Raw genomic sequence first — 56,902 nt, 5'->3', positions numbered from 1 at the left:
CGCGTGCGCACCAGATCCACGCCCGTGAAGTGGATGCGCAACACGCCTCGCATGCTGCCATAGCCCGCCACCGTTCGTAACCGACGGCAGCCGCCTGACCACACTCTTTAGCTGTCCCGCGAATCTCGGTTGCCCCAACGCCCCTGCTACGGCACAGTCACTTGGCTGGATCGGCGCGGGCAGCCGACGGTGGGCGGGGGGTCGTCGGCTGCCCCCGCACTGCTGCCGCACCGCCTCGCGCGCGTGATCCGGATCGCCGCTCTCCACCGCCTCCAGGATGTCCGCGTGGACGCGGTGGATCACCGCCGGGTCGCGGTGCGGGGCGGTCGGTGCCGCGCATCAGCCCGTACGGCTTCGCAGTCGTGGGTCCCATGTAGCATCCACCATCTGGATGACTTCATGACGACACGAGGGGTGAGGGCTCGATGGCGCGGTCGGGGTCCGCTGGGGCCGGGGGTACCGGCACCGGCACGCAGAGCGTCGAGCGGGCGCTCTCGTTGTTGTCGTATTTCAGTGATGAGCAGCCGGAGCGGCGGATCGCGGAGCTGGTCGAACTGACCGGGCTCGGGCAGTCGACCGTGTCGCGGCTGGTGGCGGCGCTGGAAACGCTGGGTTATCTGGTACGGGACGAGCGCAGTGGGCTGCACCGGATCGGGCCGAAGGTGGTGGAGCTGGCGGGGGTCGCGCTGAATCAGTCGCCGGTGCACCGGGCGGCGCGGCAAGTCGCGCAGAATCTGGCGCATGAGCTCGGGCTCGGGGCCAATGTGGCGGAGCGGCACGGGGATTCGATGTTTTACCTCTGCCACTTCGAAGGGCCGCAGGCACCGCGCGCCTTCACCCTCACCGGGCGGTCCGCGCCGCTGCACTCCACGGCGATGGGGAAGGCGCTGCTCTCCGGCCTCGGCGAGGAGCAGGTGCACGAGGTGATGGGCGCGGCGTATCCCGCCTACACCCCGCACACCGTCACCGACTTCGACGGGCTGCTCAAGGCCCTCGAGGAGGTACGCGCCCGCGGCTACGCGACCGAGGTCGAGGAGCTCGCCTTCGGCCGCGCGTGCCTGGCGGCGCCGGTACGGGACCGGTCGGGGGCGGTCGTCGCCGCGGTGTCCGTATCAGGGTCGCTGTCGGCCATGGATCTGCCGGGACGCCAGGACGAATTGGCGGCGAAGGTGATCGAGGCCGCCGACCTGATCTCCACCAGCCTCGGCTTCATGGCGCACGCGACGCCGCTCAGCTGACCGCGGGCTCGGGCTCCGGCTCGGGCTCGGGCGGCTTGTGGGCCGAGAAGGTCAGCCCGGTGGTCACGCCGAGCGTGATGTCGACATAGCCCAGCGTCTGCAGCCGGGTGAGGAAGGCGGCCGGCTCCACCGGGTTGTAGACATCCCCCTCGTGGAATTCGTGCAGCGGGCTGCTCGGAAGGCTGTCCGCGCCCACCAGCACGCCACCGGGCCGCAGCACCCGCAGGATCTCCGCCAGCAGCCGGTTCTGCAGCGCCACCGTCGGCACGTGGTGGAGCATCGTGAACGACGCCGCCGAGTCGAAGGAGTCGTCGGCGAACTCCAGGGCGCTGCCGCTGCCTTGGCGCACCTCCACGTTCGTACCGGCAAACCGCGCCGCCAGCCGCTCAGCCGCCGCGGCCTCGATCTCGACGGCCACCAGGCGGTCGACCCGGGTGCGCAGCCACTCCGTTGCCGCGCCCGGCCCCGGGCCGACTTCGAGCAACTCCTTCCCGAGATCGGCACGGTCGACGGCGAGCGGCAGGACATTCTCGTGCAGCAGGGCGGCCCACTCCGGGCTCGCGCACAGCTCGTCATGTTCTTTGTTCATGGCGGCCACGCTAGGGACGGCGCGGCAGCGTCCGTAAGGACGTAACCTTCCAGTCAATGTCGAGAAACGGACACGGCGTTGCCCTCGTGCTCATCGGCACCTTCCCGATGCCGGCCGGCACCCGGTTCAGCCGCCACACCCACCCCGTGCACCAGCTGGCCTGGGCGTCCAGCGGCACCCTCACCGTCGACGCGGAGGCGCGGCGGTGGGTGCTCCCGACCACCCGGGCGCTGTGGATCCCGGCCGGAATGCCGCACGAGGTGGTCGCGGCCGCGCACACCACGATGACGTCGCTCTACCTGCCCGCGGTGCCGCGCGAGGCGCCGGAAAAGTGGAGTGGCCTTCAAGCGGTCGAGGTCTCCCGCCTGCTGGCGGAGCTGATCATCCACCTCAACGACCCGGACCTCGGCGCCGGGCACCGGGCCCGCGGCGAGGCACTGCTCCTGGACCTGCTGCGCCCCGCGCCGGTCACCGCGCTCGACGCCCCGCTGCCGGCCGACCCGCGCGCCCGCGAGGTCGCGCAGGCGCTCCTCGACGAGCCCGCGAGCGGCCTGACGGTCGACGCCTGGGGGCGCCGGGTGGGCGCCTCCGGCCGCACGCTGGCCCGGCTGTTCCTGACCGGCACCGGGATGACGTTCGGCCGCTGGCGCACCCTCGTCCGCCTGCAGGCGGCGCTGCCCGCACTGGCCGCGGGCGAGCCGCTCGACCGGGTGGCGCGGGCGGTCGGTTACGAGACGACGAGCGCGTTCGTCGCGGCGTTCCGGCGCGAGACCGGCACCACGCCCGGCGCGTACTTCCGTCCGACCGCCCCCGGCGGCAACGGCCCAACTCCTTGATGAGCGTCACTCCTTGATGAGCGTCGTCACCTCGTCCCGTGCCCGCTTCATCGCGTCCCTCGCCGACGACTGGCCGACCAGGACCGCCTGGACCTGCTTGGCGACGGCCTCCTCGATCTGGGCGTTCTTCGCGTACGCCCAGAACGGGCCGGGCGTCGCCGTCTTGGTGATCTTCTTGGTCCAGTCCGAAGTGAAGGTGTCCGCGGCCACCTTGGGGTCGGCCAGGCCCTTCGCCGTCGTGGGCGGCATCGCCGTCTTGCCGAAGTAGCTGACCGCGGTCGGCACGTCCGAGGTGGCGTGCAGCGCGAAGTCCGCGGCCGAGTCGGAGCCTTCGCCCTTGACCACCGCGAGCACGCCGCCCCACAGCAGGGCCTGCGGGTCGTCGCCCTTCTTCAGTACGGGCCGGGGCACCGGCACCATCGCGTCCGCCAGGTTCTTGTCCTTGGCGGTGGCCAGGGTCGCGCCCTTGCCGATGACCGCGTCGTCGTAGAAGCCGACCGTGCCCTGGCCGAAGAGCGCGCGGGCGTCGAAGCGGTCGACGTCCTTGGCGATGAGCTTGGCGTCGTGCAGCTTCTTGTACCACTCGACGGCGTCGATGGAAGCGTCGTCGCCGATCGTCACCTTGTCGCCGTCGAGGATCGTGCAGCCGAAGGTCTGCATCCAGGGGAAGATGTCCTTGAGCTGCGCGACCTTGGTGGCGGCGGCGTACGGGGTGACGCCCTTGAGCTCCTTCAGGGCGCGCAGCGCGTCCTCGAACTCCGCGATCGTCACGGGGTGTTTCTTGATCCCCGCCTCGTCGAGCAGCTTCTGGTTGCCGATCACGCCGATGGAGCCGGTGGTCCACGGCAGCCCGTACTGCTTCTTCTCGTACTGGCCGCTCGTCAGCGCCACGTCCGTATAGCCGCCCTCGCCGGCCACGTCGCCCAGGTCGACGAGCTTGCCCATCTGCGCGATGGCGGCGAGCCAGGCGATGTCGAGGTGCACGGCGCCGCTGATCTCGCCGCCGTTGAGCTTGAGGGTGAGCTGCTGCAGATATTCGTTGTACGGGTACGCGGTGGTCTTGATCTTCGCCTTGTGGCCGGACTCCCAGCCCTTGACGATCTTGTTGACCTCGGCCTTGGTGGCCTCCTCGTTGAGCGACCAGGAGGTGAAGCCGAAGTTCTTGGCCTTGGCGTCGCCGCCGCTGTCGGTGCTGCCGCCGGAGGGGGCGCAGGCGCCGAGCGCGCCCGCGCCGGCTATGCCGGCCGTCGCGGCGCCGAAGAGTCTGAGGGTGGTGCGGCGGTCGATTCCGGATGTACGCATGCTGGTCTCCTTGAGGCGGTCAGCTCTTCACCGCACCGGCGGTGAGCCCGCCGACGAGGTAGCGCTGCAGGAACATGAAGGCGATGACGACGGGCAGCGAGACGACGAGGGAGGCCGCCATCAGCGCGGGCCAGGCCGTCTGGAACTCGCCGATATACGTGTTCACCAGCCCCGGCGGGAGCGTCATGGTGTCCTTGTCGGCGAGGGTGAGCGCGAAGATGAAGTCGTTCCAGCCGCGGACGAAGGCGAACAGACCGGCGGCGATCATGCCGGGCGCGGCCAGCGGCGCGACGATGGTGTGCAGGGTCCGCCAGCGCGAGGCGCCGTCGATGGCGGCGGCCTCCAGCAGCGCGTCGGGCACGGTGTCGAAGATCCCCTTCAGCATCCACACGCACAGCGGCATGGTGAAGGTCGCGAAGGACAGGATCAGCGCCGTATAGCTGCCCAGGAGTCCGAACTGCCGGAAGACCGCGTACAGCGTGATCAGCAGCAGCGCCTGCGGGAACATCTGCGAGGCGAGCACGAAGTTCATCAGCGACTTGCGGCCGCGGTAGCGGAACTTCGAGAACGAGTAGCCCATGTACGTCGCCACCACCACGCTCAGCAGCGAGGTGAGGACGGCGACGATGACGCTGTTGACCATGTAGTCGAAGAGCGCCTCGTTCTCGGCGAAGGCGCGGAAGTTCTCGAGGGTGAAGTCGGTCGGGATGAACTTCGGCGGGAACTGGAACGCCTGGTCCTTCGGGCTGACGGCGGTGACCAGCAGCCAGTACAGCGGCAGCAGCGCGAACAGTCCGATGACGGCGACGGCGATCCAGGCCGCGACCGACGAGCGGATCTGGTCGGGGCGGCGGCGCGGGCGGCGGGTGCCCGCCGGGTGAGCGCGCCGAGCGGCCGGCGCGGGGGCCTCTTGGGCCAGCAACGTAGTCATTTCGGCTCCCGCTCCGAGGTCTTCAGGTACACCCCGACGAGCACCAGGAGCAGCAGCATCCACAGCCCGCCGAGCGCGGTCGCGTGCCCGAGGTCGTAGCCCTTGAAGGCGTCCTGGTAGACGGCGACGGCGAAGGTCTCCGTGGCGCCGGCGGGGCCGCCGCCGGTGAGCACGTAGATGGTGTCGAAGTGCTGGAAGTTCCAGATGAACTCCAGCAGGATCGTGATCGCGGCGACGGCCCGTACGCCCGGCCAGGTGACGGCGAAGAAGCGGCGCACGGCGCCGGCGCCGTCGACGGCGGCGGCCTCGTGCAGCTCGCGCGGCACGGTCTGCAGGCCGGCCAGCAGCATCACCATCATCCAGGGGAAGCTGGCCCAGGTCTTGGTGATGATCACCGCGAGCATGGCGGTGGTCGGCTCCCCCAGCCAGCTGACGGACTCCTCGATGATCCCGATCTTCATCAAGGCCCCGTTGAGCACCCCGTAGTTGGCGTTGAAGATCCACATCCAGAGGAACGAGACCACGACGCCCGGGATCACCCAGGGGAAGAGGAAGAGCCCGCGCAGGAAGCCGCTGCCCTTCAGCCCGCTGTTCAGGGCCAGCGCGAGCGCGAAGCCGATCACGAACGGGATGGCGGTGGCGCCGACGGTGAAGACCAGGGTGTTCTGCAGCACCGGCCAGAAGTCCCGGTTCAGGACGTCCGCGTAGTTCTGCAGGCCCGCCCAGGTGCGGCCGGGGAAGCGCAGGTCCTGCTTGAAGAAGCCGGTGGTGATCGAGGCGATCAGCGGGTAGAGCACGATCGCCGCGAAGAGCGCCATGCCGGGCAGCGTCAGCAGCAGCGCGAAGGCGCCGTTGGAGAGCTTCTGCCCGTGGCGTTCGCGGGCCTTGGCGGGCGGCGCTATGCCGGTGGTGGTCACGCCCGGCTCCTCTCCGGTACGGCGGCGGCCGGTGCGCCGCGCGGTCCTACGTAGCCGAGGCCGACGCTGATCGAGTCGGCCGCCTCGATCGCCGCCCGGGCCAGCTCCGTCTCGCGCCGGTCGAGGGCGACGGTGGACAGCGGCCCGGAGATGGAGATCGCGGCGGTGATGGAGCCGGTGCGGTCGCGGATGGGGGCGGCGACGCAGCTGCGGCCGTGGGCGAGCTCCTCGACCTCGGTGGCGTAGCCGTGCCGGGCCGCCTTGTCGAGCTCCGCGTCGAGCGCCCGGTGGCTGGTGATGGTCGCGTGCGTGAAACCGTGCAGCTCTGCCTCCGGCAGCAGTTCGCGGCGCTGCTCGGGGGCGAGGCCGAGGAGCAGGCACTTGCCGAGGCCGGTGGCGTGCAGCGGCTTGCGCTGGCCGGTCAGGACGGTGGAGCGGGGGGCCTGCCGGCCCTCGAAGTTGAGCAGGTAGAACAGCGCGGCGCCGTGCCGGATCGCGACATTGGCGCCCAGCTCGAGGCGGGCGGCGAGCTCCTGGGCGAGCTGGCGGGCCTCGCGGTGTACGGGGTGGTTGTTCACGGCGACGCCGCCGAGGGTGATCGGCGCGGTGCCGAGGCGGTACAGGCCGCTGATGCCGTCGCGTTCGACGAAATCCAGCGACTCGAGGGTGGCGAGCAACCGCGAGGTGGTGGACGTGCCGAGCCCGGTGATCCGTACGACGTCGGAGACCCGGAGCTCGGGGTGCCCGTTGAGGAAGACGCCGAGGACGGCCATCGCCCGTTCCACACTCTGGTTGTTGCCCTGATCCGATGCCATCGACCAACTCCAGTGAATCCGACTTGCAACATGCGGGATCGTTGCCCACATATTGCGCGGCCGTCAACCCCTTGTGACTGGCGCAGTTCAGGAAGGTGCCGGATCGCAACCTTCCATGGCGCAGGGGTTTCTGGCGCACCAGGGGTTGACGCCTGTGCAGAGTGTGGACACGCTTCCTGCATTACGCATGGGAGTTGCAACCCGCAGAGGAGCATGTCGATGCCCACGCGCCGGACCTTCGTCAAGGCGTCAGCCGCCACCGCCCTCGCCGCATCCGCGGACCGGACCGGAACGGCACAGGCGGCGCCGGCCGGCCCCGTCCGGCTCGCGGGCGAGCGCGTCCGCATCGACTGGCGCCACACCCCGGACGGCTGGCAGGCGTCCCGGGCCGCCGCCCGCGACGGCCGCGACTGGCGCGAACTCCCGGGCCCGCGCGGCTCCTACGGCATCACCCACGCCCCCGACCCGGCCAAGCCCGACCCGAAGCAGGTCCAGGCCGACCAGGCCGGCACCCACTACGACTTCTGGCCAGAGGACGTCACATCCGACGGCGACGGCCTCACCTTCCGGCACACCCTCCCCTGCGGCAGCCTGTCCGCCCACTGGCGCCCCGACCCCGACCACCCCACCGACATCCGCGTCACCCTCACCTGGACCGCCGCCCAGGACGGCTGGGTGTCGCTGCGCACCCCGACGCTGTGCGCAATCCCCGAATCCCGGCTCGCCTGGGGCACGGTCCCCGGCCTCTGGTACGGGCACGAGTCCAACGCCGACCTGCGCATGGCCGCCGAATACGGCCACGGCCTCCCCGCCGTCCCGCAGCTCGGCTACGACCATCTGGCGACCACCCTCGCCCCGCTCATCAGCACCGACGACGGCCTCACCCTCGCCGCCATCGCCGAGCCGGGCATGGGCCGCGACCCGTACGCGAAGGACGCCATCACCCACCGCGAGAACCGCCTCGCCCTGTCCACCCGCGACCGCGCCGGACACCTGGCCCCGCACCTCGCCCGGCCGGTGCTCGGCGGCGCCGGGTCCTGGACGAAGGCCGGAGAGGAGCGGGTGCTGGATTTCCGCTTCTCGCTCGCCGCCGCCGACTGGTTCGACGTCTACCGGCACGCCATCGAGGACGTCTACGGCTTCTCCCGCTATCTGGACCTCGCCCGCAACGAGCACGCGCTGACCGACCGCCTGGCCCGCATCCAGGGCACCTACATCGCCGACCCGGCGCTCTCCCAGTGGCTCACCGACGACTACGAGGGCACCGAGATCGGCGCCCAGAAGTACAACGGCTTCGTCCAGGGCGCCGACAAGGACGCGATGAAGAACTCCGACATCGGAGCCATGTGGGGCCTGGCCGCCGCCACCGGCGACCCACTGCTGGAGCGCGACCGGCTGCCGTACGTCCGCGCCTTCAAGCTCGCCCAGCAGCAGACCGCCACCGGCCACTACCAGGGCGACCTCAAGGGCCAGTACTACCTCTACAAGAGCAACCGCTTCGTGGAGGAGGGCAATCCGGACGCGGACATCCCCGACTACGTCGAGCCCCTCGCCACCACGTACTACGTCATCACCGACCTCGCCCACATCCTGCTCTTCGAGCCCGGCGACGCCGAGATCGAGGGCCGCATCCGGCTCGCCGCCGACAAGCTGGCCAGCGTCCAGAAGCGCGACGGCTCGTGGGAGGTGGCGACCAACAAGGAGCCGCCGTACGCGGTCACGTACCCGCATCTGACCGAGGATCTGCGGCCCACCTGGTACGGCCTCTTCGTCGCCCACCGGGTCCTCGGCGACGAGCGCTACCTCACGGCCGCGCGGCGCGGCGCCGACTGGTACGTGAAGCACGCCGTCCAGCGCGCCCGCTACCTCGGCTCGACCGGTGACTCCGGCTTCCGCATGGACCTCTCCCTCTCGCAGGGCATCCAGGGCCTGCTCGACCTGGCCGAGGCGACCGGCGAGCGCCGCTACCGCAAGGCGGCCCTGGAGGTCGCCCGCATCCACACCACCTGGGTCTACACCCACCCCCGGCCGTCGGCGGAGCCGCGCACCCGGGACGGCGAGACGTACCAGGCCTGGCAGCTGACCCAACTCGGCCTGCAGAAGGAGCAGAACGACAGCGCCCCGGCCAACGGCCCCATCCTGCTGTCCAGCTTCGCCGGCACCTACCTGCGCGTCTTCCGCCTCACCGGCGAGCCGCTCTACCGGGACATGGCCCGGGCGGCGGCGCTCGGCCGGGACGCGTTCACGGCCGAGGCGCCGGGCGTGCACTCCTACTACTGGCAGACCTTCGACAAGGGCATCGGCGCCTTCCCGCACCACTCCTGGTGGCAGATCGGCTGGATCCTCGACTACCTCCTGGAGGAGGCGCGCACCCGCAGCGGCGGCCGGGTCACCTTCCCCCGCGGCTACTTCACGCCCAAGGTCGGCGGCCAGCAGACCTACGGCTTCGCGCCCGGCACCGTCCACGGCACGAAGGCGACGCTGCGCATCCCGCCGCGGATGCTGACGGCCGACACCCCGCAGGCCGAAGTGCTGGGCGCGCTCGCCGTGGACGGGGAGCGGCTGTTCGCGCTCGTCCTCAACAGCGCGGGCGAGCCGCTGACCGCGACCGTCACCGCGGATCCGGCGAAGCTGCACCCGGAAGGCCCGCGGCAGATCACCGGCATCCACGCGGTCTCCGGCCGCCTCACCGGCGCCGACGCGCCGCGCTTCACCGTCGCACTGCCGCCGTACGGCATGGCGGTCGTCCGGCTGGACCTGCAGAGCTGACCCGCGCACCCGACCAGGAGGACCTCCTATGCCCCGAGCCACCCGCCTGACCCTCGCCGCCGCGGCCGCGGCCGGCCTGCTCGCCCTCGCCCCGGCCACCACCGCCGGCGCGGCGGCTACCGCCCCGCCCGGCACCGGCTGGACGCTCGCGTTCAACGACGAGTTCAACGACACGACGGTCGACACCGCGAAGTGGAACTTCCGCACCGACGTGAAGGCCTACAGCGCCCAGCGCGCCCAGAACGTCACCGAATCCGGCGGCGCGCTCAGCCTCAATCTGAAGAAGGAGGCCTACGGGGGCAAGGACTTCACGGGCGGCGGCGTCATCTCCAAGAAGAAGCTCCGGTACGGCTATTACGAGACCCGCGCCAAGATCAACGACGGGGCGGGCTGGCACACCTCGTTCTGGCTGATGGCGGGCGACGGCAGCACCACCTACCCGGCGGACCGCCGCACCGAGGTGGACGGCTTCGAGACGGACTCCATCAACCCGACCAAGACTTCCCACAATGTGCATGGCTGGCGCGGCCCTACCACCGACGGCGCGGTGCACTACGGCTCCGGCCACTACGACACCGGCCTGGACCTGCGCGACTGGCACACGTACGGCTTCGACTGGTCCGAGACGAGCGTGAAGTTCTACATCGACGGCGCGCTGAAGTACACGGCCCCGTACACCCCGGACAAGGGCATGCACGACTTCACCAGCGTCTGGCTGACCAGCATCGCCTACGGCACCGTGCCCGACGCGAGCAAGCTCCCCTCGGCGGCGCAGTTCGACTACGTCCGCTACTGGCAGCGCGACTACTACGTCGACAACGACGGGCCCGGCGCCTACGGCTACGCCACCTCCGGTACGTGGCAGCGCAGTTCGCTGACCGGATGGACCAAGGACTCCCCGGTGGACTACGCCTGCGCGGCCGGCGCCAAGGCCACCTGGAAGCCGAACCTGCGCGCCGCGGGCAGCTACGAGGCGTACATCCGGAAGACCGCCTCATCGACCGGCGGCGACCCGGCCGCCAAGGTGACCCTCGACAACGGCGGCAGCGTCACCACCCGCACCCTCGACGAGCGCTCCGGCAGCAGCGGCTGGGTCTCCCTCGGCACCCAGACGTACGCGGCGGGCACCGGCTCCTCGGTGTCCCTGACCGCGTCCGGTACGGGCTGCGCGCACGCGGACGCGATCAAGTTCGTACGGCGCTGACCCGCTCCGCGGGGGCATGGCATACATTAGGCGAGCCTTACCTAACCTTTGCCAAGTGATGGGACTCCCATGCCCCCGCTCGCACCGGGCCTCTTCCAGTCCGCGTACTCGGCGCGGAACCACGCCCTGTGGGTCACCGCGTCCGCCGGCCGCCCCCCGGTCATCACCGACTCCCGGCTGCTGCGCGTCGACCCGAAGACGCTGCTGATCGAGGCGGCGTACCCGCTGCCGGTCACCGACACGGCCACCGGGGCGGTACGGGCCGTGTTCGGCGTCGCGGTGGACGACGAGCAGGACACGGTCTGGACCACGAACACCCTGGACGATTCGGTCTCCGTGTACCGCCAGCAGACGGGCGAGCACCTGGCCACGCTCCCGGGAGTGGAGCACTCCCGGGAGATCGTGGTCGACGCGGAGCGCGGCACGGCCTGGGCGAGCGCGTTCGGCAGCGGCACGCTGGTGGCCTTCGACGCCCGGACCTTCGAGGAGAAGCAGCGGGTCACGGTCGAGGGCGCGGGGCCCACGGGCCTGGATGTGAATGAGCGGACCGGCAAGCTCTACGCCGCCGACTTCAAGGGCAGCCGCATCATCGAGGTCACCCCGGGCTCAGCCACCGCCCGGTTGCTCCCCGCCGGCGACGGCCCGCTCTCCGTCGCCGTCTCCGCGGACGGCCACACCGCCTTCACCGCCGACCAGACCGGCGGCACCCTCACGGTCGTCGACCTGCGCACGGGCGAGATCACGAAGTCCGTACCCACCGGCGAGGGCGCCAAGTCCGCGGCCGTGGACCGGCGTACGGGCCAGGTCCTGGTCGTCAACCGGCTCGCGGGCACAGTGACCGCAGTGGACCCGCACGAGGGCACCGTCGTGCGGACGGTGCCCACCGGCGCACTCCCCAACCACGTCGAGATCGCCGACGGCACGGCCTACGTGGTCGACAAGTCCGGCGCGGGCCCGGCGGGCGAGGACCTGATCACCCTGATCGACCTGGACGACTGAACGCGCTACCCCAGAAACCGCTCCCGCAGATCCGGGCGCAGCCATGCGGCCGGTGAGGAGATGCTCAGGCCGCCGTCCACGGGGAGTACCGCGCCGGTGATGAAGGACGCCGCCGGTGAGGCGAGGAAGTGGACGGCGGCGGCTACCTCTTCGGGGGTGCCGGTGCGGCGCAGCGGGTAGCCCTCGGCGATGTTCTCCAGCGCCGGGGCCCCGATCATGCCGGGCGCCACGGCGTTGGCGCGGATGCCGCGCGGGCCGTAGTCGAGGGCGAGTTGGCGGATCAGGCCCTCGACGCCGGCCTTCGCGGCGGCGTAGCCGGGCAGGCCGGGGGCGGCGAGGAAGGCGTTGACCGAGGAGACGGCGACGATGGCGCTGCCCTCGCCGAGATGCGGGAGGGCAGCGCGGGTGACGTAAAAGGCCGTGTCGAGAGTGGCCGACTGCGCCAGCCGCCACTGCTCGTCCGTGGTCTCCTCAGCCCGTGCGACGGGCATCGCGGCGGCGGCCAGCACGAGCACGTCCAGCCGGCCGAGCGCGCCCACCGCGTCGTCGACGCACTGGCGGGCCGCTTCAGGGTCGCTCACGTCCGCCTTGAAGTACCCCGCATACGCCGAATGGTCGCTCCCCCCGAGCCCGCACCCGGCCACCCGCTCGCCGTCCCCGGCGAAGGCCGCGGCGATCGCCTCGCCGACAGCCGACTCACCGCCGACGACGAGGACCCCACGGGCCTGGGGACTCACTCCTCCGCCACCGACCGGCCCGCTCACCGCGGCTCCCCCTCCGCCCGTGCCGACGGCACGCTCAGGCCGGCCGCCGGCAGCGCCAACCGCTCCAGGACCCCGTCCAATTGCCCGCGCACCGCCTCCGGCAGCTCCCGCGCCGGCATCCGTACCGCCGCATCCTCGATGATGCCGCGCCGGACCAGCACCTCCTTGTGCACGGCCCACGCCAGCCCGGGCTGCATGCCGAAGCGGATCAGCGGCAGCAGCCGCTCGTACGTCGCGTGTGCCGCCGCCGTCCGGCCCGCCGTCCAGTCGTCGAGCACGCCCCGCAGGACGTCCGTGAACTCGCAGGCCGGCATCGTGCCCACCGCCCCCGCCGCCAGCTCCTCCAGCAGGAAGAAGGCGTTCTGGCCGCCCAGTACCTCGAAGCCCTCCGGCGCGGCGGCCACGACCGCGTCGATCTTCGGGGCGGTGGGAGCGGCCTCCACCTTCACCGAGTCCACCCCGGCCAGCTTCCCGAATTCGGTGATCAGCGATACGGGCATGGGCACGCCGGTGACGCCCGCGGCGTCCTGCACCATGACGTGGACACCCGCCCGCTCCCCGATCGCGCCGTAGAAGTCGACGAGCTGCTGGGCGTTCGGCTTGGCGAGATACGGGGGCAGCACCATGAGCGCGTCCGCGCCGCCCGCGACCGCCTGTTCGGTCTGCTCCAGCGCGGTGGCGAGGCTGGTCGGGCTCACCCCGGCGACGACCGGGACCGCACCGGCCGTCACGGCCGTGACGTCCGCGAGCACCGCCGCCCGGTCCGCCGCCGTCAGCGCGAACCCCTCACTCGCCATCCCGAACACCGCGACCCCGTCGGCCCCGGCGCCGAGCTGCCACTCGGTGAGCCGGCGCAGCGAGCCGCGGTCCAGACTTCCGTCCGCGGCGAAGGGGGTGGCTAGGACCGGGACGAGTCCGCGTACGGGCCGGCTCATGCGGCGATCTCCTCTGCGTGCTTGGCGATGAATTCGGTGTCGACGTCGATGCCGAGCCCCGGCCCCGCGGGCAGCGGGATGCCGTCCCCGGGGCCGCCCGCGAGCGGCGTGCGCAGGATGCGGCTCGCCACGTTCCAGGTGGTGGGCTGGTATTCGAAGTACGGCATGTCGGCCACCGCCGCCGCCAGATGCAGCCCGGCGGCGGTGACGATGCCGAGGCCGACGGAGTGGTGCGGGGCGACGGGCAGGTGGTGGACGGCGGCCAGTTCGGCGATGGCGAGGGCCTCGGTGATGCCCGTACGGCCGACGTCGGGCTGGGCGAGGGAGAGGGCGCGGCGGCCGATCCAGCCCGCGAACTCGTAGCGGTTGCGCAGCGCCTCGCCCACCGCGACCGGCAGGTCCAGGCGGCGCTGCAGCTCGCGGTGGCCCTCGATGTCCTCGGGGACGAGGGGCGCCTCCAGGAAGAGCACCCGCCCGCGCCGCTGCAGTTCGCGGCCGAGGCGGGCGGCGTCGGGCAGCCCGTACGCCCAGTGCGCGTCGACGGCGACGCGCAGCCGCGGGTCGGCGCCGAGCACGGCGTCGACGGTGGCCAGGTCGGCGTCGACGCCGCGGCCGAGGTGCAGCTTGATGCGGTACGCGCCCTGCTCCGCCCACCCGCGGGCGAGTTCGGCGCGTTCGGCGTCGGTGTCGCGGGGCAGCCCGGAGACGTATGCCGGGAGCGTGGTGCGGAAGGCGCCGCCGAGCAGCTCGGCGACCGGCAGCCCGGCCTGCCGTCCGGCGAGGTCCCACAGCGCGATGTCGACGGCGGCGAGGGCGTCCGCCTGGTGCCCGGTGAGGTGCCCGCGCTCGCGCATCAGGTCGCGGAGCCGGTGCCAGGCCGGGCGCACGGCGCCGGTCGGTATCCCGAGCAGTACGGGCTTCAGCAGCGCCGCGACGGCGTGCCCCGGCACCTCGGGGCCGACGGGTGCGAGCGCCTCGCCCCACCCCACGGTGCCGTCGTCGGCGGTCAGGCGGACCAGCAGCGTCTCGTAGCGGGCCGAGTACAGGCTGCGCCAGGGCTCGCGCACCACGTATCCGCGGTCGTCGGTGAGTTCGCTCCCGTCGTCGAGCCGCCCGAGGTAGGTCTCCTCGTGCGGCAACTTCAGGGCATAAACCCGGACATCAGTGATACGGGGCATCGCACCATCCTGGGATCAGCGATCAACTGTGCCTATCTGACGGCAGATTCCCACATGGTGCAAGTGTCATGCAAGAAGTGCATCCGACTTCACAGCTCGAGCGGACCCAGCTCCGATACGGTCCTGGCGAGGTCCCGGATGGGGTCGATCACGCCGTTCGTGCGCCACACCAGGGCCCAGCGGGCGGGCGGGGCGTCGTGGACGGGGAGGAAGACGACGTCGGGCCGGGCGTAATAGCGCACCCCGTGCGCATGGCCGGCGGACACGACTTCGCCGCTGTTCACGTAGGTGAGCAGCTCCGTGCTGTTGGTGACCTCGGGCCCCTTGGCGATGGGCCGGCCGCTGGGCGTATGGGTCGGGATGAGGGAGTGGCGCCAGTAGTCGGGCGTGACGCCGCTCAGGACGACCTCGTCGGCCCAGTCCTCGTAGGAGACGGATGCGCGGGCGGCCAGCCGGTGGCCGACGGAGACGATCAGCATGATCGGCTCCGTGTAGACGAGCGGGCCGACGGTGAGGTCGGGTTCCTGGACCGGGAGCCAGGCGAGCAGCACGTCGATGGTGCCGTCCCGCAGCTTGTCGAAGGGGTTGCCGTAGCCGACATTGCGGATCTGCAGCCGGCAGCCCGGCCGCCGCTCGGCGAAGGCGTCGCGGAAGGGGCGCAGGTCCTCGCCGTTGGTGGAGATCATCCCCAGCCGCAGCACCTCCGTTTCCTCGGCGGCCGACCGCCGCGCCCGCTCCAGGCCCTCGAGCAGGCCGCGGTGGACGGGGCGGAGGTCGTCGTAGAGCTGCTTGCCGATCGGGGTGAGGGCGACGTGGTGGCTGCTGCGGTCGAAGAGCGCGGCGCCGATGCGGCGCTCCTGCTTCTTGATCGCCTGGCTGACGCGGGCGGCGGTCACGTGGAGCCGCTGTGCGGTGCGGCCGAAGTGCAGCTCTTCGGCCAGGGTCAGGAAGATCTCCAGCTCACGTATTTCCACGGTTCCCCCGGTAGCGCGTTTACGCAGAGGTAAGGAACCTAACCGGCCTGACCGGAACTGAACACCCCGATCCCGTTCGGCACCGGCCGCTCGAAGGACCCCGGCGGCCGGTTCTTCACCGTGACCGACGCGGCGCCCGGGTCCCGTACCGCCAGGGTCGACGAACCGCCGCCGTCCAGATTCACCGCGTCGGTCGCGCCCAACTCGCCCATCAGGTCGGCCAGTTCGGCGATGGTCAGGCCGGCGCTGGTCTCCGCGTTGCCGTCCAGGGCGAGGAGATACAGCCGGTGGCCGGAGTCGCCGATGCCCGCCGAGGTGCGGGCGGCCGCGGCCACCGTGTCCAGCCCCGGTAGCGGCGCGCCGCCGCGGCGGATCGGATAGCCGCCGACGGCGAAGGCGTACGGGACCCGGCTGACCGCCTCCAGGTGGTGCGAGACGGCCACCGGCTCGCCGAGGCTCAGCTTGCGCAGCTGCTGCGCGCCCGCCTCGCGGCCGACCAGCACGGTGGTGTCCGCGGCTATGGGACCGCGACCGGGAGTGTCCGCCGTCGCCACCACCCGGCCGCGGCGGACCGTGACCTCGTGGGTGTCCGTGCTGCACGGGTCGCCGCGCCGGGCGTCGCTGCCGCAGGTGGCCCGTACCCGCGAGGTGCTTCCCCACTTCGCGGTGAAGGCGCCGATGCCGCCCTCGGCGAGGGCGTACTGGTTCAGCCCTGCCAGCGGCAGCGTGCCGTCGGGGGTGAGCGCGGCGCCGCGGAGCTTCAGCCGGTCGAGCCGGGCCGTGCGGTCCACGCCGACGCCGATCACGTCCTCGGTGGTGTCGCCGGGCGGCAGGGCGGGGCCGAAGCGCTGGGAGTTGGGGACGGCCGCCTTCAGGTGCCGGGCGGCCGCGATCGCCGGGCCCACCGGGGCGCCGGTGGCCTCGACGCCGGGGTGCTGGGACTCGTCGATGTTGAAGAAGTCGCCGTTGACCGCCGCCACCGCGCCGCGGGCGTTCGCCATGCCGGAGACCGGGGAGCGGGCGCCGACCGCGCCTGGGTAGAGGAGGTCCGTACGGACATGGGAATCGGCGAGGTCGACCGTGACCAGGTGGCCGGTGACGCTGCCGTGCGAGGCGGGGAAGGTGAAGGAGCGGTAGTCGACGCCGGGTGCGACCGGCGCTGCTGCCGACAGCCGTACGTCGCGGTCGGCGCCGTGCGCGGGCGCGGCGGTGCCGGCGAGCGCGAGTGCGGCGGCGAACGCCGCAACGGAGTTGAGCGCGGTGCGCTTTCTCAAGGTCCCCCCGGGAGTTGTTGAGCGGGCGCGGCCGGTGGGGTCCACCGGCCGCGCCCTGCGGCTCGATCAGCCGGCTTCCTGGACGTACTTCATGTATGTCCCCCAGTCCCAGTTGGGACCCGGGTCGGTGTGGTCGGAGCCGGGCACTTCCACATGCCCGATGATGTGGTCGCGGTCCCTCGGGATGCTGTACTTGGTGCAGATCGCGGCGGTGAGCAGGGCGGACTGCCGGTACATCACGTCCGTGAACCAGGCCGGGTCGTCGACCCAGCCCTCGTGCTCGATGCCGATGCTGGTGTTGTTGTAGTCCCGGTTGCCGGCGTGCCAGCCGACGTCCTTCTCCTCGAGCATCTTCGCGATGTAGCCGTCCGCCGAGGCGATCAGATAGTGGGTCGAGACCTGCCTGGCCGGGTCCTGGAAGATGTCGACGGCGTCCTGGAAGTACTCCTGGGTGACGTGGATGACGATCTTGTCGATCGGGTAGTCGTTGGGCCGGTCCGCGACCCGGAAGTTCTCGGGGGCGGCCGGTATCCAGTGCGTGGGGGGATACTCCGCGGCGTGTGCGCTCCGGGCGGTCAGCGGGCCGAGGGCGGCCGCGGCGGCCGTGACCGCGGCGCCCTGGAGCAGGCGGCGGCGGGTCGGTCTCGCGAGGTCCATGTGGGGGCTCCCGTTGCAGGCGGTGGGGCGCTTGCGCGTACATGACAGATCCGTGGTGCGAGTCCATGATGAGCGCCGGTGCAATCCCTGCCAAGAGGGATCGGAACATGCCAATGGGCGTACCAAAGACGGCAGTTGACTTGCCGCTGAACACCGCCGCCCGCAAGCTCATTGGTATGGACCTGGAGTTGCGGCATCTCAAGGCGATCCGGGCGATCCACGAGGCGGGCAGCCTCACCAAGGCGGCCACCGCGCTCGGCCTGGCCCAGCCCGCGCTCAGCGCCCAGCTCAAGCGCATCGAACGCACCCTGGGCGGACCGCTCTTCGAGCGCGGCCGGCAGGGCGTACGGGCCACCGCGCTCGGCGAGCTGGTGCTGCAGCGGGCCCGGGTCGTGCTGCCCGCGGTGCACGGACTGCAGCAGGAGGCCGCGCAGTTCGCCCGGTGCGCGGGCGACGGCTGGAGCGCACTGCGGATCGGCGGCGGCTACGGCGAGCCGCTCGGCGGCCTGGTCGACCGGCTCGCGGCGCTGCACCCCGGCGCCCGTATCAGCACGCACACCTCCTGGTCGGAGGAGGAGCTCGCCGCCTCGGTCGCCGAGGGCCGGCTGGACTTCGCGCTGATCGGCACCTGCGGCTCCGCGACGCCACCGGCCGCGGACCGGCTGAACTGGCAGCCGGTGGCGGCGGATCCGGTGCGGCTGCTGGTGGCGGCCGGCGGCCCGCTGGACCGGCCGGGACCGGTCGGCCTGGCGGAGCTGGACGGCTGGGCATGGACCGCGGTGCCCGGCGACGGCTGCCTGGCGGACTGCTTCGCCGCCGCCTGCGCCCGCGCCGGGTGCGTATCCGGGCCGCTTTACGAGACGGACGCCGCGTCGTGTGTGCACCTGGCCCGGGTGGGCCGGGCGGTGGCGCTGTGCCGGGCCACCTTCCCCGGCGCGGCGGGAGTCGCCGTACGGGACCTGGCCGGCACCCCGCTGACCTGGCGGCACCTGCTCGGCCACCGGCCGGCCGGCGCGACGGCGGGCATCGCGCCCGTAGTGCTGGAGCAGGCGCGGGCGGCGTACACGGAGGCGCTCGACGCGGTCCGTCCAGGGACGCCGGCGCTGTCATAACGCCGTGCAGAGGGAAAGCTGACATCTCCCTGCGGCCGAGGTTCGGAGCCTACGGTTCCGGTGCTCCACCCACCGGAACGAGACCCGGGAGACCCCCTGATGCTCCGACTCCTCCGACGCCGCAGAACGCTGACCGCCACCTTGGCAGCCGCGGCCGCTCTCACCCTGGCCGGACTGCCGCAATCGGCCTCCGCCGCCCCCGACACCGCCGCCGTGAGCACCACTTCACCCGAAGTCCTCCGCGCCATGCAGCGCGACCTGAACCTCAGCGCGGACCAGGCCGAGGACCGCCTGGCCAACGAGGCCCGCGCCGGCGCCACCGCCGGACGCCTCCAACTCGCCCTCGGCAAGGACTTCGCCGGCGCCTGGGTGAGCGGCACCGACGCCCGCCTCACCGTCGCCACCACCGACCGCGCAGACGTCGCGGCCATCGAGGCGCGCGGCGCCCACGCGCAGGTCGTGGACCACAGCCTGCGCGCCCTGGAGGCCACCCAGACGAAGCTGAACCGGGCCGCCGCCAGGGCCCGTACGGCCGACTCCCCCGTCTGGTACGTCGACACCCGCGCCAACGCCGTCACCGTGCGGGCCCTGCGCGCCTCCGCGGCACAGGAGTTCATACGGGCGGCGGGCGCCGACCCCGCCGCGATCCGCGTCGTCCGCACCGAGCAGCGTCCGCGCGCGCTGTACGACATCCGCGGCGGCGACGCGTACTACATGAACAACACCGGCCGCTGCTCGGTCGGCTTCGCGATCACCCGCGGCACCACCAACGGCTTCGCCACCGCCGGGCATTGCGGCCGGCCCGGCACCACGACCACCGGCTACAACCGGGTCGCCCAGGGCAGCTTCCAGGCCTCCGTCTTCCCCGGCCAGGACATGGCCTGGGTGGCCACCAACACCAACTGGCGCTCCACGCCGACGGTGAACGGCTCCGCCCAGCAGGTGGCCGGCTCCACCCAGGCGCCGGTCGGCTCCTCGGTCTGCCGTTCAGGATCGACCACCGGCTGGCACTGCGGCACCATCCAGCAGCACAACACGTCGGTGACCTACCCGGAGGGCACCATCAACGGCGTCACCCGGACCACCGTCTGCGCCGAGCCGGGCGACTCCGGCGGCTCGTACATCTCGGGCAGCCAGGCGCAGGGCGTCACGTCCGGCGGCTCCGGCAACTGCTCCTCCGGGGGCACCACCTTCTACCAGCCGATCAACCCGATCCTTTCCGCGTACGGGCTGACGCTGACCACCAGCGGCTCGGGCCCCGGCGACCCGGGTCCCGGCGAGCCCGGCACCTGGTCCGCGGGCACGGTCTACAAGGTCGGCGACACGGTTACCCACGGCGGCGCCTCGTACCGCTGCCTGCAGGGCCACCAGGCGCAGCCCGGCTGGGAGCCGCCGAACACCCCGGCACTCTGGCAGCGGGTCTGACCGCACACACCACCGCCCCGGCCGCGCTGCGGCCGGGGCGGTGACTTCTTACGTGCGGTCTCAGCCGAGCGTCGCCAGCGCGGCGTTCAGCGTCTTCGACGGACGCATGACCGCCGTCGCCTTGGCGTCGTCCGGCTGGTAGTAGCCGCCGATGTCGGCCGGCGAGCCCTGCACGCCGTTCAGCTCACCGACGATCGACGCCTCCTGGTCGGACAGCGTCTGCGCCAGCTCGGCGAACTCCCCGGCGAGCTGGGTGTCCTTCGTCTGCTTGGCCAGCTCCTGGGCCCAGTAGAGGGCCAGGTAGAAGTGGCTGCCGCGGTTGTCGATGCCGCCGACGCGGCGGGTCGGCGACTTGTTCTCGTTGAGGAAGGTCGCCGTGGCCGCGTCCAGGGTGTCCGCGAGGATCTGGGCGCGGGCGTTGTCGGTGGTCTGCGCGAGGTGCTCGAAGGAGACGGCCAGCGCGAGGAACTCGCCGAGCGAGTCCCAGCGCAGGTAGTTCTCCTTGACCAGCTGCTGCACGTGCTTCGGCGCGGAGCCGCCGGCGCCGGTCTCGAAGAGGCCGCCGCCGTTCATCAGCGGCACGACCGACAGCATCTTGGCGCTGGTGCCCAGCTCCAGGATCGGGAAGAGGTCGGTCAGGTAGTCGCGCAGCACGTTGCCGGTGACGGAGATGGTGTTCTCGCCGCGGCGGATGCGCTCGAGCGAGAAGCCGATGGCCTCGACCGGGTCCGCGACCTCGATCTGCAGGCCCTCGGTGTCGTGCTCGGCCAGGTAGGTCTCGACCTTCTTGATGAGCTGCGCGTCGTGGGCGCGGTTCTCGTCCAGCCAGAACACCGCCGGGTCGCCGGTGGCGCGGGCCCGGGTGACGGCCAGCTTGACCCAGTCGCGGATCGGGGCGTCCTTGGTCTGGCACATGCGGAAGATGTCGCCCTCGGCGACCTGCTGCTCCAGGACCACGGTGCCGGCGCCGTCGACGACCTTGATGGTGCCGGCGGCCGGCGCCTCGAAGGTCTTGTCGTGGCTGCCGTACTCCTCGGCCTTCTGCGCCATCAGGCCGACGTTCGGGACCGAGCCCATGGTGGCCGGGTCGTACGCGCCGTTGGCCCGGCAGTCGTCGATGACGACCTGGTAGATGCCGGCGTACGAGGAGTCGGGCAGCACGGCGAGGGTGTCGTGCTCGCCGCCGTCCGGGCCCCACATGTGGCCGGAGGTGCGGATCATCGCCGGCATGGAGGCGTCGACGATGACGTCGCTCGGGACGTGCAGGTTGGTGATGCCGCGGTCGGAGTCGACCATGGCCATCTCCGGGCCCTCGGCGATCTCGGCCTCGAAAGAGGCCTTGATGGCGGCGCCTTCGGGGAGGGACTCGATGCCCTTGAGGATGCTGCCGAGACCGTCGTTCGGGTTCAGGCCCGCGGCCTTCAGCGTCGCGCCGTACTCGGCGAAGGTCTTCGGGAAGAAGGCGCGGACGGCGTGGCCGAAGATGATCGGGTCGGAGACCTTCATCATGGTGGCCTTCAGGTGCAGCGAGAACAGCACGCCGTCCGCCTTGGCCTTCGCCACCTGCGCGGCGAGGAACTCGCGCAGCTGCGCGACCCGCATCACGGAGGCGTCGACGACCTCGCCGGCGAGGACCGGGACGGACTCGCGCAGCACGGTGGTGGAGCCGTCGTCGCCGACCAGCTCGATCTTCAGCGCGCCGTCGGCGTCGATCACGGCGGACTTCTCGGTGGAGCGGAAGTCGTTCTCGCCCATGGTGGCGACGTTGGTCTTCGACTCCGGGGTCCAGGCGCCCATGCGGTGCGGGTGGGCCTTGGCGTAGTTCTTCACGGAGGCGGGGGCGCGGCGGTCGGAGTTGCCCTCGCGCAGCACCGGGTTGACCGCGGAGCCCTTGACCTTGTCGTAGCGCTTGCCGATCTCGCGCTCCTCGTCGGTCTTCGGCTCGTCCGGGTAGTCCGGCAGCGCGTAACCGTGCTCGCGCAGCTCGGCGATCGCGGCCTTGAGCTGCGAGACCGAGGCCGAGATGTTCGGCAGCTTGATGATGTTCGCGCCCGGGGTCTTGGCCAGCTCGCCGAGCTCGGCGAGGGCGTCCGGGATGCGCTGGTCCTCCGAGAGGTACTCGGGGAACTGCGCGATGATCCGGCCCGCGAGGGAAATGTCGCGGGTCTCGACACCCACCCCGGCGGTCGAGGCGTATGCCTGGATGACCGGCAGGAACGACTTGGTCGCCAGCGCCGGCGCCTCGTCGGTGTGCGTGTAGATGATGGTCGAGTCTGTCACCGGGTGCTCCGCTCCGCGTCTGCCTTCTGCAACATTGCTCGACATCAAGATATCCCGACGGGGGTCGTTATCCGAAAGAGCCCCCGGGCTTATGGGCACTATGTCCCATCCGACCAGCGACAACGGGCTCACGCCCGTACGAATCCCGCCCAGCGGTAGCGCAGCTCCGGCCGGCCTACCTGGCCGTAGGTGGGCGTGCGGACGGCGCTGCCGGTGTCGGCCAGGTGCTCGAGGTAGCGGCGGGCGGTGATGCGGGAGGTGCCCGTCGCCTCGCCGGTGGCGGCCGCGGTGATGCCGTCGGTGCCGGCGGCGCGGAGGGCGTCGGTGACGGCCGCGAGGGTGGGTGCGGCGAGGCCCTTGGGGAGGGCGGCGGGCGCCGGTGCGCGGAGGGCCGCCATGGCGCGGTCGACCTCGTCCTGGCCGCCGGCCTCGCCGCCGGACGCGGCGGCGCGGAAGTCCGCGTAGCGGAGGAGACGGTCGCGGAGGGTGGGGAAGGCGAAGGGCTTGAGCACGTACTGGACGACGCCGAGGGAGACGCCTTCGCGGACGACCTGGAGGTCGCGGGCTGAGGTGACGGCGATGACGTCCGTGCGGTGGCCTGCGGCGCGCAGCTGGCGCAGCAGCGCCAGGCCGTGACCGTCGGGGAGGTAGAGGTCGAGCAGGATCAGGTCGACCGCCGTGTCGTCGAGGCGGCGCTTTGCTTCCGCGAGGGAGTGGGCGACGGCGGCCGCGGCGAAGCCGTCGACGCGGTCGACGTAGAGCTTGTGGGCGTCTGCGGCTACGGGGTCGTCTTCGACGACGAGGACGCGGATGGTCATCGCAGCGCACCTGCCTTGGCCGCCTGCAGCGGGAGCCGCACCGTGAACTCCGCGCCGCCCGCCTCCGCCCGGCCGATCCGTACCTCTCCCCCGTGCCTGCGCGCCACCTGGCGGACCAGGGCCAGGCCCAGGCCACGGCCGCCCTGGCCGGCCGGCTTGGTGGTCCAGCCGCGTTCGAAGATGTCGTCCGCGGCGGCGGCGTCGACGCCCGGGCCGTTGTCGGCGACGGCGACCGTCAGGACGCCGTCCGCCGCGCGCAGCGCCACCGTCACCCGGGGGACGCCGCCCGGGGGTGCCGACTCCGGGCGCGCCGCGTCCATCGCGTTGTCGATCAGGTTGCCCAGCACCGTCACCAGGTCACGCGCCGGCAGCGTGCGCGGCAGCACGTCGTCGTCGATGCGGCTGTCCGCGGTGAGGGACAGCTCCACGCCCTGCTCGTTCGCCTGGGCCGCCTTGCCCAGCAGCAGCGCCGCCAGCACCGGCTCCGCCACCGCCGCCGTGACCTGGTCGGTCAGGGCCTGAGCCAGTTCCAGCTCGGCGGTGGCGAATTCCACCGCCTCGTCCGCGCGGCCGAGCTCGATCAGCGACACCACCGTGTGCAGCCGGTTCGCCGACTCGTGCGCCTGCGCGCGCAGCGCGTCCGCGAAGCCGCGTACCGAATCCAGCTCGCCCGTGAGCGCCTGCAGCTCGGTGACGTCCCGCAGCGTGACCACCGTGCCGCGCCGCTCGCCGCCGTCGACAGGGGAGGTGTTGACGACGATCACCCGGTCCCGGGTGAGGTGCAGGTCGTCGGTGCGCGGGGCGTCGGAGGTCAGCGCCTCGGTGAGCGAGCCGGTCAGGCCGAGCCCTGCCACCGCCCGGCCGCGGGCCGGGCCGGAGACGCCCAGCAGCTCGTGCGCCGCGTCGTTCATCAGCACCACCCGGTGGTCGGCGTCGACCAGCAGCAGGCCCTCGCGCACCGCGTGCAGCGTGGCCTGGTGGTAGTCGTAGAGGCGGCTCAGCTCGCCGGCGTTCATGCCGTGGGTGTGCCGCCGCAGCCGGGCGTTGACCAGATACGTGCCGACGCCGCCCAGCGCCAGCGCGCCGAGCGCCACCCACAGCACCCGCAGCACGTTCGACCGCACCTCGGCGCTGATCTTGCTGACCGTGATCCCGGCGCTGACCAGCCCGACCAGCCGCCCGTCGGCGGCCCGTACCGGCGTCACGGCCCGGACCGAGGGGCCGAGGGTGCCCGTATACGTCTCGGAGAAGGTCTCGCCGCGCAGTGCCCGGGCCGTATGCCCGCGGAAGTCCTTGCCGATCATGTCGGGGTCGGGGTGGGTGAAGCGGGTGCCGTCCGGGGCCATGATCGTGACGAAGGTCACCCGGGTGCCCCGCATCGCGTCGTCCGCGTACGGCTGCAGTACCGCCGTCGGATCGTCGGCGTCCGTGATCGCCCGGGCGACGCCGGGGGCCGCGGCCACCGCGCGGGCGGTGTTCTCCGCCTGCCGGGCCGCGGCGCGCTCGGCGTCGCCGCTCGCCATGAAGTAGGTGAAAACGGCCGATCCCGCGACCACGAGCGCCACCAGCACGACCTGCATCGCGAAGAGCTGGCCGGCGAGGCTGCGGGGACGGGGGGCACGCATGCCCCCCGTTGTACCTCACACGGCGGTCAGGCCCTCCGCCGCGAACAGCGCCTTTGCCTCCGCGACCTGCTCCGGCGTCGGCGCCGGGGTGTCGTGCAGCGCGAAGGGCTTGCCCAACGCCTCCCACTTCGCCTCGCCGAGCTTGTGGAAGGGCAGCACGTCGACCCGCGAGACATTGCCGAGGGAGCCGGCGAAGGCGGCGACGCGCTCGATGTTCGCCGGGTCGTCGGTGAGGCCCGGCACGAGCACGAAGCGCACCCACACCTCCTTCTCCAATTCCGCCAGCCGGCGGGCGAAGTCGAGCGTCGGCTCCAGCTCCCGGCCGGTGACCTTCCGGTACGTCGCCCGGTCCCACGACTTGATGTCGAGCAGCACCAGGTCCACGTCCCGCAGCAGGGCGTCCGTGGCGCGGTCGCCGAGGTAGCCGGAGGTGTCCAGCGCCGTGTGATAGCCGAGCTCGTGCTTGAAGCGGTGGAACAGCTCCCCGGCGAAGACCGGCTGCAGCAGCGGCTCGCCGCCGCTGATGGTGGCGCCGCCGCCCGCGGCCTGGATGAACCGCCGGTACTTGGCGGCCTCGGCGACGACCTCGTCCACGGTGACCCGGCGGCCGTTGCGCATCCGCATCGTGTCCGGGTTCTGGCAGTACAGGCACTGCAGCGGGCAGCCGGACAGGAACGTCACGAACCGGCTGCCGGGCCCGTCCACGCCGGTGGACAGGTCCCAGGAGTGCACGGTCCCGGTGACCGGGCGGCTCTCCGGGTAGAGAGCCGCACCGGCCGGGGTGACGGCGCCGGCGGCGAAGGCCATCAGAGCGCCCCGTGGAACGTCCGGTTGATCACGTCCAGCTGCTGCTCGCGCGTCAGCCGGACGAAGTTCACCGCGTAGCCGGAGACCCGGATGGTGAGCTGCGGATAGTTCTCCGGGTGCTCCATGGCGTCCTCGAGGGTCGCCTTGTTGAGGACGTTGACGTTCATGTGGAAGCCGCCGCTGGCCATGTAGCCGTCCAGCACGCCGGAGAGGTTGCGGATCCGCTCGTCCTCCGTGCGGCCCAGCGCGTCGGGCGTCACCGTGTTCGTCAGCGAGATGCCGTCCTCGGCGTCGTCGTACGGCAGCTTGGCCACCGACAGGGCCGAGGCGATATAGCCGTGCTCGTCGCGGCCGTTCATCGGGTTGGCGCCGGGCGCGAACGGCTCGCCGGCGCGGCGGCCGTCCGGGGTGTTGCCGGTCTTCTTGCCGTAGACGACGTTCGAGGTGATGGTCAGGATCGACTGCGTGTGCACCGCGTCGCGGTACGTCGGGTACTTGCGCAGCTTCTCCATGAAGTCGTGCACGATCCGCACGGCCAGCTCGTCGGCGCGGTCGTCGTTGTTGCCGTACGCCGGGTAGTCGCCCTCGATCTCGAAGTCGACGGCGAGCCCGGACTCGTCGCGGACCGGCCGCACCTTGGCGTACTTGATCGCCGCGAGGGAGTCGGCGGCGACGGACAGGCCTGCCGCGCCGAAGGCCATGGTGCGCATGGGCGCGTAGTCGTGCAGCGCCATCTCGATGCGCTCGTAGGCGTACTTGTCGTGCATGTAGTGGATGACGTTCATCGAGTGCACGTACGTCTTGGCCAGCCAGTCCAGCAGCTGGTCGTAGCGCGCGGCCACGGTCTCGTAGTCGAGCACCTCGTCGGTGATCGGCTCGAAGCCCTCGGCGACGAGCTCGCCGGTCTTCTCGTCCCGGCCGCCGTTGATCGCGTACAGCAGCGCCTTGGCGACGTTGACGCGGGCGCCGAAGAACTGCATCTGCTTGCCGGTCGCCGACGGGGAGACGCAGCACGCGATGGCCGTGTCGTCGCCGTACTTGGGCCGCATCAGTTCGTCCGACTCGAACTGGATCGCCGAGGTGTCGATCGCGACCTTGGAGGCGAAGTCCTTGAAACCCTGCGGCAGTCGGTCGGACCAGAAGACCGTCAGGTTCGGCTCCGGCGCCGGGCCGAGGTTGTACAGGGTCTGCAGGAAGCGGAAGGACGAGCGGGTCACCAGCGGGCGGCCGTCCTCGCCGACGCCGCCGATGGACTCGGTCACCCAGGTCGGGTCGCCGGAGAAGCCCTGGTTGAAGTCGTGGGTGCGCAGGAAGCGGACGATGCGCAGCTTGATCACGAAGTCGTCGATCAGCTCCTGCGCCTGCTCCTCGGTGAGCACGCCGCGCTCGATGTCCCGCTGCAGGTAGATGTCGAGGAAGGTGGAGGTGCGGCCCAGCGACATCGCGGCGCCGTTCTGCTCCTTCACCGCAGCCAGGTAGGCGAAGTACGTCCACTGGATCGCCGCGTGGCCGGTGGTGGCGGGCCCGGAGATGTCGTAGCCGTACGAAGCCGCCATGGTCTTGAGCTCGCGGAGCGCCTTGACCTGCTCCGCCAGCTCCTCGCGGTCGCGGATGTTGGCGTCGCTGGGCCATTCCGCGCCGACGGCGGCCCGCTCGGCCTCCTTGGCCTCGATCAGCCGGTCCACGCCGTAGAGCGCGACGCGGCGGTAGTCGCCGATGATGCGGCCGCGGCCGTACGCGTCGGGCAGCCCGGTGATGACGCCGGAGCTGCGGCAGGCGCGGATCTCGGGGGTGTAGGCGTCGAAGGTGCCGTCGTTGTGGGTCTTGCGGAGCTTGGTGTAGATCTCCTTGACCTGCGGGTCCGGCTCGTAGCCGTAGTCGCGCAGCGAGGACTCCACCATCCGCCAGCCGCCGTTGGGCATGATGGCGCGCTTCAGCGGGGCGTCGGTCTGCAGGCCGACGATCAGGTCGAGATCCGGGTCGATGTAGCCGGGGCCGAAGGCGTCGATACGGGACGGGGTGTGCACGTCCACGTCGTGGATGCCGCGCTCGTTCTCCACCGGGAACATCGCCATCAGCCGCTGCCACACCGCCTGGGTGCGGATGGTCGGCCCGGCGAGGAAGGCGGCGTCGCCCTCGTACGGGGTGTAGTTCTGCTGGATGAAGTCGCGGACGTCCACGGCGTCGCGCCACAGGCCGCCCTTGAAGCCGTCCCAGGCATTCGGCGTCGCCGTCTTCTCTGCGGGGGTGGCGGTCATTTCTCGGTCACTCACCTTTCTCGGTGCCGTAGTAGGACTGCTTCATGAGGGCTTCGATGTCGCCGAGCATCGGCATCCGCGGGTTGGCGGGTGCGCACTGGTCGGCGTAGGCGTTACGGATCTGCTGCGGAAGGGCAGCGAGGAACTCCTGCTCGTCGACGCCGGCTTCGGCGAAGGAGGCCGGGATGCCGCACTTGGCGCGCAGCTCCTCGACGGCGCGGGCGTAGGACTCCACGCCCTCCTCGGGCGTCGCGGCGGGCAGGCCCAGCGCCTGGGCGATCTGCTGCAGCCGCTCGGCGGCCTGGTAGGTCTCGGCCTTCGGCCAGGGGGTGGCCTTGCCCGTGACGGTGCCGTTGTGGCGGATCACGTGCGGGAGGAGGAGGGCGTTCGTGCGGCCGTGGGCGACCTTGAAGGTGTTGCCGAGGGTGTGCGCCATGGCGTGGACGAGGCCGAGGAACGAGTTGGCGAAGGCCATGCCCGCGACGGTCGAGGCGTTGTGCATCTTCTCGCGCGCCTCGGGGTCGTTGGCCCCGTCGCGAACGCACCGCTCCAGATTCCCGAAGATCAGCTTGATGGCCTGCAGGCACAGCCCGTCGGTGTAGTCGCTGGCGTAGACCGAGAGATACGCCTCGGTGGCGTGGGTCAGCGCGTCGAAGCCGGAGTCGGCGGTGACGTGCGGCGGCAGCGTCTTGGTCAGCACCGGGTCGACGATCGCGACGTCCGGGGTGAGGGCGTAGTCGGCGAGCGGATACTTCTGGGCGGCTATCGGGTCGGAGATCACCGCGAACGGCGTGACTTCCGAGCCGGTCCCTGAAGTCGTCGGGATCGCGACCAGCTTCGCCTTTTCCCCCAGCTTCGGGAAGGTGTAGGTCCGCTTGCGGATGTCGAAGAACTTCTCCTTCGTGTCCGCGAACGCCACCTCCGGGTGCTCGTACAGCAGCCACATCACCTTCGCCGCGTCCAGCGGCGACCCGCCGCCGAGCGCGATGATCGTGTCCGGCCCGAAGTCCCGCATCCGGGCGGCGCCGGCCTCGACGGTGGCGAGCTCGGGGTTGGGCTCCACGTCGTCGATGATCTGGAGGCTGACGGCCTCGGCACGGCTGCCGAGGATGTCGGTGACCTTACGGAGCACGCCCAGCTCGCCCATCGTCCGGTCGGTGACGACAGTGACCTTGCGCAGGCCCTCCATCTCGCCGAGGTAGCGCAGCGAGCCCTGCTCGAAGTAGATCCGCGGCGGGACCTTGAACCACTGCATGTTGGTGTTCCGGCGACCGACCCGCTTGATGTTCAGCAGGTTCACCGCGGAGACGTTGTTGGAGACGGAGTTGCGCCCGTACGAGCCGCAGCCCAGCGTCAGCGACGGGAGGAAGGCGTTGTAGACATCGCCGATGCCGCCGAAGGTGCTCGGCGCGTTGACGATGACCCGGATCGCCTTGACCCGCTTGCCGAACTCCTCGGCCAGCTCCTCGTCCTCGGTGTGGATCGCGGCGGAGTGGCCGAGGCCGTCGAACTCCACCATCTGCTCGGCGAGCTTCATGCCGTGCTCGGTGTCGGAAGCCTCCAGCACGGCCAGCACTGGCGAGAGCTTCTCGCGGGTCAGCGGCTCCTGCGGCCCGACCGAGTCGACCTGGGCGGCGAGGACGAGGGTGTCGCCGGGGACGGTGAAGCCGGCCTGCTCGGCGATCCAGGGGGCGGGCTTGCCGACGACGGCGGCGTTGAGCTTGCCGCCGGGGAAGACGTACTCCTCCAGCAGCTGCTTCTCCTCCACCGTCACGAAGTACGTCTGCAGCCGGCCCATCTCGACGATGCCGCGGTCGTAGACCTCGGTGTCGAGGATGACCGCCTGCTCGGAGGCGCAGATCATGCCGTTGTCGAAGGCCTTGGAGAGCACGACGTCGTGGATGGCGCGGCCCAGCTTGGCGGTCTTGGTGATGTACGCGGGGACGTTGCCCGCGCCGACGCCCAGGGCGGGCTTGCCGCAGGAGTAGGCGGCCTTGACCATCGCGTTGCCGCCGGTGGCGAGGATGACGGCGACGCCGTCGTGGTTCATCAGCGCGCCGGTCGCCTCGACCGACGGGTGCTCGATCCACTGCACGCAGTGCGCGGGGGCGCCGGCCTCGATCGCGGCGTCGCGGACGATACGGGCGGCCTCGGCGCTGGCGCGCTGGGCGGAGGGGTGGAAGGCGAAGACGATGGGGTTGCGGGTCTTGAGGGCGATGAGCGCCTTGAAGACCGTCGTCGAGGTGGGGTTGGTGACCGGGGTGAGGGCGGCGACGACGCCGACCGGCTCGGCTATCTCCGTAATGCCGCTGAGCTCGTCGCGGGCGATGACGCCGACGGTCTTCAGGCCGCGGAGCGAGTTGGAGACGTGCTCGCAGGCGAAGAGGTTCTTGACGGCCTTGTCCTCGAAGAGGCCGCGGCCGGTCTCCTCGACGGCCAGCTCGGCGAGCTCGCCGTGCGCGCTGAGGGCGGCGAGCGAGGCCGCACCGACTATCCGGTCGACCTCGGCCTGGCCGAGCGCGTCGAAGTCCCGCAGGGCTTTGCCGGCGGCCTCGACGAGGGCGCCGACCTGGGTTTCCGCTTCCGTGACCACTGAGCCACCTCCACAGCTCGTGAAAACTTTCACAAGCACAGCGTATCACCAATTCGGACATATCCATGGCTTGGGGTGCATTCGACCTTGGATCGGGAGGTACGCGTACGTTCCCTACCCTATGAATACAGGCGGCCACGGAGCGGCAGCAGGGACCGACCGGCCCTCGAGGCGGTACGGACGGCCCTCACGCGGGCTGCGCGCCGCGCGGGCGCAGCCACTCCACGTACCCGAGCAGACCCCAGACCGCCGCCGCGACCAGCAGCCACGCCACCGCGACCACGGGCAGCGCGGCGCCGAAGAAGCCGATCGCGAGGGCCAGCGCCAGCGGCGGCAGCAGGTGGACGACGAGGCCGCCCCAGCGGACGGGCGCCGCCGCCAGGTGCCGCGATGCCATGGCCGCGACGGTGGCGATGACGACGTAGGTGGCGAAGCTCGCGGAGAGCACCCAGCGGATGTTGTCCGGCAGCTCGCCGTGCCGGTGCTCCATCGACGCGCCGAGGCCGGCGGCGAGGGCGGTCAGCGCGCCGTTGGTGACGCAGTGCAGGAGCAGCACCAGGCGCGGCTCGACCGCAGCCTCGCGCAGGTTCGGCACGCCGCCGTAGCCGTGCACGAGCGACAGCTGCCAGATGGATACGAGCAGCAGGAAGCCGGCGAGCGCCAGCGCTCGCAGCGTGTGGTCCCAGCCGGCGCCGGAGCCGACGGCGACGAGCTGGGCGACGCTCTCGCCGAGCACGATGATGGTGAACAGGCCGAGCCGCTCGCCCAGGTGGGCCGGGTCGAGATGGGTGACGTGGAAGTCGAATCGGCCGTCATCCCGGCGGGAGCGCCGCCCGGCTCGCTGCTTCGCCAAGTCGCGGCGGGCGTCAAGGTTCTCCTGGAATCTGCGGGCCGACATGCTGAGCGTGGCCCACAGGTCGATGGCCAGGCCCGCGGCCCAGAGCCAGTAGCGCGCCTGCCCGTCCACCCAGATCGAGACGATCCAGGGCGTCACGCCCGCGGTGAACTGCGCGACGGGCCAGTCCATGAGCACCTCGCGGCGGCCCCGCCAGGCCCGGTTCGCGACGGTGCGCAGCACCACGTAGGTGACAGCGAACACCTGCAGATGCTCACCCTCGTGCACCCCCGCCACGGACGCGGCCAGGACGGCCATGCCGAGCATGCCGATCAGCATGGTCCAGGTGCGCGCCCGGTCGCCGGCGACGTTGCCGTAGACCGTGAAGCACATCCAGATGGTCCAGAACGCGACGTACATGACGGTGAACAGCCCGAAGTCCGCCAGGGACGGCTCGCCGTGCAGTACGTGCGCCAGCTGCGCCGTACCCGCGACGACGATCAGGTCGAAGAAGAGTTCCAGCCACGAGGCGTGGCGCTCCTCGGTCAGGGTTGGCTGCGCCTGCTTCTCGTTCTGCACATCTGACACATAGTCACCATAAGGGACACTACCGCCGCAGGCCGCGCGCGAAGATCCGGGCGGGCTTTTTCGCCGGCGGAGTGCCGTCCACCCGGCGCAGGTTGCGGATCGCCGGTACGGACAGCAGCGCGATCGCCACACCCACCGACACCACCGCGTTGAACCCCAGCACGGCGCGCGCCCCGAAGAGCCCCGCCGCGGGACCGGCGAGGGCCTGGCCCACGGGTGCCATCGCCACCGATCCCGCCACGTCGTAGGCGTGCACCCGGCTGCGGACGTCGGCCGGCACCTGGGTCAGGATGCTGGTCGTCCACATCACGCCCCAGAAGGCGTTGGCCGCGCCGGTCAGCGCGAGCCCGGCGGCGATCGCCGGCACCGGCAGCCCGAGCGCCACCGACGCCGGCTGCAGCCAGTACAGCAACAGCGCGGCGCCCCCGGCCCGCAGCGGCCGCACCGGCCGCACCCGCATGGCTATGAGCGCACCGGCCGCCATGCCGGCGCCCATGGCCGAGTTGACGAGCCCGAGCGCGCCGGCGCCGTAATCGGAGACCATCTCGGTCGCGATCAGCGGCATCGTCGGCCCCCAGGACGCGACCATGAGGACCATCCAGATCACGATGACGCCCCACAGCCAGGTGCGGGACCTGAATTCCTGCCACCCCTGCACCAGATCGGACCGGAAGGAGCTCTCCTTCGCCGCCACGGCCTCGCCCGCGTCCGCCGCCGGCAGCCGCAGCAGCGCCAGGCAGACGGCGCTCGCCAGGTAGGTGGTGGCGTACGCGACGAAGACCCCGCCCGGCTCGGTGAGCCCCACCAGCGCACCGGCCACCGCGGGGCCCGCCATGGTCGTCAGGGACTCGATGGTGCGGATGGCCCCGTTCGCGCCGTGCACGTCCGCGGCGATCCGCGGGATGAGGGTGGGCAGGCCGGGCTGGAAGAGCGCGGCGCAGATGCCGTTGACGGCGGACAGCAGGCACAGCTGCCAGACCACGATGTGGTCCGTGTAGAAGAGCCCGGCCATGACGATCTGCACGACGACGCGGACGAGGTCCGCCCCGATCATCAGCACCCGGTTGTTCACCCGGTCCGCGATCACCCCGCCGAAGATCACGAACCCGGCGAAGCACGCCGTCATGCTGGCCAGTACGGCCCCCACCGCCCCGGCCCCGTACCCGCTCAGCACCAGCCCGGCGGCGAGCGCCACCGGCGCCATCATGTCGCCGAGCCGGGCGATGCCGCGGGCGGCGAAGAAGAGCGAGAAGTTCCGGGACCACAGGCCCGCTGGCGGTGTGACGGGTGAGTCCCCGGGGGCAGTTGTCATGATGAGCGCAGTGTCGCCGCGGCCCTTGGTCCGGGCAACCGAATAACGGGCGCCCGAAGACGTCCGATTACGGCCATTCCCGGACGACTCCGCCGGTTCTACGGTGCCCCCACAGGAGGGGGTGGCTGCGATGGCGCAGACCCATGAGTGGATGTTCTACGAGGTCATGTGGCGGACCTGGGCGGGGCGGCATCCGTATCCCGTGCCCTGGTGGCTGCAGCAGGCGTTCCGGCGGTGGAGCGACGACTTCGACGGCGGGCTCTTCGAGTCCAAGGAGGCGGCGCTCGCCTCCAACGCCCTGTACCGCTACTGGCACATGACCGGTGTCAAGGACCACCGCCAGGAGGTGCTCGTCGGCCAGGCGGGCGAGGTGGAGCCGGTCTACGACACGTACGCCCTGGTGCACTTCCTCTTCGAGCCGGGAGCCGGGCTGCTGCAGCTGCCGCAGCTGGGCGGCGAGGTGACGCAGGAGCTGGCGGACGGCGACCTGCCGGTGGTGGTGACCACGTATCGCTCGCCATCGGGTGTCGAGGTAGTACGGCGCACGCTCGGCACCACCGTCGGCGCACGGCAGCGGGCGCTGGTGCTCGACCGGCTCGCGGTCCGCTCGGCCGACGGCGGCGCGCACGAGGGGTGGCTGTGCACCGGGGTGGTGCCGGCGGGGCCGAGCGGCTTCCAGCGGCACGACCGGGCCGGGAACACGGTCGCCGACCGGCGGCTGATCTTCCTGCGCTGGCTGCCGGGGGAGCAGCGGGTGGAGGCGAATACGGGCATGGGCCCGTGCTTCGACACCGCGCCCGCCTACGCCGGGGTGTACGGGAATCCGGACGGCAGCATGGACCCGGAGACGTACCTGGTCCGCAATCCCTTCCACGACCTGGCCAACGGCGGCAAGCTCGGCGGCGCCGAGGAGGCGGTGGACCGGGTGGCCGGGCTGTGCACGGCCGTGTTCGCGTGGCCGTACAAGGTCGGCGGGCGGAGCCCGGAATTCACGCTGGACATGCGGCTGCCGGTGGACGACTTCCGCGGCGACCTGGCGGAGCTCCGCGGCACGCCCGCCGATGAGCTGGAGGCCGCCAACCGGGCCTTCTGGGAGGGCAAACTGCGCGGCGAGGGCACCCGCTTCACGCTGCCGCCGCCGGTGGCGCACCTGCCGGAGCTCTTCCGGACCAGCCGCGCCCAGCTGCTGATCCTCTCCGACCACGGGCAGATCCATCCGGGCCCGACGGTCTACGACTCCTTCTGGATCCGCGACTCCTCGGTGGAGGCCACCGCCTGCGCGCTGGCCGGCGACACGGGCCTGGCCGAGCGGCAGCTGGGCACGCACCACCCGGGCGCCTTCAACCTCGGGCGCGGGCGGATCGGCCCGTGCGCGGAGTACGGCTTCTACGGCGGCTCCCACGAGCGCAACGACCGCGAGTGGGACAGCAACGGCGAGGCGCTGTGGGCCATCGGCCGCTTCGACCGGGTGCGCGGTCCGGCCGCCGCCTTCGGCGCGCGGCTGTTCACCCCGTACGTCATCGACGGCGCCCGCTGGCTGCGCGACAACCGCGACGAGCTCGGCCTGCTGCACAGCGGCTGGAGCGCCGAGCACCTGGGCGAGGCCGACAAGCCGCACTACTGGGACGACCTGTGGGGGCTGGCCGGCCTGTACGAGTCGGCGCGGCTGGCGGAGCGGCTCGGGGAGAGTGGCGCCGCCGCGGAGCTGTGGGCGGCCTTCGACGACCTGAAGCGGGCGACGGCGGCGTCGATCCGGTGGGTGCTGGGCGAGCAGCGGCGGCGCGGCGAGTGGCAGACATACATCCCGACCGGGCCGGCGGACGTCGGCCGGCTGGACTCGACGATGATCGGCGCCCTCGCGTACTTCCACCCGACCCGCCTCTACATGGGCGCGAAGCTGGGCGACGACCTGGACGCGGCCTTCCGCCACACCCTCGACACCATCTGGGCCCGCTTCGTCACCGGCGGCTTCCGCCACAACGCCGCCTGGAACGCGTACGCGCCGTATCTCGGGCAGCAGTTGGCGCACGCGCTACTGCTGATCGGCGATACGGAACGGGCGGACCGGCTGCTGGCCTGGACCGTGGCCGAGGGCAGCGCGACGGTCAGCCGCGCCGACGGCGCGCCGGACCGCTGGCAGGCGACGCTCGGCGCCTGGAACGAGCAGCACGCCTACCCGATCGCCTCGGACTTCCGCGAAGTCCCGTCCCGCCCCTGGTACATGGGCGACATGCCGCACGGCTGGGCGGCGGCGGAGAACATCCTGCTGCTCCGCGACACCCTCTTCTTCGAAGCCGACGAGGACGCGGACCCGCACCTGTACGTGGCCCCGGGCGTGCGCCCGCACTGGGTGCCGCAGGGCGAGTCGGTGTCGGTCTCCCCCGCGCCGACCGTCTTCGGCACGCCCTTCGGCTACGAGCTGCGGCACGCCGCCGACGCCCGGAAGGTGACGATCGACGTCACGGCGGCGCCGCGGCACGTGCGGTACGTGTACCCGTGCCGCTTCGGCGAGGTGCGCGCGGCGCGGGCGGACGGACGGCCGCTGCCGGTGACGGGCAATGACGTGCAGGCTCCGGCGGGGACGCGGCGGCTGGAGGTCGAGTACGCGTAGCGGCCGGCTACGGGGTCAGAGCGGCGAGCCGGTGTTGTACGCGTCATTGAAGTGGTCGTAGAACGCGTCGTACATCGGCTGGCTGTCCTCGACCTTCACGAGAATCTCGTCGTTGTAATGCAACGCCGAATACGTGATGTTGTGGGAGCCGGTGAAGACCAGGGTCCGATTCGCCGCGGAGCCCGCGTATTTGGCGTACACGATGATGGTCTTGTCGTGGACCGGCGCCTTGCGGACGGGTATCCCGGCGTTCTTCAGCTTGGCCAGCGACGCGCTCTGGATGCTCCCGGTACCGACCCAGACCCGGCAGCCGCCCCGTTTCAAGGCCACGATCTTGTCGGTCACCGCGGGGCGGCTGTCCGCGATGGCCGCTTCCATCACGCGGATGCGGCACTCGTCGTCGGCGGTTATGTAGTTGAGCCGGTTGACCACGAGATCGGTGTTCTGCTCCGGCGAGGCGTATACCTGGGTGTGCGACGCGCTGGAGCCGAAGTAGCCGCGCGGGGTCGCGGCGTCGTAGAAGTCGTCGTTGCTGTACGACCTCTCGTTCCACATGGGAGTCCAGAGTTCGGTGGAGAAATTGGTGTACAGCGTCCGGTCGCCGTAGAAGGTGAAGCTGTCGTTGAACTCGTTCTTTCCGGTGGAGTTCGTCATGTTCGGGGTCCCGAACCAGACGACGTTGTCGCGCGGCGTTCCGCTGGAATCCTTGGTCCGCGAGAAGAGGATGTATTTCGCGTGCATGAGGCCGGTGTTGTTCCGCGAGAGGCAGCCCGCGCCGTAGGCGAGGGTGCTGCTCCCGTGGTCGCACCAGCGGTGGTTGGCGCCGAGCAGGGTGGCGAGGTCGGTCGGGGTGCTGTCCTCGTAGTCGCGGCCCAGGCCGTTCTGCACGACCTGGACCCGGACGCCGCGGCTCACCGCGGCCGCGATGGCGTTGTAGACCTCGTCCAGGGTGATGCTGGAGATCGCCATGTGGATGGTCGAGTCCGCGGGCGCTCCATTGATGAGTGCGACCAGATGGTCGATCTGTGCGGGGTCCGCGCCGCCGAGCGCGACGGGGTCGTTGAAGACGATGTCGGCCTGGGTGCTGCCGATGGTCATCGAGACCGCCCGCTGCCCGGCGTGCGCCGGCTGACCCCACAGCAGCAGTCCCCCGATGGCACCGAGCACCAGCACAGTGCGCACGAACCTACGCATGACACGCCTCCCGGGCAGTGACGCCTTGCGGACCTTGCGTGAGGGTTCGTTCGGCCACCTGTGTGGCTGGTGTTGTTACTGTCAACTCCCGAAGAAATTGTCAAGACTTGCGGTTCGAATGGAGCTCCCTGGACATGCAACACGGCCTCGTAGACCGGATCCTGCGCCTTGGCACCCTGCCCGCCGCCGCGGCCGCGCTCACCGGGGCGCTGGCGCTGTACATCACGCTGGTCGCGTTCGGGAACATCACGGATTTCGACTCCAACCAGCAGTTCGTGCAGCACGTGCTGGCGATGGATACGACGTTCAAGGACGACGACCTGATGTGGCGGGCGATCGGCTCCCGCACCGTGCGTAACGTCGCCTACATCGGCATCATCGTGTGGGAGGTGCTCACCGCGATCGTCCTCATCGCGGCGACCGGCTGGTGGATCGGCGCTCTGCGGCGCGGGGTGTACGAGCGGGCGCGGCGGGCCGCGACGCTGGGGCTGGTGATGCTCATGCTGCTGTTCGGGGTCGGCTTCATCGCGATCGGCGGCGAGTGGTTCGCGATGTGGCAGTCCGAGAAGTGGAACGGCCTGGAGGCCGCGAGCCGCAACTTCATGCTGGCCGGCGTCACCCTGCTGCTCATCCACCTGCCATCACGGCACTGGCGGTCGGCTACGCCTTGACGAGCACCGCCCGGGTGTAGAGGAAGGTGAAGCCGCTGCGCTCGGCGTTCTGCTGGGACTTGGACGCCGGCTGGGTGGTGACGACGCCGAGGTCGCAGCCCTCGGCGGCGGCGTCTGCCAGGCGGGCGGCGAGCAGCGCGCTCTGCACACCGCGGCGGCGGTACGCGGGGAGGGTGGCGGCGCCGGTGAGCTGGGCGATGCCGGCTCCGGTGCGCATGCTGGCGCCGCCGGCGATCTCACCGCCGGCGGTCGCTACGTACCGGCGCATCGCGGCGGCGGCGGTCATGTCCCGTACCGCCCGCTCCAGGACCTCGCGCGGGAACTCCTCGTGCGAGGCGACGCCTTGGGCGTCCGGCTGCGCGAAGCCGCCGACGACGGCGTCGAGCCAGGGCCGCAGCTCGTCGGGGGCACTGTGCCGGACGCCGATGCCGGCGGGGGCGGGCGGCCGGGTCGCGTCGTCGGGGTGCGGCGCCCGCCCCAGCACATTCTCGAACCCGACCAGGCGATAGCCACGGGCGGTGAGCCGCTCACCCACCCCGGGATCCGCCAGATGCGCCAGCTCCACCTGCACCGGCGCCCCCACGGCAGCATGCCGCCGCTCGACCTCATCGAGCTCGTCATCCTTCGGCACGCCCCCGAAGCCAAGCCCCGCGACCTTGTTGAGCGGCGAGTCCGCCTCGGAAAAACAGGCAACACCCCCGGCAACCGGCAGCACAAACCCGCCCCCGAGCCGCTCCACGGCCACCCGACTCCCCTCAGCATTAAGCTCCGCCGCAGCCCGCTCAATCCGCTCCCCGAGCTCCAGGCTGCAGAACAGCGGGGTCCGCTCCGTCGTCATATCGCGACCCTAACCGTCCGCGTTCTCCTCCAGCCGCCACGAGTAGACCCACTCGGGCCGGATCCGGATGACCTCCTCGCTGAAGTGCGGGCCCAGGGTGTGCGGTCCGGTGAGCAGCTCCGCCTCGCCGCGGATCTCGACGCCGCGGGGCTTCCATGGGCGGACGCTGGCCAGGTCGTCGACGACCAGCAGGTTCCGCCACTGCGTGGACTTGCCCATGGCGAAGCCGTCGATGAGGGACTCGCCGGTGGGCATGCGGCCGGGGTGCTGGGTGCAGAGGCAGGTCGCTCGATATCGCTGCATGTGGTCATGGGCCAGGTGGCCGAGTCGGTGCGAATGTCGGTGGGGTCCGCGAGGATGGGTCGCATGTTGCTCGATGACGTGGCCAGGACCTCGCGGGACGTCGCGGCGACCTCGTCGCGTACGGAGAAGACCGCGCTGCTCGCGGAGCTGTTCCGGAAGACCGAGCCGGGGACGGCTCCGCTGGTTGTCATGTATCTCGCGGGGCGGTTGCCGCAGCGGAAGATCGGGGTGGGGTGGGCCGCGCTGCGGGAGCCGGTGCCGCCGGCTGCCGCGCCCACGCTGACCGTCACCGGGCTGCACGAGGCCTTCGATCGCATTGCCGCCGTCGCCGGGAAGGGCGCGCAGGGCGAGCGGAAGCGGCTCGTACAGGACCTGATGGGAGCGGCCACCGCCGAGGAGCAGGAGTTCTTGCTGCGGCTGCTCGGCGGGGAGCTGCGGCAGGGGGCGCTGGACGCGTTCGCCGTCGAGGGGCTGGCCGCCGCGACCGGGGCCGCGGCCGCCGACGTGCGGCGGGCCGTGATGCTCGCCGGGTCGCTCGGGACCGTCGCCCGGGAGGTGCTCGCGCGCGGGCCCGAGGCGCTGGCCGAGTTCCGGCTCGGCGTGGGCAAGCCGATCCTGCCCATGCTCGCCACGACCGCCAAGGACGTCGACGAGGCCGTCGACAAGCTCGGCCCGTGCGCCGTCGAGGAGAAGCTGGACGGCATCCGGGTGCAGGTGCACAAGGACGGCGACGACGTCGGCATTTACACCCGTACGCTCGACGAGATCACCGACCGGCTGCCCGAGGTAGTGGCCGCGGCGCGCGAGCTGACCGCCGGGCAGGCGGTGCTCGACGGCGAGGTGATCGCCTTCGGCGAGGACGGCACCCCCAGGCCCTTCCAGGAGGTCGCCAGTCGCGTCGGCTCGCGGGTGGACGTGGCCGCCGCGCAGGCCACCCTCGCCGTGGCGCCGGTCTTCTTCGACCTGCTCTTCGTCGACGGCCGCGACCTCCTCGACGCCCCGGTGCGCGAGCGGCATGCCGAGCTGGCCCGGATCACGCCCGAGCCGCGCCGGGTGCGCCGCGTGGAGGTGGCCGACCCGGCGGACGACAAGGCGCGGGCGGCGGCGCGCGAGTTCGCCGAGGCGACGCTCGCCCGCGGGCATGAGGGCGTGGTGCTCAAGGCCCTCGACTCGGCGTACAGCGCGGGCCGCCGCGGCGCGGCCTGGGTGAAGATCAAGCCGGTGCACACCCTCGACCTGGTGGTGCTCGGCTGCGAGTGGGGGCACGGGCGGCGTACCGGCAAGCTCTCGAATCTGCACCTGGGCGCGCGGCGCGCGGACGGCTCGTTCGCGATGCTCGGCAAGACCTTCAAGGGGCTCACGGACAAGATGCTCGCCTGGCAGACCGAGCGGCTGCAGGAGCTCAAGGAGAGCGACGACGGCTGGGTGGTGCGGGTCCGCCCCGAATTGGTGGTGGAGATCGCCTTCGACGGTGTGCAACGCTCCCCCCGGTATCCGGAAGGCGTCACACTGCGCTTCGCCCGGGTAGTGCGCTATCGCGAGGACAAGACCGCCGAAGAGGCGGACACGGTGGAGACAGTGCTGGCGCTGATGCCCTAGGGCCTGTCTTTCGGATCTTGTCGTCGAGCACGGGGTGGTGCAAGGAACGGGTGAGCGTGCGGTTTGGCTCGTGGCATGGGAGCGTCGTTCGGTGCGTGGCCTCGGCGTGCGGTGTCACCGGTCCTGTGGCGGAGCCACCGGTCCGGGGGCGCCGTGCGGCGAGGGTGCGTGCCGGGCGGCGCGGGACCCGGCAAGATCCGAAAGACAGGTCCTAGGGGAGACGACCATGGCGTTGACCGAGCAGACGGCGGTACGGGCCCGGCAGGAGGCGGCCAGGCTCACCGCTGAAGGTGTTCGCGGGACGGCCGTGACCTGGGTCGACAATGCGGGCATCGCCCGGGTGAAGGGTGTGCCGACCGGGCGGCTGGCGCAGGCCGCGCGGCGCGGGCTCGGGATGTCGCCGGTGTTCGATGTCTTCGCCGTGGACGACTCGATCACCACCAGCCGGTATATCGGCGGCCCGGACGGCGACCTGCGGCTGATCCCCGATCTCGACCGGCTCACCGTCCTGGCCGCGCAGCCCGGTTGGGCCTGGGCCCCGGCCGACCGTTACGACCAGCAGGGCCGGCCGCACCCCGCCTGCCAGCGGCAGTTCGCCCGCCGTATGACCGAGCAGGCCGCGGCCGAGGGGCTGGAGCTCCGGATGGGCTTCGAGACCGAGTGGGTGGCGGTCAGGGCGGCCGAGAGCACCGAGGAGCTCAGCTACCCGACCTCCGCGCCCGCCTACGGGATGGGCCGCCTGGTCGACGCCTCCGCGTATCTCGACGGCATCCTCGCCGCGCTGCACGCCCAGGGCGTCGAGGTGCTGCAGATCCATCCGGAGTACGCGCCGGGCCAGTTCGAGGTCTCCGTCGCGCCCGCCGACCCCGTGGGCGCCGCCGACCTGGCGGTGCTGGTGCGGCACACCATCCGCGCGGTCTCCGCCCAGCACGGCCTGGCCGCCCTGTTCGGCCCGGCCGTCGAGGCCGGCGGCGTCGGCAATGGCGGGCATCTGCATCTGAGCCTGTGGGAGGGCGGCCGCAATCTGTGCCGCGGCGCCGACGGCCCGCAGGGCATGACCGGCGTCAGCGAGGCCTTCCTCGCCGGGGTGCTGGCCGAGCTGCCCGCGCTGCTCGCCATCGGCGCCCCCTCCCCCGCCAGCTACCTGCGGCTCACCCCGTCGCACTGGGCCGGCGTCTACCAGTGCTGGGGCGTGGAGAACCGGGAGGCGGCGATCCGCTTCATCACTGGCGCCCCGGACGACCCCGAGGCCGCGAACGCCGAGGTGAAGTGCGTCGACCAGGCCGCCAACCCGTATCTGCTCACCGGCGCGGTGATCGCCGCGGGCCTCGACGGCGTGGCCCGGCGCCGCACCCTCCCGCCCCCGGTGTCCGGCGACCCGGTGCACGAGGACGTCCAGCCGCGGCTGCCCACCACGCTGCCCGAGTCGCTGGACCACTTCCTGCGCTCAGAGGTGCTGCGCAAGGCGCTCGGCGACCCGCTCTTCGAGTCGATCGCCGCGGTGCGCAGAGCCGAGCACGACCTCTTCGCCGACGCCACGCCGGCCGCCATCGCCGCCGCCACCCGCGGGCGTTACTGACCATGGACCTGCGGCTGCCCCCGCTGGTGGACCACCACTGCCACGGCGTGCTGCGCACCGGCCCCGAACCGGCCGCATTCGAGCGCTATTTGACGGAGTCGGAGGCCCCGGCCGCCCCCGGCACCAGCTATTTCGACAGCCAGCTCGGCTTCGCCGTGCGCCGCTGGTGCCCGCCGCTGCTGGACCTGGAGCCGCACTGCCCGCCCGAGGTGTATCTGGCAAGGCGCAGCGAGCTCGGCGCCGACGAGGCCACCCGCCGGCTGCTGCAGGGCGCCGGCATCGGGGCGTACGTGGTCGACACCGGCCTGCCCGGCGACCAAACGGCCCCCGCCGAGCTGGCGGCGCTCGCCGGGGGCACGGCGACCGCCCACGAGATCGTCCGCCTGGAGACCCTCGCCGAGCGGCTGGCGGCCGGGGCCGCCTCCGGCGCCGATCTGCTCGACGCCGTGGACGCGGCGGTGCCGGACGCGGCCCGTACCGCCGCCGGCTTCAAGTCCATCGCCGCCTACCGCCACGGCCTGGACTTCGACCCGGCGCCACCCGCCCGCGAGGAGGCCGAGCGCGCCGCCGCCCGCTGGCTCGACGCGGGCGGCGGGCGCCTCGAGGACCCAGTGCTGATCCGCCATCTGCTCTGGTCCGCGGTCCGCACCGGCCTCCCCCTCCAGCTGCACACCGGCTTCGGCGATACGGACCTGACCCTGCACCGCGCCGACCCGCTGCTGCTCACCGGCTTCCTGCGCGCCACCGCCCCGCTGGGCGCCCCGATCGTGCTGCTGCACGGCTATCCGTACCACCGCCACGCCGCCTATCTCGCCGCCGTCTTCCCGCACGTCCACGCCGATGTCGGCCTCGCCCTCTCGCACACCGGCGCCCGCGCCGAGGCGGTGCTGGCGGAGGTGCTGGAGCTGGTCCCGTTCGGCAAGCTGCTCTTCTCCACCGACGCGTACGCGCTCCCGGAGCTGTACGTGGCCGGCGCCCAGCTCTTCCGCGCCGCCCTGACCCGGCTGCTCACCCGCTGGACCGGCGACGGCTCCTGGTCCGCGCCCGACGCCCACCGGGTGGCGGCGCTGCTCGCGGCGGGCAACTCCCGCCGGGTGTACGGCCTCCCGGGCTGAACAGCCGTCAGGCCGCCAGCGCCCGCTCGTGGATCGCCGTGACCGCCTGCCGCGCCGAGCAGATCGCGCCGTGCTGCCAGGCGATCACATGGCTGAGCCAGTCCCCGGCGAAGTGGACGTGCCCGGCGGGCCGGTTGAGCAGCCGGTACTCCGGCCCGGTCTGCGACTCCCAGCCGACCCAGCCGCCCTCGATGTGCGGCGTGCGGTGCCAGGCGACGCTGAAGGATTCGGCCAGCTCGGCGCGGTACTTCGCGCCGTGGATCCGCTCGCCGCGGCGCAGCGCCCGCTCCAGGCGCTCGCGGTGCGGCAGTTTGCCGTACGAGACCGCGTCCGCGCCGAAGTTGTAGTAGCCGATCAGGGTGCCGCGGCGGCCGTGATACCCGTACGACGGATACCAGATGGTGGCGAGGTCGTTGTCCGTCGGCGTGATGCCGCCGTAGATGTGCTCGTCGGTCTCCCACCAGCGGCTGCGGTACTCCAGGCCGATCTTGCCGACCGGTGCGGCGGCCGGGTACTTCAGGGCGGCGGTGATGTCCGCACCGAGATTGTGCTTGATCCGCGCCAGCACCATCGGCGGCAGCGCGGCCACCACGAAGTCGCCGCGCGCGACCCGCGAGCGCCCGGCGGCGTCCGTGTACGCCACCTCGGCGCCGTCCGCCAGGTCGGTGACCTCGGTGACCCGGGCTCCGTAAGAGATGCGCTCGCGCCCGATCGCCTTCGCGAGCGCGCGGGGTATCGCGTCCATGCCGCCGACCGGCTGGAACATCAGCATGGCCTGGTCGTAGCCGAACTCGAAGGAGAAGTGCTGTCCGAGCCCGCTCGCGACGACATCCGACAGCGAGGGCACGCCGTCGAGCACCGTGCCCGCCTCGGCGCCCGCGCCGGGCTCCACGGAGTAGCCGCGGCGGTCGCTGCCGGCATAGGCGTATCCGTCCGCCTTGCCCTTCAGGTCGCCGAAGTCCCGCAGGAACTCGATCAGCCGCTCCCGGTCGCCCGCCGTGAGCTCCTTGTCCAGCGCCCCGCGGTCGGTGGCCTTGGCGAGCAGCTCCGAGACGTAGCCGTAGACATCCGCCTTCGCCGTGCGCCAGCGCACCGGCTTGCCGCCCAGCGGGCCGTCGTCGTGGTGGATGTAGGCGTTCGCGTTGGTGTTGGTGAAGACCTCGAGCGGGACGCCGAGTTCGCGGCAGTACTCGAGGGTGACGTGGGACTGCGGCAGCCGTCCCGGGCCCGCGTTCATGTACTGGCCGTCGCTGAAGCGGGCGGTCTGGGTGCGGCCGTCGAGGTCGGTGAGCGTGGTGCCGCTGCGCACGGTCCAGTTGCGGCCGCCGGGGCGGTCCTTCGCCTCCAGGATGCGGCAGTCGTAGCCGGCTTTCCCCAGCTCGTACGCGGCGGCGAGCCCGGCCATGCCGGCGCCGAGTATGACGACCCTGCGGCCGCCGGCCCGGCCCGTAAGGGTGAAGTCGCTGCGCCGGGGCGGCCGGAAGGCCTCCGCGCGGGCGTCGGGCACGGGCGCCAGGCCGAGCGCGCCCATGGCGGAGTAGAGCAGGCCGGCGCCACCGGCGGCGCCGACGGATGTCAGGAAGCTGCGGCGGGATGCGTCCGCGGTCATTCATTCCTCCTCGCCGTGGAGCGACCCCGGCCCGGGGAGCGGGTCGGGGTCGCCGTGATCGGTTCGGAGCTGAGCCTCCGTCAGGAGTGTTTCCTGGCTATGCCAATGACGTATCGGCGGCATGAGAGCTGTCAGGAGCACGCCCGTTGCGGACGAGGCGCCGGTGCAGCAGCAGACCGACGGCGATCAGCCACAGCGGCGTGACGTAGAAGACGCCGATGCCGGTCGGGCCTGTCAGGCAGAGCACGCCGAGGACGACGGTCGCGATCGCGAGGCCGCGCGGCAGCAGCGCCGTGCGCAGCCCGCCCAGGCCGGTGGCGATGAACAGCACCGCGGTGCCCGCGGCCCACGGCATCCAGCTGAACTCGTTGACGTACTCGATCGACGCGACCACCGACGTGCGGCCGTCCACGGCGGCTTGCGCGGCGCTCATGTCAAGCAGCGCGGTCAGCGCCGCGGAGACCGAGAGCAGCAGCCCGCCGGCGAAGGCCGCCGAGGAGTACGTGGACTCGCCCGACTCACGCGAGCGCAGCGCCTGGCGCAGGCCCGTGGTGAAGAACAGCACCAGCACGCTCAGATAGCCGGAGCAGATGGCCGCGATGAAGGCGCGCGCCTCGTGGTCCTCGAGCCAACGGGCGGTGTCCGCGGGCCCATCGGTGACGCCCGGCATCCCGTTCAGCAGGATCTCGGGAGCGGCGAAGAACACGGCGGCGAGCACCGCCGCAAGCGGAAGAAATCGTTCGAATCGACTGATCGGCATCGTGGTGGGTCCCCTCCTCCTGGCGCCGCGGGCCCTCGTCGGCCGCGGCTCGGGAAGGACTCTTGCCGCCCGCGTTCCCGGGCGCCTCGGGCGGCGGTCCCGACCTGTCGGGGAAGTCGTCCCGGGCGGCTACCGCGGCCCCGCCGGCGCGCGCACACTGACGGGCATGAACCGGCCCCCGGCCGCCGCCGCCCGCATCGCCGCACCCGCGATCGTCGCGCTGGTGGCGGCGGTGGACGTGGTGGCGTATCTGTATCTGCGCGGCAGCGACACCGACCACGCCGCGCTGTTCCTCGCGCTGCTGCTGTGCGCGACCCTCACCGCGTCCGTCGTCGGCGCGCTCATCGTCCGCCGCCAGCCGCGCAACGCGGTCGGCTGGCTGCTGCTGGTGCACGGCCTGCTGGTCGCCGTCGCCCTGGGTTACGACGGCTATGCCGAGGCGCTCTCCCCCGCGGCCCGCGCGGACTGGGACCGGATCACCTCGGGTGCCTGGGTGTTCGTCTACCTGTGCCCGGCGCTGATCGGCTATCTCTTCCCCGACGGCCGTTTCCTCAGCGCCCGTTGGCGCCGCTTCGTCTATGTCTGCCTCGCCTGCTATCCGCTGCTGGTGGCGATCGCGGCCGTCTCCCCCGACTCCCCCGCCGTCTTCGTGCCGCTCGCCGGCGTCGCGGCGAGCCTGTTCGGCGCGGTGCTGTGCGCCCGCGCCCGGCTGAAGCGGGCCGAGGGCGCGGAGCGGGAGCAACTGCTCTGGTTCGTATGGGCGGCGCTGGGCATTCCGGCCGGGATCGCGATCTGCTGGGTGGATTACGCGCTCACCGGCGAGGCCGGACCGCTCACCTTCGCCGGCGTCACCCTCGCCGGCTCGGTGATCCCGCTCGGCATCGGCGCGGCGGTGCTGCGCCGCGGCCTGTTCGACATCGAGCTGGTGCTGAGCCGCACGCTGACGTACGGCGCGCTCACCGCGATGGTGGTGGCGGTGTACGCGGGCGTCGTACAGGGCCTCGGCCGCCTGCTGGGCGGCGAGGGAGCGGCCGGGCTGATCGCGGTCGGGGTGGTGGCGGCGGCGATCCAGCCGGTGCACAGCGCGGTGCGGCGGCGGGCCGAACGCTGGGTCTACGGCGACCGCGCCGACCCGCTCGCGGCGCTGCGCCGGCTGGCGGAGCGGCTGGAGGGCTCGCTGTCGCCCGCTGAGGTGCTCGGCACCGTCACCGGCACGGTGGCCGAGGCGCTGCGGGTTCGGCGCGCGGCCGTGGAGCTGCGGCGCGACGCCGGGCCGTCCGCGGCACCGCTGACCGGCGAGGTGGTACGGGCCCCGCTGACGTATCAGGGCGAGCCGCTCGGCGACCTCGCCGTCGAGGTGCCGCCCGGGCGGCAGTTGACGGCCGCGGACCGGCGGCTGCTCGCCGACCTGGCCCGGCAGGCGGCGGCCGTGGTCAATGCCGTGCACCTCACCCTCGACCTGCAGCGCTCCCGCGCCCGCCTGGTCACCGCCCGCGAGGAGGAGCGCCGCCGGCTGCGCCGCGATCTGCACGACGGCCTGGGCCCGTCGCTCGCCGCGATCGTGCTGAAGCTCGACGCGGTGGCAACGACCGCGACGGGCGCTCAGGCGGGGGCGCTGCTGCGGGAGTTGCGCACCGAGACCCGGGCGGCGATCGCCGAGATCCGCCGGCTGGTGGACGATCTGCGCCCGCCGGCGCTGGACGAGGTCGGCCTGGTGGCGGCGATCCGGCAGCAGGCGCAGCGCCTCACGCGGCTGGCTTCCGGCCCTCTGGTGATCACGGTGGAAGGCCCGGAGCAGCAGCCGCCGCTGCCCGCCGCGGCGGAGGTGGCCGCGTACCGCATCGCGGCGGAGGCGCTGACGAATGTGGTCCGCCACTCCGGCGCCTCCCGGTGCACGGTGGTGGTCGCGGTGGACGGCGCGTTGGAGCTCCGGATCGCGGACAACGGCGCCTCGGCAGCAGCCGGCACCCGCCCCGGCGTCGGCTGGGAGTCGATGCGCGAGCGGGCCGCCGAACTCAGCGGCTCCTGCACCATCGCGCGCCGGCCGGAGGGCGGCACGCTGGTCCGCGCCGTGCTGCCGCTGCCCGCGCCCCGGCCCGTACGAACAACGGGGGACGCATGATCCGCATCCTGATCGCCGACGACCACCCCGCCTACCGGGCTGGCCTCGCGCTCATGCTCGCCGCCGCGCCCGACCTGGAGGTGGTCGCGGAGGCCGAGACCGGCACCGCGGCCGTCGCGCTGGCCACCGAGGCGCGGCCCGACGTCGTCGTGATGGACCTGCGGATGCCGGAACTCGACGGCATCGAGGCGACCCGCCGGCTGCTGGCCGCGGACCCGGACCTAGGCATCGTCGTCCTGACCATGTTCGAGGACGACGACTCGGTCTTCGCCGCGATGCGCGCGGGCGCCCGCGGCTATCTCCTCAAAGGCGCCGACCAGGAGGAGCTGCTACGGGCCATCCGCGCCATCGCCGCCGGCGAGGCCATCTTCGGCCCGGCGGTCGCACGCCGGGTCATCGAGCACTTCGCCCAGGGCAGCGCCTCGTCCCGGACCGCCTTCCCCACCCTCACCGACCGCGAGCGCGAGGTCCTGGACCTGATCGCCCGCGGCAAGGGCAACGCAGCCATTGCCCACGAACTGGTCCTGTCGCTGAAAACGGTCCGCAACCACGTCTCGAACATCTTCGGCAAACTCCAGGTCCCGGACCGGGCCGCCGCCATCATCAAGGCCCGCGACGCGGGCTACGGAACGCTGCCCGGGGCCTGATCGGCGTGCGGGCACTGAGTTGGCTGGGCTCGGCAGCACTTCAGGGCGCCTGCCTGTGGGTCGCCGCGCAAACCGTACGCGGCTTCGGCTTTACCGGTCCGCCGGGCCGGCAGATGTTGGCGGCGGCCGTATTGGCACTGGCTACGTCAGCGGCGGCCACGGCGCTCAGCTGGTGCTTCAGGCGGTACCTGCGCAGGCAAGAGGCCGCGCGCGAGCGGTGGCGTCAGGAGTTGGACCTGAAGGCCATCACGAACAGCGGGAAGAGCAAGCAGGAGACCAGTGAGGAGTTGATGGCGGCCTATCGCGAAGCTCCCGGCATCAGCTGCCTCCCCACAGTGGCCCCATTCCTCTACTCCCCGCTGGCATTCTGCGCGGTCCTGGGCCTGTGCCGCCTCGCCGGTCTCCCCTTCGAACTGTCGGGGCTGTGGGCGGGTCTCCTCGCCTACGCCGTATGCAGCGTCACGGCCTTGCTCACGGTGGCGCCCAAACTCGTACGACGGAAGCCGGGCACCTTGCTGGGTGGCGCCCGCTACCGGCTGGCCGGCTATCTGGCCGTCCTCGCCATCCTCGCGTCGGCCGCCGCCCGCCTGCCCGGCGTCGAGCTGGCGAACGGCCCAGGGTGGCGCCAAGCCGTCACCCTGGCCGTACTGGCCGGCGCCTACCACCTGCCGGACTATCCGTACGTCTTCGCCTCCGCCCGCCGCGATGTGCCGCTCCGGCTCGCGCTCAGCGCCGTGAAACTGCTGGCCATCTGCTGGCTCGGCGGCTTCCTCGACCTTCGCTTCCAGGTGAGCTTCAGCGCCGGAGTGCTGCTCTTCGCCGCCCTCACCGCCGTGTCCTGGCCGCTGCAGCGGCTCTGGGCACGGTCGGTGCGGACGGCGTTCCGGGATGCGCTCCCGGCGGACTCGGAAGCGGAGTAGCGCCGGATCAGACCGCCGCGCCCGCGTGCGTCAGCGTCTCCCACGATACGAACAGGTCGTCGGAGCCGGCCGGGCGCTGGCGTGCGATCAGCTTTGCCGTCTGGGGCATGGGGAGGCCGAGGCGGTCGGCGAGGTGGTGGTAGCCGACCTCGGAGTCGTCGCCCATGTTGCGGGTGACCTTGCCGCCGCACAGCCACTTCGGGGCCTTCGCACCGAGCTGGTACTTGGAGTGGAACTCCATCGCCGCGCGCAGCCGGTCGCGCTGCTCGCCGTAGAGGTCGACGCCCTGGTGCCAGGCGGTCTCGGCGATGTGCGAGGTGGCGGCGATGGCGTAGCCGATGTGCATGAAGTTGCGGCAGGTCTCCTGGCCGAGGCCGCTGACGAAGCGCGGCTGCTTGAACCAGAAGTTCACCAGCTGCGCCCGCCCGTGCACCCCGGTGTCCGGCGGCTCGACCGGCTGCTTGCCGTCCGAGGCCAGGTAGAAGTACGCGGGCACCCGCGCCCGGAAGCGGCCGATGGCGGTGTCGAAGGCCTTGCGGTCGTCGAGGTAGACCGCGATGCCGATGGCGGCGTCGGTCATGGCCAGGTCCCAGTTGCCGTTCTGCGGGGCCTTGCGCTGCACCATCGGCAGATAGACCTCGCGCAGCATCCGGTCGAAGCGGCGCTGCTTCGGCCAGTCGGCGTACGTGTGCTTCATCAGCTCGCCGGCCTTCGCCCAGGACGCGCCGGACCAGGCGGTCTGCAGCGGGGCGTTGTCGTCGGTGTGCTTCTTCAGCTTCCCCGACCAGCCGTCCATGATCTTGAGCGCCTTCTCGGCGTGCTTCCGCTCGCCGGTGACGTTCCACATCAGCGCCTGGGTGTACGCGGCGATGGCGTCCTCGCGCTCCTCGGTGCAGCCGTGGCCCGGCTTGGCGTCGAAGGGGCACTGCACGTTCGCCCGCGGGTGGGACTTGTACGTGAGGGACCCGTAGCGGCTCTCGCGCATCTCCTGGAACGCCGACTTCCACGGCTCCGCCCCGGCCGCGACCTGCGCGCGGGTGAAGGCGAGCTGCGAACGGCTCTCCAGGACGCCGGGGTGGTTGAAGCGGGGGCCGGGGGCGGGCCGCGGCCGGGCGCTGGCGGCGAGCGCCTGCTGGCCGGTCAGCGCGGTGAGCAGCATGAGCATCAGAGGCAGGAGGAAGACCCTCCGGATTTCCACCATGCGGCCACTCTTCTCCCGGCCGCCGCGGACCGCAGGTTCTGCTGGGCCGAAGCGGTCACGCCGGGCCGCTGGGCCCGCTCACTGGATCAGCAGCCACGTCATCCCGAGCGTCATCGCCACCGACCCGATCTGCGGCGCCGTCACCAGCAGCCGCCGCTGCCGCTTCACCAGCTCGGGCCTGGCGTCCTCCGGCGCCGCCCCGCGCCGGTGCCGCCCCGTCCCCGGCGCCTCCAGCACGGGCCGCACCAGCGGCCAGCTCGCCGCCCCCAGACACACGGCCGTGATCAGCGCGGCGGGCGGCCCCAGCGTCGCCCCGCCGGCGAGCATCAGCGCCATCGCGGCGTTGCCGCTGAGCAGCAGCAGCTCATGCGGCCGGAACGCCCGGCGCCGCCGCGCGCGCAATGCCATCGACACCGTGAGCGCCACCGCCGCCGCGCCGAAGACCAGCGCGAGCGGCCGGTGCGCGGTCGCGGGCGACCCAGGGAAGAGCAGATAGACCAGCGCGCCCGCCATCCCCGCCCGCGCCCCGTCGTCCACCGGATGCGCGTCGCTCAGCAGCGGCACCGCGAGCAGCCGCAGCAGATGCAGCGCGAGCACCCACCAGAAGACCCCGAGCAGTGCCAGCTGCACCATCAACGCGACCATCGGGGGCGCCGCCGGCGCGTCCGTTCCGCCACCCATGTGCCCGTACTCCTTCCAGCCGACCGGCGTCCCCCTGGTCAGGGCAAGATTTCCCGGGTGACGGGCGAGGGATGCTTCGCACACCCGTCCGCTACGGGCCCGCCGCCACACCATCGGATGGGTTTACGGACCGCCCCGGCTGCCCGCGCCGCCCCCGGGCACGGATGCGGGCATGCACGAGATCAGCGGATTACTGGCCGCCGCCCCCGGCGTGACGGCCGTGTACGCGATGCTGCGCTGGACCGCCCTGGCCGGACTCGTGGTGGTGACCGGCGCCGCGGTGTGCGCCTGCGTGTGCCGTCCCGACGGCCCGTCCGCCGTGGCGCTGCGCCGGGTGCTCGGCGCCGGACTCGCCGCCGGCTGGGCCGCGGGCCTGGTCCTTCTGCTGCTGCCGGGGCCGCTGTCCCCCGCGGGCGTACGGACCCGCGCGGGCCTGCTCCTCGCCCTCGGCGCCGCCTGGCTGCTGGCCCGCCGCGCCCTGGCCGCCCCGGACGCCCGGCTCGCCCGCCGTATCGCCACCACCGCGGGCGCGGCGGCGACGGCGGTGCTCGCGGCCGGCATCTGGTACATCGGCGAACTGCCGGTCGGCGCCCCGTTCATCCTGCCGCTCGCCGCCGCGGAGACGGCCCAGCTCGCGGCGACCGCGGTCTGGCTCGGCGGCACAGTGGCGCTGGCGGCGATGCTCATCGCCGAACGCGACGCCGCCCAAGCCCTCACCGCCGCCCGCCGCTTCGCCCCCGCGGGAGTGGTCTGCCTGCACCTGCTGATGGCGACGGTGAACATGGAGGCCTGGCAGTCCATCGGCAAGGCCCCGACTCTCCTCGCGACGGGCTACGGCCAGCTCCTCCTCGCCCAGATCGGCGCCCTCACCCTCCTCCTGGCCCTCGACGCCCTGGCCCGCGCCTGCGCCTCCCGCGACACGGCGGCGGCCCCGTCCGTAACCAAACCGGCCCACCGGGTGGTCCTGCACCGCACCCTCGCCGCCCAACTCGCGGTCGGCGCCGCCCTGTTCCTGATCGCCGGCCCGATCCCCTTGATCACCGCAGACCTGCCGATTCCGCCCCAAGGTTGACAGCGCGCGGAGCCTCGTCACCTCACGAAGTGCGGCCTATTGTGCGACCCATCACATCGCATGACGGACATCCCGCCCGTCCGACAGGAGGGCACATGACCCGCATCTCGGTGAAAGTGGACGGCACCGGCTACGAGGACGACGTAGAGCCGCGCCTCCTGCTCATCCACTATCTGCGCGACCATCTGGGCCGCACCGGCACCCCCGTCGGCTGCGACACCGGCAACTGCGGCGCCTGCACCGTCGATCTCGACGGCAGCACCGTGAAGAGCTGTTCCGTACTCGCCGTGCAGGCCGACGGCGGCGAGGTGACGACCGTTCAGGGGCTCGCGGAGAACGGCGAACTCCACCCCCTGCAAAAGGCGTTCCACGACCAGCACGCCCTGCAGTGCGGCTACTGCACCCCGGGCATGCTGATGGCCGCCCGCGACCTGCTGGCGGAGAATCCGCACCCCACCCCCGAGGACGTACGCCACGGCCTGGAGGGCAACCTCTGCCGCTGCACCGGCTACCAGAACATCGTCAAGGCCGTGCTCGCCGCCGCCGGTGAGCAGCGGGAGGCGACATCATGACCACCTCCTCAGAGCCCGAAATAGGCCGCGCCCGGCTCCGCAAGGAAGACGCCCGGCTCATCACCGGGCAGACCAACTGGACCGACAACATCACCGCCCCCGGGCTGCTCCACCTCGCGATCCTCCGCTCCCCCATGGCGCACGCCCGGCTCGACCGCGTGGACGTCGCCGCGGCCCGCGAACGCCCCGGCGTCATCGCCGCGTTCAGCGGTGCGGACCTGGCCGCGGAGCAGGGCTCGCTGCCCTGCGCCTGGCCGGTGACCGAGGACATCGTGCTGCCCGACCACCCGCCCGTCGCCGTGGACGAGGTCCGCTACGCGGGCGACCCGGTCGCCGTCGTCGTCGCCCGCGACGCGTACGCGGCCGCGGACGCCCTCGAGGCGATCGAGGTCGACTACACACCGCTCGACCCGGTTCTCGACCTCGAGGCCGCCCTCGCCGACGACTCCCCCCTCGTGCACGCCGACAAGGACACCAACCGCTGCTTCAGCTACCACCAGCCCTGCGGCGACTACGAAGCCGCGAAGGCCCGCGCCGACGTGGTGCTGCACCGCCGCTATCACCAGCAGCGGCTCATCCCCTCCGCCATGGAACCGCGCTCCGTGGTGGTGCTGCCGGTGGCCGCCGCCGGCGAGTACACGCTGTACTCCGCCACCCAGATCCCGCACATCCTCCGCGTCATGCTCGCCGTGACCACCGGCATCCCCGAGCACAAGCTGCGCGTCATCGCCCCGGACGTCGGCGGCGGCTTCGGCTCCAAGCTGCAGGTGTACGGCGAGGAGGTGCTCGCGCTCATCCTCGCCAAGCGGCTCGGCCGCCCGGTGAAGTGGACCGAGACGCGCTCCGAGGGCAACCTGGCCACCCACCACGGGCGCGGCCAGATCCAGGACATCGAGATCGCGGCCACCCGCGACGGCACGCTGCTCGGCCTCAAGGCCGACCTGCTGGCCGACATGGGCGCGTATCTGATGCTGCTGACGCCGTCGATCCCGATCCTGGGCGCCACGATGTTCCCGGCGATCTACAAGATGGACGCGTACGACTTCCGCTGCACGGGCGTCTTCACCACGCAGACACCCACCGACGCCTACCGCGGCGCGGGCCGCCCGGAGGCCACGTACGCGATCGAGCGGATCATGGACGACCTGGCCGCCGAACTCGGCCGGGACCCGCTCGAGTTGCGCCGCCACAACTGGATCAAGCACGAGGAGTTCCCGTACACAACGGTCGCGGGCATGACGTACGACAGCGGCAACTACGAGGCCGCGACCGACCGCGCCCAGGTCCTCTTCGGCTACGACGAGCTCGTCGCCGAGCGCGCCAAGCGCAATGAGCAGGGCGACATCTTCCGGCTCGGCATCGGCATCTCGACGTATACGGAGATGTGCGGCCTCGCGCCGAGCCGCTGGCTGCGCGACATGCGCAGCGGCGCCGGCGGCTGGGAGGCGGCGAGCATCCGGATGCTGCCGACCGGCAAGGCCGAGGTGATCACCGGGACCAGTCCGCACGGGCAGGGGCACGCGACCGCCTGGAGCCAGATCGCGGCGGACGTCCTCGGCATCCCCTTCGAGGACGTCGAAGTGCTGCACGGCGATACGAAGCTGGCGCCGGTCGGCCTGGACACGTACGGCTCGCGGTCGCTGGTGGTCGGCGGGACGGCCGTGTACGAGGCCGCGCAGAAGGTCGTCGCCAAGGCGCGGCAGGTGGCCGCGCATCTGATGGAGGCGAACGAGGCCGACCTGGAGTTCAGCAACGGCGCCTTCACGGTGCAGGGCTCGCCGGAGGCGCAGAAGTCCATCCAGGAGGTGGCGTTCGCCGCCTTCACCTCGCATCACCTGCCCGACGGCATGCAGCCGACGCTGTCGGCCGAGCATGTGACCGACCCGGACACCTTCTCGTTCCCGCACGGCACCCATCTGTGCGCGGTCGAGGTGGACACGGAGACGGGCGCGGTGAAGATCCGCTCGTACGTGTGCGTGGACGACATCGGCAAGGTCGTCAACCCGCTCATCGTCGAGGGCCAGGTGCACGGCGGCCTCGCCCAGGGCATCGCGCAGGCGCTGTACGAGGAGGCGGTCTACGACGAGGACGGCAACCTGACCTCGGGCACCCTGGCCGACTACCTGGTCCCGGGCGCCCCCGACCTGCCGGAGTTCGTGACCGACAGGACCGAGACCCCGGCGACCTCGAACCCGATGGGGGTGAAGGGCGTCGGCGAGGCCGGGACGATCGCGTCGACTCCGGCCGTGGTCAACGCCGTGGTGGACGCGCTGCGTCCGCTCGGCGTGACGGAGATCAGGATGCCGTGCACGCCGGAGCGCGTGTGGCGGGCCATCCAGGAGGCCAAGGAGGCGAGCCGATGATCCCCGCGGCATTCGAGTACGCCCGCCCGGACAGCATCGGCGAGGCCGTCCGGCTGCTCTCCCGGGGCGGCGACGAGACGAAGGTGCTGGCTGGCGGCCAGTCCCTGATGCCGATGCTGCGCATGCGGCTGTCCTTCCCCGACCTGGTCGTGGACGTCGGCCGGATCGACGAGCTGCGCGGCGTACGGGACGACGGCGACCGCCTCGTCATCGGCGCGATGACCACGCACCACGACGTCATGCGCGACCCGCTGGTCCGCGAGCACGCGGGCCTGCTGGCCGCGGCCACCGCGACGGTCGCCGACCCGGCGGTCCGGCACCGCGGCACCCTCGGCGGATCCCTGGCCCACGCCGATCCGGCCGGGGACCTGCCGGCGGTGGTGCTCGCCCTGGACGCGGAGCTGGTCACCACCGAACGGACCATCAGGGCGGCGGAGTTCTTCCGCGACTACCTGCAGTCGGCGCTGGCCCCGGATGAGCTGCTCACCCAGATCCGGGTGCCGAAGCTGACCGGGTGGGGCTATCACTACGAGAAGTTCCACCGGGTGGCGCAGGCCTGGGCGGTGGTCGGCGTGGCCGCCGCCGTGCGGCGCGACAACGGCCGCATCGCGGAGGCCCGTATCGGACTGACGAACATGGCGCCCACGCCGGTGCGCGCGAGCGCCACCGAGGAGGCGCTCGCGGGTGCCGACGCCACCGGACCCGCGGTCGAGGAGGCGACCCGGGACGCGGCCGAAGGCACCCGCCCGTCGGCCGACGCCTCCGCCACGCCGGAATACCGCGAGCACCTGGCCAGGGTGCTCACCCGCCGCGCCGTGCTGGCCGCGGCGGGACCGGAAAGGACAGCATGACGGACACCACGGGCGGGCCCGCGCAGCTGCGGGCCCGCCTCGCCGCCACCGGCTATCTGGCCGACGACGGCCTGGCCACGGCCTGCCACCTCGCGCTCGCCCTGCACCGGCCGATCTTCTGCGAGGGCGCGCCCGGCGCGGGCAAGACCTCCCTCGCGACCGCGCTGGCCGAGGCCCTCGACGCGCCGCTGATCCGGCTGCAGTGCTACGAGGGCATCGACGCCGCCCAGGCGCTGTACGACTGGGACTTCCCGCGCCAGCTGCTGCACCTGCGCGCCGGGCACGACGACACCGACCTCTACGACGAGCGCTTCCTGGTCACCCGCCCGCTGCTGCGGGCGCTGCGCACCTCCCCCGCGGTGCTGCTGATCGACGAAATCGACCGGGCGGACGACGAGTTCGAGGCGTTCCTGCTGGAGCTGCTCTCCGAATACACGGTCACGATCCCGGAGCTCGGGACCGTACGGGCGGTGGCTCCCCCGGCCGTCGTGCTGACCTCCAACCGGACCCGGGAGGTGCACGACGCGCTCAAGCGGCGGTGCCTGTACCACTGGTTCGACCATCCGGACTTCGCCCGCGAGCTGGCGATCGTACGGCGTCGGCGCCCTGACGTATCGGAGCAGCTGGCGCGGCAGGTGACGGCGGCGGTGCGGCGGATCCGGGGGGCGGATCTGATCAAGCCGCCGGGGGTGGCCGAGACGATCGACTGGGCGGAGGCGCTGGCGGTGCTCGGCGCGGAGGCGCTCGAAACTGACTCGGGGGTGGCGACGCTCGGGACGGTGGTCAAGTACCACGAGGACCTGGAGCCCGCCCGGGCGGCGCTGCGCGAGGAGTTGGGGGCGTGACCGGCGTGCGCGGGGCGCGCCTTGCCGCCCCGGCCGGCGACGCGGACGCCGTCCTCGTCCGCTTCGCGCACCGCTTCGGCGCGGGCTCGGACCGTACGCTCGCGTTCCTCGCGGCGGTCGCGGCGGCGCTGGACGCGGGCCACCGGGCGGACGTGTACTGGGCGGGCCGCCTGACCCTGTGCGGCAGCAGGGCCGAACTGGACCGCTACGACGAGGCGTTCGCGGCCTACTTCTCCGGCCACGCGCCACTCCGCATCCCCGCGTCCCGCCCCCGCCTCACGCTCGCCGCCCTCGCCGGCGAGGCACCGCGGGAC

The 56,902-nt window shown here is 72.1% G+C and carries 47 protein-coding genes and 1 pseudogene (1 of these 48 cut by a window edge); 21 read left to right on the top strand and 27 right to left on the bottom strand.

Annotated elements, in window-relative coordinates; translation table 11 throughout:
* Positions 1-44, bottom strand: partial view of a helix-turn-helix domain-containing protein gene (locus tag G5C51_RS04275; protein ID WP_165231845.1) — the start only. 943 nt of this gene lie to the left of the window's left edge; the window shows 44 of its 987 coding nt (coding positions 1-44); it begins with the start codon at positions 42-44; its stop codon lies off the left edge, out of view.
* Positions 45-425: 381 nt separating this feature from the next.
* On the opposite strand from G5C51_RS04275, the gene G5C51_RS04270 reads away from it, so the two are divergent.
* Positions 426-1,238 (top strand): IclR family transcriptional regulator, encoded by an 813-nt coding sequence (locus G5C51_RS04270; protein WP_165231842.1) that lies wholly within the window; start codon positions 426-428, stop codon positions 1,236-1,238.
* Here G5C51_RS04270 and G5C51_RS04265 read toward each other — a convergent pair.
* Entirely contained in the window at positions 1,231-1,827 is a 597-nt protein-coding gene (locus tag G5C51_RS04265; protein WP_165231839.1) for a class I SAM-dependent methyltransferase, read from the bottom strand. The genes G5C51_RS04270 and G5C51_RS04265 overlap by 8 nt on opposite strands.
* A 56-nt stretch (positions 1,828-1,883) precedes the next feature.
* On the opposite strand from G5C51_RS04265, the gene G5C51_RS04260 reads away from it, so the two are divergent.
* On the top strand, positions 1,884-2,663 hold the full coding sequence (locus G5C51_RS04260; RefSeq protein WP_240929368.1) for an AraC family transcriptional regulator: 780 nt from the start codon (positions 1,884-1,886) through the stop codon (positions 2,661-2,663).
* Between the two features lie 6 nt (positions 2,664-2,669).
* On the opposite strand, the gene G5C51_RS04255 is transcribed toward G5C51_RS04260, so the two are convergent.
* From G5C51_RS04255 to G5C51_RS04240, 4 genes are read right to left on the bottom strand one after another with little or no spacing between them, the layout of a single operon-like run.
* On the bottom strand, positions 2,670-3,965 hold the full coding sequence (locus tag G5C51_RS04255; protein WP_165231836.1) for an ABC transporter substrate-binding protein: 1,296 nt from the start codon (positions 3,963-3,965) through the stop codon (positions 2,670-2,672).
* Positions 3,966-3,984: 19 nt separating this feature from the next.
* Entirely contained in the window at positions 3,985-4,896 is a 912-nt protein-coding gene (locus G5C51_RS04250) for a carbohydrate ABC transporter permease (protein WP_165231833.1), read from the bottom strand.
* Entirely contained in the window at positions 4,893-5,813 is a 921-nt protein-coding gene (locus G5C51_RS04245; RefSeq protein ID WP_338118007.1) for a carbohydrate ABC transporter permease, read from the bottom strand. Before G5C51_RS04245 ends, G5C51_RS04250 begins: the two co-directional genes overlap by 4 nt.
* Entirely contained in the window at positions 5,810-6,628 is an 819-nt protein-coding gene (locus tag G5C51_RS04240; protein ID WP_165231829.1) for an IclR family transcriptional regulator, read from the bottom strand. The genes G5C51_RS04245 and G5C51_RS04240 overlap by 4 nt, the downstream gene beginning before the upstream one ends.
* Positions 6,629-6,847: 219 nt before the next feature.
* Here G5C51_RS04240 and G5C51_RS04235 point away from each other — a divergent pair, with 219 nt between their 5' ends.
* From G5C51_RS04235 to G5C51_RS04225, 3 genes are all read left to right on the top strand, one after another.
* Positions 6,848-9,397 (top strand): YyaL domain-containing protein, encoded by a 2,550-nt coding sequence (locus tag G5C51_RS04235; RefSeq protein WP_165231826.1) that lies wholly within the window; start codon positions 6,848-6,850, stop codon positions 9,395-9,397.
* A gap of 28 nt (positions 9,398-9,425) precedes the next feature.
* On the top strand, positions 9,426-10,601 hold the full coding sequence (locus G5C51_RS04230; protein WP_165231823.1) for a glycoside hydrolase family 16 protein: 1,176 nt from the start codon (positions 9,426-9,428) through the stop codon (positions 10,599-10,601).
* A gap of 69 nt (positions 10,602-10,670) precedes the next feature.
* A complete protein-coding gene (locus G5C51_RS04225) occupies positions 10,671-11,600 on the top strand; it encodes a YncE family protein (protein WP_165231820.1) in 930 nt (309 codons plus the stop codon).
* Between the two features lie 5 nt (positions 11,601-11,605).
* On the opposite strand, the gene G5C51_RS04220 is transcribed toward G5C51_RS04225, so the two are convergent.
* The 6 genes from G5C51_RS04220 to G5C51_RS04195 all read right to left on the bottom strand — a co-directional run bounded on the left by G5C51_RS04220 (position 11,606) and on the right by G5C51_RS04195 (position 17,382).
* Positions 11,606-12,337: an SDR family oxidoreductase gene (locus tag G5C51_RS04220; RefSeq protein WP_165231817.1), complete on the bottom strand. Its 732-nt coding sequence runs from the start codon at positions 12,335-12,337 to the stop codon at positions 11,606-11,608.
* 23 nt (positions 12,338-12,360) lie between these two features.
* Positions 12,361-13,299 carry a dihydrodipicolinate synthase family protein gene (locus G5C51_RS04215; protein WP_165231814.1) on the bottom strand — a complete coding sequence of 313 codons (939 nt, stop codon included), beginning with the start codon at positions 13,297-13,299 and terminating at the stop codon, positions 12,361-12,363.
* Entirely contained in the window at positions 13,296-14,477 is a 1,182-nt protein-coding gene (locus tag G5C51_RS04210) for a mandelate racemase/muconate lactonizing enzyme family protein (protein ID WP_165231811.1), read from the bottom strand. The genes G5C51_RS04215 and G5C51_RS04210 overlap by 4 nt, the downstream gene beginning before the upstream one ends.
* A gap of 89 nt (positions 14,478-14,566) precedes the next feature.
* A complete protein-coding gene (locus G5C51_RS04205) occupies positions 14,567-15,451 on the bottom strand; it encodes a LysR substrate-binding domain-containing protein (RefSeq protein ID WP_165231808.1) in 885 nt (294 codons plus the stop codon).
* Positions 15,452-15,489: 38 nt separating this feature from the next.
* Positions 15,490-16,725 carry a phosphodiester glycosidase family protein gene (locus G5C51_RS04200; protein ID WP_165231805.1) on the bottom strand — a complete coding sequence of 412 codons (1,236 nt, stop codon included), beginning with the start codon at positions 16,723-16,725 and terminating at the stop codon, positions 15,490-15,492.
* 66 nt (positions 16,726-16,791) lie between these two features.
* Positions 16,792-17,382, bottom strand: coding sequence for an N-acetylmuramoyl-L-alanine amidase (locus G5C51_RS04195; RefSeq protein ID WP_165231802.1), 591 nt, complete (start codon positions 17,380-17,382; stop codon positions 16,792-16,794).
* A 176-nt stretch (positions 17,383-17,558) separates the two neighbouring features.
* Here G5C51_RS04195 and G5C51_RS04190 point away from each other — a divergent pair, with 176 nt between their 5' ends.
* The gene (locus G5C51_RS04190; protein WP_206313404.1) at positions 17,559-18,494 is read left to right on the top strand and encodes a LysR family transcriptional regulator; all 936 of its coding nucleotides are present in this window, start codon (positions 17,559-17,561) and stop codon (positions 18,492-18,494) included.
* 99 nt (positions 18,495-18,593) lie between these two features.
* The gene (locus G5C51_RS04185; protein WP_165231799.1) at positions 18,594-19,919 is read left to right on the top strand and encodes a carbohydrate-binding protein; all 1,326 of its coding nucleotides are present in this window, start codon (positions 18,594-18,596) and stop codon (positions 19,917-19,919) included.
* A gap of 60 nt (positions 19,920-19,979) precedes the next feature.
* Here the strand turns inward: G5C51_RS04185 and G5C51_RS04180 are convergent, their stop codons facing one another.
* From G5C51_RS04180 to G5C51_RS04145, 8 genes are all read right to left on the bottom strand, one after another.
* Positions 19,980-22,199, bottom strand: a complete 2,220-nt coding sequence (locus tag G5C51_RS04180; protein ID WP_165231796.1) for an NADP-dependent isocitrate dehydrogenase — start codon at positions 22,197-22,199, stop codon at positions 19,980-19,982.
* Between the two features lie 128 nt (positions 22,200-22,327).
* Complete coding sequence (locus G5C51_RS04175; RefSeq protein WP_165231793.1) at positions 22,328-23,017, bottom strand: response regulator; 690 nt, start codon at positions 23,015-23,017, stop codon at positions 22,328-22,330.
* A complete protein-coding gene (locus G5C51_RS04170; protein ID WP_165231790.1) occupies positions 23,014-24,642 on the bottom strand; it encodes a sensor histidine kinase in 1,629 nt (542 codons plus the stop codon). The genes G5C51_RS04175 and G5C51_RS04170 overlap by 4 nt, the downstream gene beginning before the upstream one ends.
* A 15-nt stretch (positions 24,643-24,657) precedes the next feature.
* Positions 24,658-25,449, bottom strand: a complete 792-nt coding sequence (gene pflA / locus G5C51_RS04165; protein ID WP_165231788.1) for a pyruvate formate-lyase-activating protein — start codon at positions 25,447-25,449, stop codon at positions 24,658-24,660.
* A complete protein-coding gene (gene pflB / locus G5C51_RS04160; protein ID WP_165231785.1) occupies positions 25,449-27,707 on the bottom strand; it encodes a formate C-acetyltransferase in 2,259 nt (752 codons plus the stop codon). Before pflB ends, pflA begins: the two co-directional genes overlap by 1 nt.
* Before the next feature lie 7 nt (positions 27,708-27,714).
* A complete protein-coding gene (gene adhE, locus G5C51_RS04155) occupies positions 27,715-30,300 on the bottom strand; it encodes a bifunctional acetaldehyde-CoA/alcohol dehydrogenase (RefSeq protein WP_338118006.1) in 2,586 nt (861 codons plus the stop codon).
* Positions 30,301-30,487: 187 nt separating this feature from the next.
* Positions 30,488-31,723 carry a low temperature requirement protein A gene (locus G5C51_RS04150; protein WP_165231778.1) on the bottom strand — a complete coding sequence of 412 codons (1,236 nt, stop codon included), beginning with the start codon at positions 31,721-31,723 and terminating at the stop codon, positions 30,488-30,490.
* 19 nt (positions 31,724-31,742) lie between these two features.
* On the bottom strand, positions 31,743-33,035 hold the full coding sequence (locus tag G5C51_RS04145) for an MFS transporter (protein WP_165231775.1): 1,293 nt from the start codon (positions 33,033-33,035) through the stop codon (positions 31,743-31,745).
* A 130-nt stretch (positions 33,036-33,165) separates the two neighbouring features.
* On the opposite strand from G5C51_RS04145, the gene G5C51_RS04140 reads away from it, so the two are divergent.
* Positions 33,166-35,646: a hypothetical protein gene (locus G5C51_RS04140; protein WP_165231772.1), complete on the top strand. Its 2,481-nt coding sequence runs from the start codon at positions 33,166-33,168 to the stop codon at positions 35,644-35,646.
* A 15-nt stretch (positions 35,647-35,661) separates the two neighbouring features.
* On the opposite strand, the gene G5C51_RS04135 is transcribed toward G5C51_RS04140, so the two are convergent.
* The gene (locus G5C51_RS04135) at positions 35,662-36,840 is read right to left on the bottom strand and encodes a phospholipase D-like domain-containing protein (protein ID WP_165231769.1); all 1,179 of its coding nucleotides are present in this window, start codon (positions 36,838-36,840) and stop codon (positions 35,662-35,664) included.
* Between the two features lie 134 nt (positions 36,841-36,974).
* Here G5C51_RS04135 and G5C51_RS04130 point away from each other — a divergent pair, with 134 nt between their 5' ends.
* Complete coding sequence (locus G5C51_RS04130) at positions 36,975-37,511, top strand: DUF2165 domain-containing protein (protein ID WP_165231766.1); 537 nt, start codon at positions 36,975-36,977, stop codon at positions 37,509-37,511.
* Here G5C51_RS04130 and G5C51_RS04125 read toward each other — a convergent pair.
* On the bottom strand, positions 37,501-38,349 hold the full coding sequence (locus G5C51_RS04125; RefSeq protein WP_206313401.1) for a GNAT family N-acetyltransferase: 849 nt from the start codon (positions 38,347-38,349) through the stop codon (positions 37,501-37,503). The two genes, G5C51_RS04130 and G5C51_RS04125, sit on opposite strands and share 11 nt — an antisense overlap.
* A gap of 9 nt (positions 38,350-38,358) precedes the next feature.
* Positions 38,359-38,652: a PNPOx family protein gene (locus G5C51_RS04120; protein ID WP_420824781.1), complete on the bottom strand. Its 294-nt coding sequence runs from the start codon at positions 38,650-38,652 to the stop codon at positions 38,359-38,361.
* 63 nt (positions 38,653-38,715) lie between these two features.
* Here G5C51_RS04120 and G5C51_RS04115 point away from each other — a divergent pair, with 63 nt between their 5' ends.
* From G5C51_RS04115 to G5C51_RS04105, 3 genes are all read left to right on the top strand, one after another.
* The gene (locus tag G5C51_RS04115) at positions 38,716-40,251 is read left to right on the top strand and encodes an ATP-dependent DNA ligase (protein WP_165231763.1); all 1,536 of its coding nucleotides are present in this window, start codon (positions 38,716-38,718) and stop codon (positions 40,249-40,251) included.
* A gap of 226 nt (positions 40,252-40,477) precedes the next feature.
* The gene (locus G5C51_RS04110) at positions 40,478-41,830 is read left to right on the top strand and encodes a type I glutamate--ammonia ligase (RefSeq protein WP_165231760.1); all 1,353 of its coding nucleotides are present in this window, start codon (positions 40,478-40,480) and stop codon (positions 41,828-41,830) included.
* A gap of 2 nt (positions 41,831-41,832) precedes the next feature.
* The gene (locus G5C51_RS04105; protein ID WP_165231757.1) at positions 41,833-42,945 is read left to right on the top strand and encodes an amidohydrolase family protein; all 1,113 of its coding nucleotides are present in this window, start codon (positions 41,833-41,835) and stop codon (positions 42,943-42,945) included.
* Between the two features lie 7 nt (positions 42,946-42,952).
* Here the strand turns inward: G5C51_RS04105 and G5C51_RS04100 are convergent, their stop codons facing one another.
* Positions 42,953-44,554 carry a flavin monoamine oxidase family protein gene (locus G5C51_RS04100; RefSeq protein WP_165231754.1) on the bottom strand — a complete coding sequence of 534 codons (1,602 nt, stop codon included), beginning with the start codon at positions 44,552-44,554 and terminating at the stop codon, positions 42,953-42,955.
* Positions 44,555-44,651: 97 nt separating this feature from the next.
* Positions 44,652-45,314, bottom strand: a complete 663-nt coding sequence (locus G5C51_RS04095; RefSeq protein WP_165231751.1) for a hypothetical protein — start codon at positions 45,312-45,314, stop codon at positions 44,652-44,654.
* A gap of 166 nt (positions 45,315-45,480) precedes the next feature.
* Between G5C51_RS04095 and G5C51_RS04090 the strand changes: the two genes are divergently transcribed.
* Genes G5C51_RS04090 through G5C51_RS04080 form a run of 3 tightly spaced genes read left to right on the top strand, consistent with a single transcriptional unit; the run spans position 45,481 to position 49,003 of the window.
* On the top strand, positions 45,481-47,436 hold the full coding sequence (locus G5C51_RS04090) for a sensor histidine kinase (RefSeq protein WP_165231748.1): 1,956 nt from the start codon (positions 45,481-45,483) through the stop codon (positions 47,434-47,436).
* A complete protein-coding gene (locus tag G5C51_RS04085) occupies positions 47,433-48,083 on the top strand; it encodes a response regulator (protein WP_206313400.1) in 651 nt (216 codons plus the stop codon). Before G5C51_RS04090 ends, G5C51_RS04085 begins: the two co-directional genes overlap by 4 nt.
* A 5-nt stretch (positions 48,084-48,088) precedes the next feature.
* On the top strand, positions 48,089-49,003 hold the full coding sequence (locus tag G5C51_RS04080) for a hypothetical protein (RefSeq protein WP_165231745.1): 915 nt from the start codon (positions 48,089-48,091) through the stop codon (positions 49,001-49,003).
* 7 nt (positions 49,004-49,010) lie between these two features.
* Here the strand turns inward: G5C51_RS04080 and G5C51_RS04075 are convergent, their stop codons facing one another.
* Together G5C51_RS04075 and G5C51_RS04070 are read right to left on the bottom strand one after the other, a co-directional pair.
* Positions 49,011-50,204, bottom strand: a complete 1,194-nt coding sequence (locus tag G5C51_RS04075) for an alginate lyase family protein (RefSeq protein ID WP_165231743.1) — start codon at positions 50,202-50,204, stop codon at positions 49,011-49,013.
* Positions 50,205-50,282: 78 nt separating this feature from the next.
* The gene (locus G5C51_RS04070) at positions 50,283-50,885 is read right to left on the bottom strand and encodes a hypothetical protein (RefSeq protein WP_165231741.1); all 603 of its coding nucleotides are present in this window, start codon (positions 50,883-50,885) and stop codon (positions 50,283-50,285) included.
* A 172-nt stretch (positions 50,886-51,057) separates the two neighbouring features.
* On the opposite strand from G5C51_RS04070, the gene G5C51_RS04065 reads away from it, so the two are divergent.
* The 6 genes and pseudogenes from G5C51_RS04065 to G5C51_RS04040 form a co-directional block, all read left to right on the top strand.
* Positions 51,058-51,957 carry a CopD family protein gene (locus G5C51_RS04065; protein WP_165231739.1) on the top strand — a complete coding sequence of 300 codons (900 nt, stop codon included), beginning with the start codon at positions 51,058-51,060 and terminating at the stop codon, positions 51,955-51,957.
* 95 nt (positions 51,958-52,052) lie between these two features.
* The gene (locus G5C51_RS04060) at positions 52,053-52,529 is read left to right on the top strand and encodes a (2Fe-2S)-binding protein (protein WP_165231737.1); all 477 of its coding nucleotides are present in this window, start codon (positions 52,053-52,055) and stop codon (positions 52,527-52,529) included.
* Positions 52,526-54,892 (top strand): xanthine dehydrogenase family protein molybdopterin-binding subunit, encoded by a 2,367-nt coding sequence (locus G5C51_RS04055; protein ID WP_165231735.1) that lies wholly within the window; start codon positions 52,526-52,528, stop codon positions 54,890-54,892. Before G5C51_RS04060 ends, G5C51_RS04055 begins: the two co-directional genes overlap by 4 nt.
* Entirely contained in the window at positions 54,889-55,743 is an 855-nt protein-coding gene (locus tag G5C51_RS04050; protein ID WP_165231732.1) for an FAD binding domain-containing protein, read from the top strand. The genes G5C51_RS04055 and G5C51_RS04050 overlap by 4 nt, the downstream gene beginning before the upstream one ends.
* Complete coding sequence (locus G5C51_RS04045; RefSeq protein ID WP_165231729.1) at positions 55,740-56,588, top strand: AAA family ATPase; 849 nt, start codon at positions 55,740-55,742, stop codon at positions 56,586-56,588. Before G5C51_RS04050 ends, G5C51_RS04045 begins: the two co-directional genes overlap by 4 nt.
* Positions 56,585-56,902, top strand: a pseudogene (locus G5C51_RS04040) (hypothetical protein); the annotation flags it as partial. The gene G5C51_RS04045 and the pseudogene G5C51_RS04040, both read left to right, overlap by 4 nt.

Source organism: Streptomyces coryli, assembly GCF_011044975.1.
GTDB classification, from domain to species: domain Bacteria; phylum Actinomycetota; class Actinomycetes; order Streptomycetales; family Streptomycetaceae; genus Streptomyces; species Streptomyces coryli.
The sequence above is the reverse complement of the archived record's forward strand: the minus strand, read 5'-3'. Positions and strand labels throughout refer to the sequence as shown.

Bases quoted from the DNA above. Each gene is read 5' to 3' on its own strand.
- G5C51_RS04055 (WP_165231735.1), top strand. From the start codon at position 52,526: ATGACCACCTCCTCAGAGCCCGAAATAGGCCGCGCCCGGCTCCGCAAG.
- G5C51_RS04145 (WP_165231775.1), bottom strand. From the start codon at position 33,035: ATGACAACTGCCCCCGGGGACTCACCCGTCACACCGCCAGCGGGCCTG.
- G5C51_RS04175 (WP_165231793.1), bottom strand. From the start codon at position 23,017: ATGACCATCCGCGTCCTCGTCGTCGAAGACGACCCCGTAGCCGCAGAC.
- G5C51_RS04210 (WP_165231811.1), bottom strand. From the start codon at position 14,477: ATGCCCCGTATCACTGATGTCCGGGTTTATGCCCTGAAGTTGCCGCAC.
- G5C51_RS04115 (WP_165231763.1), top strand. From the start codon at position 38,716: ATGTTGCTCGATGACGTGGCCAGGACCTCGCGGGACGTCGCGGCGACC.
- G5C51_RS04265 (WP_165231839.1), bottom strand. From the start codon at position 1,827: ATGAACAAAGAACATGACGAGCTGTGCGCGAGCCCGGAGTGGGCCGCC.
- G5C51_RS04235 (WP_165231826.1), top strand. From the start codon at position 6,848: ATGCCCACGCGCCGGACCTTCGTCAAGGCGTCAGCCGCCACCGCCCTC.
- G5C51_RS04065 (WP_165231739.1), top strand. From the start codon at position 51,058: ATGCACGAGATCAGCGGATTACTGGCCGCCGCCCCCGGCGTGACGGCC.
- G5C51_RS04140 (WP_165231772.1), top strand. From the start codon at position 33,166: ATGGCGCAGACCCATGAGTGGATGTTCTACGAGGTCATGTGGCGGACC.
- G5C51_RS04130 (WP_165231766.1), top strand. From the start codon at position 36,975: ATGCAACACGGCCTCGTAGACCGGATCCTGCGCCTTGGCACCCTGCCC.
- G5C51_RS04125 (WP_206313401.1), bottom strand. From the start codon at position 38,349: ATGACGACGGAGCGGACCCCGCTGTTCTGCAGCCTGGAGCTCGGGGAG.
- G5C51_RS04105 (WP_165231757.1), top strand. From the start codon at position 41,833: ATGGACCTGCGGCTGCCCCCGCTGGTGGACCACCACTGCCACGGCGTG.
- G5C51_RS04120 (WP_420824781.1), bottom strand. From the start codon at position 38,652: ATGCAGCGATATCGAGCGACCTGCCTCTGCACCCAGCACCCCGGCCGC.
- G5C51_RS04170 (WP_165231790.1), bottom strand. From the start codon at position 24,642: ATGCGTGCCCCCCGTCCCCGCAGCCTCGCCGGCCAGCTCTTCGCGATG.
- G5C51_RS04240 (WP_165231829.1), bottom strand. From the start codon at position 6,628: ATGGCATCGGATCAGGGCAACAACCAGAGTGTGGAACGGGCGATGGCC.
- G5C51_RS04250 (WP_165231833.1), bottom strand. From the start codon at position 4,896: ATGACTACGTTGCTGGCCCAAGAGGCCCCCGCGCCGGCCGCTCGGCGC.
- G5C51_RS04050 (WP_165231732.1), top strand. From the start codon at position 54,889: ATGATCCCCGCGGCATTCGAGTACGCCCGCCCGGACAGCATCGGCGAG.
- G5C51_RS04100 (WP_165231754.1), bottom strand. From the start codon at position 44,554: ATGACCGCGGACGCATCCCGCCGCAGCTTCCTGACATCCGTCGGCGCC.
- pflA (WP_165231788.1), bottom strand. From the start codon at position 25,449: ATGGCCTTCGCCGCCGGCGCCGTCACCCCGGCCGGTGCGGCTCTCTAC.
- G5C51_RS04225 (WP_165231820.1), top strand. From the start codon at position 10,671: ATGCCCCCGCTCGCACCGGGCCTCTTCCAGTCCGCGTACTCGGCGCGG.
- G5C51_RS04255 (WP_165231836.1), bottom strand. From the start codon at position 3,965: ATGCGTACATCCGGAATCGACCGCCGCACCACCCTCAGACTCTTCGGC.
- G5C51_RS04185 (WP_165231799.1), top strand. From the start codon at position 18,594: ATGCTCCGACTCCTCCGACGCCGCAGAACGCTGACCGCCACCTTGGCA.
- G5C51_RS04195 (WP_165231802.1), bottom strand. From the start codon at position 17,382: ATGGACCTCGCGAGACCGACCCGCCGCCGCCTGCTCCAGGGCGCCGCG.
- G5C51_RS04230 (WP_165231823.1), top strand. From the start codon at position 9,426: ATGCCCCGAGCCACCCGCCTGACCCTCGCCGCCGCGGCCGCGGCCGGC.
- pflB (WP_165231785.1), bottom strand. From the start codon at position 27,707: ATGACCGCCACCCCCGCAGAGAAGACGGCGACGCCGAATGCCTGGGAC.
- G5C51_RS04085 (WP_206313400.1), top strand. From the start codon at position 47,433: ATGATCCGCATCCTGATCGCCGACGACCACCCCGCCTACCGGGCTGGC.
- G5C51_RS04090 (WP_165231748.1), top strand. From the start codon at position 45,481: ATGAACCGGCCCCCGGCCGCCGCCGCCCGCATCGCCGCACCCGCGATC.
- G5C51_RS04060 (WP_165231737.1), top strand. From the start codon at position 52,053: ATGACCCGCATCTCGGTGAAAGTGGACGGCACCGGCTACGAGGACGAC.
- G5C51_RS04190 (WP_206313404.1), top strand. From the start codon at position 17,559: ATGGACCTGGAGTTGCGGCATCTCAAGGCGATCCGGGCGATCCACGAG.
- G5C51_RS04070 (WP_165231741.1), bottom strand. From the start codon at position 50,885: ATGGGTGGCGGAACGGACGCGCCGGCGGCGCCCCCGATGGTCGCGTTG.
- G5C51_RS04215 (WP_165231814.1), bottom strand. From the start codon at position 13,299: ATGAGCCGGCCCGTACGCGGACTCGTCCCGGTCCTAGCCACCCCCTTC.
- G5C51_RS04135 (WP_165231769.1), bottom strand. From the start codon at position 36,840: ATGCGTAGGTTCGTGCGCACTGTGCTGGTGCTCGGTGCCATCGGGGGA.
- G5C51_RS04075 (WP_165231743.1), bottom strand. From the start codon at position 50,204: ATGGTGGAAATCCGGAGGGTCTTCCTCCTGCCTCTGATGCTCATGCTG.
- G5C51_RS04110 (WP_165231760.1), top strand. From the start codon at position 40,478: ATGGCGTTGACCGAGCAGACGGCGGTACGGGCCCGGCAGGAGGCGGCC.
- G5C51_RS04045 (WP_165231729.1), top strand. From the start codon at position 55,740: ATGACGGACACCACGGGCGGGCCCGCGCAGCTGCGGGCCCGCCTCGCC.
- G5C51_RS04095 (WP_165231751.1), bottom strand. From the start codon at position 45,314: ATGCCGATCAGTCGATTCGAACGATTTCTTCCGCTTGCGGCGGTGCTC.
- G5C51_RS04260 (WP_240929368.1), top strand. From the start codon at position 1,884: ATGTCGAGAAACGGACACGGCGTTGCCCTCGTGCTCATCGGCACCTTC.
- G5C51_RS04270 (WP_165231842.1), top strand. From the start codon at position 426: ATGGCGCGGTCGGGGTCCGCTGGGGCCGGGGGTACCGGCACCGGCACG.